Origin of the sequence: Sphingomonas alba, assembly GCF_023516555.1 — a bacterium.
Taxonomy (GTDB): Bacteria; Pseudomonadota; Alphaproteobacteria; order Sphingomonadales; family Sphingomonadaceae; genus Sphingomicrobium; species Sphingomicrobium album.
In genome coordinates, this window is the sequence record NZ_JAMGBD010000001.1 from 1 (window position 1) to 55,551 (window position 55,551).

Genomic DNA, 55,551 nt, shown 5'->3' on the forward strand with positions numbered 1-55,551 from the left:
ACCGCCGCCGCCGCCGCCGGAGCCGGAACGCGGGTAAGGCGACAGGGAGCCTAAAAGGACCGGCCCGGGCGCAATCCCGGGCCGTTTCTTTTTGCGCTTAGGGTTTGCGGTCTTGCCTGGTGGCGTCGGCGACATCGCGGTCGATGCCGCTCTTGTCGCTGAAGAATGCCGCGGCGAAGAGGCCACAGCCAAGCAGAACAGAGAAAAAGACGCCGAGCACGGTCGCAACAACCGTGTGCACAGAAAGGGCGCCGGTCCAGTGAAGGTAGAAGAGGGCGCCGGCGACCATCAAGACGGCAGCCAGCACAATCCACTTCAGGATGCTGATAAACTCCGCTTTGGCCTGGTCGCGATCCGTCGTCATGGCGACGATATAGGAATCGCTACAGGCGATTAAAGCGGTCCCGGCACTACAGCCGGCCCATCAGCAGCAATATGACGATGACGATGAGCACCAGGCCGAGGATGCCCGACGGGCCGTAGCCCCAGTTGGCGCTATGGCCCCAACGCGGCAGCGCGCCGACCAGCATCAGGATGAGCAGGATGACAAGGATGGTCCAAAGCACAGGAATCCTCCCTTTTGTTGTTGTCGGGAGGAGTAACGAGCCGTTGGCCGGAGGGTTGCGCCCGATCAGTACTGCCGGCGCTGCGCTGCGATCAGCATTCTGAGCAGCATCGCCACTGGACGCGGCACGCCAACCTTGCCTTCGAGCCACAGGCTGACCGTGGAACGACTAACGCCGATCGCGCCCGCCAAATCGCCCTGAGTCCGATAACCGAGCGTCCGCATCGCTGTCTTCAACTCGTCCGGTGACATGGAGGCGAGGCGGGGGTCGGTCGCGGTCGCCATGGCCTATATGGCGTCCGCCCCACGGTCGCCCGTGCGGATTCTTACGGCTTGTTCGACCGGCATGACGAAAATCTTGCCATCGCCGATGCGACCGGTGCGCGCCGCGATCTCGATCGCCTCAACCACGCGGTCAACCTGGTCGTCTTCGACCACTGCCTCGACCTTCACCTTGGGAAGGAAGTCGACGACATATTCGGCACCGCGATACAGTTCGGTATGGCCCTTCTGCCGACCGAAGCCCTTGACCTCGGTAACAGTTATTCCGCTGACGCCGGCATCGTGAAGGGCGTCCTTCACATCATCCAGCTTGAAGGGTTTGATGACCGCCTCGACCTTTTTCATGTCCACTGCCTTAGCCGTTGACACATGCCTGCCGCAATTGGTGGGCAGTGGCCCATCGCAATGAAAGCCATCATCCTATCCGCAGGGCAGGGCTCGAGGCTCGGTCACCTGACCGATGATCGCCCCAAGTGCCTGATCGAATTCAACGGGCGCTCCTTGCTCGATCGCCAGCTGGACGCGCTGGAAGCGAACGGCGTTCCGGAAGCAATCGTCGTCACCGGCTTCCATGACGAGCTGGTCAACGCCGCCATCGAGCAGCGCCGGCAGGAGGGCCGCGGCCCCTCTGTTCGTACCGTCTTCAATCCGTTCTTCAAGGTGGCCGACAACCTAGGGTCGCTGTTCATGGTCCGCGAGGAACTGAAGGGCGACTGCCTGGTGTGGAACGGAGATACTTTGGTATCGGATGCACTCATGGCCCATGTGGTCGGCAACGACCGGCCGGGGATCTGCGTCACCATCGACCGCAAGGACGGCTATGACGAAGATGACATGAAGGTGATCCGCGACGATGCCGATGGCCGCCTGCGTGCAATCGGCAAGCGGATCAGCGAGGGCGTCAACGCCGAATCCATTGGCCTACTTGCGTTCCGCGCCGGCGGCGCCGAGCAGTTTCGCGAGGCCATCGACAAGGCCATGCGCACCAGCGAAGGTACGACCATCTGGTACCTCAGAGTGATCCATCACATCGCGCAGAACGGCGAGGTCTGGACCCTCGATATCAAGGGCGAGGAATGGGGCGAGGTCGACTTCCCCGAGGACGTCGAAAACGCCGAAGCCCTGGTGAAGCGTTGGGACGAGAGCCGGAAGGCTCAAGCCGCCTAATAGGGCGGGTGATCCAGCCCGGCGGGGCTCTTCGTAAAGATCTCGCAGCCGTCATCGGTAATGCCGATCGAATGCTCGAACTGCGCTGAGAGGGATCGGTCGCGGGTGACCGCGGTCCAGCCATCGTCAAGCAATTTGCAGTCCGGTCGGCCGATATTGATCATCGGTTCGATGGTGAAGATCATGCCCGGCCGAAGCTCTGGCCCGCTGTCGGGGCGGCCGGCGTGGACGACTTCCGGCGAATCATGGAACGTGCGGCCGACGCCGTGGCCGCAGAAATCGCGGACGACGCCGTAACGCTGCGCCTCGGCATGGCGCTGGATGGCATAGCCGATGTCGCCAATGGTGTTGCCGGGCTTTGCCTGCTCGATGCCGAGCATGAGGCATTCATAAGTCACGTCGACCAGTTTGCGTGCCTTCAGCGGCACATCGCCGACCAGGTACATGCGGCTTGTGTCGCCATGCCATCCGTCGACGATCGGCGTCACGTCGATGTTGATGATGTCGCCGTCCTTGAGGACCCGGTCCGACGGAATGCCGTGGCAGACCACATGGTTGATCGAGGTGCAGCAGCTCTTGGTGTAGCCGCGATAGCCGAGCGTCGCCGGAAGCGCGCCCGCCTCCAGCGTCAGCCGATGGACGATGTCGTCGATTTCCTCGGTCGTCACGCCGGGGACCACATGCGGCACCAGCGCATCGAGGATGGACGCCGCGAGGCGACCGGCGGCGCGCATGCCCGCGAAGCCTTCCGGCCCATGCAGCTTGATGACGCCGTTGCGGGCTTCGGTTCGATCCTCTGCCGAGACGGTAATATATTCGGTCATTGCGACTAAATAGGATTAGATGGCCGCAAAGTCGAATGGAGGTCGGCGAGTTGGGTGAGTCTCGGGTCTGGACGGCGGCGCTTGTAGTCATCGGGGACGAGATCCTCTCAGGCCGCACCCAGGACAGGAATATCGCGCAGGTCGCGACCTGGCTGAACGTGCAGGGAATCAGGCTTGCCGAGGTGCGGGTGGTGCCGGATGTCGAAGACCGCATCGCCGAAGCCATCGCTGCATTGCGAAGCGCACACGACTATCTGTTCACGACCGGCGGCATCGGCCCGACGCACGACGACATTACGGTGGACTCGATCGCCAAGGCGCTTGGAGTAGGCGTCGTCGTCCACCCCGAGGCGTGGGCGATCCTTGAGAAATATTATGCGGACAAGGGCGGCGTCACCGATGCTCGGCTGCGAATGGCGCGCGTCCCCGAGGGCGCCGAGCTTATTCGCAATTACTTGTCAGGCGCCCCGGGCATCCGGCTGGGCAACATCTTCATCCTCGCCGGTGTGCCTCACATCTGTGCGGGCATGCTCGATGCACTGACCGGAACGCTCGAAGGTGGCAGGCCGTTGGTGTCAGTTACCGTCGGTGCATGGGCTCCCGAAAGCGAGGTCGCGGACCTGCTGCGTCAGGCTGAGCGGGCCAATGAAGGCGTGGCGATCGGCAGCTACCCCTTTTTCAAGCAGGGAAAGGTCGGCGCCAATTTCGTCGTTCGCTCGGAAGAAGAGCAATTGGCTCGCAAGGTCGCCGGCGATCTTGAAAATGCATTGGCGTCGGCGGGTTACGACCCGGTCGAAGGCGGGATCTAGCAACTTTTGGCAAGGGTCGCTTTCGCCCCTCGGGTTCGCCTTGGGCGATCCAGGTCGCCCCAGCCAAAAGCCCGGGCGCTCCAAAATTCAATCGCGCCCCGCGCGATCGAGTTTTGGAGCGGGTAGCGGGAATCGAACCCGCGCGTTCAGCTTGGGAAGCTGACAGGCTACCATTACATCATACCCGCCTGCGTGAGCGCTGAGTTAGGTCGCGTCCGTCTCACCGTCAACAAAAGGGAACGGCGCCGCCCCCGAGGGGACGACGCCGCATCCGACCGGCGTTGGGCCGGATCTTAGAACGAAATGCTCAGCGAGCCGGAAACAGTACGCGGAGCGCCGATCTGGACGAACGGCGGGTTGCCCCACGTCTGTACAGTTGTCGACGTGCCGCACGCCGGGAACGACGTCGCGTTGCAGGTCCGGCTGGACAGGGCCTGCGACAGGCCACCGCCAAACCCGCCGACATAGAACTTGTCGAACAGGTTGTAGACGTTGAGCTGGAAGTAGGTCTCCTTGAGGCCAGTGAACTTCAAGTTCAGGCGAGCATCGAGGTTGAACAGCCAGTAGGCCGGCGCCGTCGCGTCATAGACCTGGAACTGTTCAAGGCGGCCAGCCGTCGGCGTGGTTACGGCGAGGTCGCCCGCAAAGACTGCGCGGTTGTCGTCGAAAATATACCGCGGACCAGTGCGCTTGGCGGTGATGCCAAGGTCGAGGATTCCGATCGAGCCACTGGCCGAGAAGCCATAGCTGTACTTCGGCGCTCCCGACTCGCGATTGCCGGCCGTGAAGGCGCAACTCCTGATCGCCTGCAGGGCATTGCCGGGTGCAGACAGGTCAATGTTATCGCAGGTCGTGCCCGCCGGGTTGGTTGCGGAAATCGGAATCGTGCCGATCTGGATGTTGTCCTTGATCTTGGAGTCCATCCATGAGCCGAAGGCGTAGAGAGTCAGCTGCTTGAGTGGCGACCACGCAACCGAGGCATCAACGCCCCACTTGTCGACGGTTCCGAGGTTACGGAAGACGGTCTGGTTGAGTTCCGGATCGAAAGCCGATGCCGAACGGTCGTGGAAAATGGTTTTCCACAGACCGAGCTGCGCCTGGATAGTCGTCGTACGGTACCGAACGCCGCCGTCGAAGCTGTCGGTAGTCTCCGGATCCGGCTTCGCCTGTTCCGTGCCTTCAGGGAAGAAGAAGGCGTTGTAAAGGTTGTCCGTGCTCGGGACCGACAAGCCCTTGCCGTAGTTGGCGAAGACGCTGACCTGTGGCGTCACATCGAAGATGAAACCGAGGTTCGGCAGGATGTCATGGTACTTCAGGACGCGGTGCCCCGGAGGCGCCCAGCCAGTCACCGCACCGGTCGTTTCATTGAACGTGTACGGGTTGTTGGCCGCCGCGATCGCGTTGAGATCGGCATTCTGGCCGGTGCACTCGACGAAGCCCGACGCGGAGCTTGTGAAGCAGTAGTTGGTCAGGTCGCGCTTGAAGAAAGGCGCGCGAAGGCCAAGGTTCACCGTCAGTCGATCGTCGAAGAACTCGCCGCGATATTCGGCCGAGACCTGGTTGAGGATCGCCTTCGAGCGGCGGTCGCGCTTCTGCAACGTCTCATTGGCGCCGTTGAACTGGATCGTCAGCGGGTCATTGACCGGGAAGACGTCGAAGGGTTCGCCATTGTTCTTGAGCAGGCCGACTTCGCCGGACTGGCGATGGTGCGCGTCGTCGAACGTATAGGTCAGGCGGACCTGATGGTTGTCGTTGATTACGTAACGAAGGCCGGAGATGACACCGAAACGGTCGGTCTGGGTCTGGCTGGGAGCCAGGAGGAGGACCTGGTCCTTGATGTCGCCGTCGCCGTTGAGGTCGACACCGCCAAAATAGGGGTTGCCGCCGAAATAGCCCGGAACGCAGACGACGTTCGGACCCGGCGCCGCCGTGCGGCAGTCGGCACGGTTGCCGGCGGGATTTGGGTTGATGTCGAAGCCGTATTCACGGGCGATCACTGTACCGCCACCATTCGCTTTCACGTACTGGTAGCTGGGATCAACCGTCAGCGTCAGATCGTCGGTAAGCGTCCAGCGGGACTGAATACGGATGTTGCCGGTGTTCGACGGATTGTAGCGGCGATCGAACTCAGTACCGCAGGCCGCGTAATCGTCATTGGGGTCGGCACCCGGGGCGTCCGGGCCCGTCGAGCTGCTCGGGGAATCTTGGCCGGCGGTGCCTGCGGCATTGCTCGGGGTATCGACCGTGCAAGGATAGTTGATGTTGTAGAAGCGGTCATCGCGGCTGTCGGGATAACGATTGCCGGCATTCGGGCCGACGATGCGCGGAACCGTCGTCCAGATCGGCACCGCAGAAGTGCCCAGGTTCACAACCTTTGTCTTGTCCGTGCGCAGTGGCAGCGATCCAAAGAAGTTGTTGCGGTTCTGGTTGTAGTGGCCGGCGACCGAGATGTAGTCACCATTGCTGCCGATCGGCTGGTAGATCTTGGCGTTGTACTGCTGCTTGTCGACGACGCCATAGTTGTTGAACGGGTTGTCGTTCTTGGCGGTTGAGGCCGAGAAATAGGCGCGTGTGCCCCAGGGGCCGACTTCGCCAGTGTCAATTACCGCGAAAATGCGCCGGAAGTCGTCTTCACCGAGCGAGCCGACGACGCGGCCGCCGAACGTCTTGTACGGGTTGCGGGTACGCAGGTTGACGGTGCCGCCGACGGCCGAGGCGGTGGGGCTGTCGACGTCGGTCGTGCCGAGGTTGACGTTGACCTGCTCGATCAGTTCGGGGTCGATCTGCTGGTTCGAGAAAATGGCGTAGTTGCCCGAATCGTTCAGCTGGATGCCGTCGAAGGTCAGGCTGATGCGCGAGCTGTCGAAGCCGCGGATGGTCAGCGTGCCGCCCGACGAGCCGTAGGCGTCGTTGTTCTGGAAGCTGACGCCCGGCACGGCGTTGATCGTGTCGAGGATCGTCTGGCCCGGGTTCTGGCGGGCGATATATTCCTGCGTCAGGACGGCCTTCGCCTTGGTCGAGTCAGGCGTGACGACGCCGCCGACCTGCTGCTGGCGGGTTGCGGTGACGACGATGGCTTCGCTCTTCTTGTCGAAGTCTTGCGAGCTGGAAGATTGGGCGAAAGCGGCGGTCGGCAGGACAGCAGCCGTCGTGCAGAGAAGGATAAGCTTTTTCACTAAGGGACCCCCCACGGGCATGGACACAAATTGCGCGGAAAAATCTCGAATCGCAGGTTCCGGCTATAGTCCGATTGCGACAGTAGAATGACGATTCGTTCAGCTTCGCCTATGATATTTTTGATAGCGTTGCAGCGAAGACACGCATTTGCGGCGAGCCGTTGCAAGCGGCCGTGCTAAATCATTCAAAGCATTGAAATTCAAGCGTTCGCGGGAGTGTCCAGTCGCTTACCAACTGCGACAAAAACATAGATTAAGGGTGGAACCAGGATCACCGACAGGACGACCTTGGCAATCATTTGCCCAAGGAGAAGTTCACCGATGGGGAATACGCCGTAGAAGGCGACCGAAATGAAGATCAGTGTGTCAACGATCTGGCTGAGCGCGCTCGCGACCGCCGACCTCAGCCACAACAATCTGGCGCCTTCGCTGGCCTTCAGCTTGCTGAAAATCGTTACGTTGAGGAACGTCGAAATCCCGTAGGCCAGGATGCCTCCGAGCCAGATGCGCGGAGTCCCGCCCATGATCGTCTCGAACGCTGACAAGCGCTGCGGGTCCATATCCTGGGCCGCCGGAACCGCCAGGACGGCGATGCTGAGAAGCAGCGAGAAGATCAGCGGCACGAAGCCGATCAGCACAAGCTTGTTGGCGGTTTCCCGACCGTGCAACTCGGCGACCGAACTTGAGGTCACGACCAGCATCAAAAATGCGAAGATGCCTGCCTCGACAGCGAGCGGGCCAAGTCCGAACGCCGGGCCAATCGCCGACAAGGGCCCAAGCGCCACCTGCTTGTTGCCAAGAACGCCGGCAATACAGACCATGCCACCGTAAAAGATGGCGAAGGCAAAGAGCGAGGGAGAGATAGCGCGGCGCGCAGCTGAATCGTTCGTCATCGGCGGCAAGGGGTAGCGGCTTCCTTTTGACGGGCAAGGGTTTTGTTGACCGCTCCGGCCAGACGCGGCTAGGCGCGCATTCCCGTGAGCCAGCCTTCCCTAGACATTGTTGCGATCGGCGACGCCATCGTCGACGTTATCGCCACTTGCGATGATGCGTTCCTGGTCGAGCATGCGCTGCCCAAGGGCCAGATGCAGCTGCTCGATACGGATCATGCCAACCGCCTCTACGCGGCGATGGGCAATGCGCGGGAGACCAGCGGTGGGTCGGCGGCCAACAGCATGGCGGGCATTGCGGCCATGGGCGGCAAAGCGGCCTTCATTGGCCAGATCGCCAAGGACCAACTGGGCGAAATCTTCCGTCACGACATGCGCGCGCTCGGCGTGCAGTTCGATACGCCCGCGCTGAACAGCGGCAGCGAACATCCGACCGGGCGCTGCCTGATCCTGGTGACGCCGGACGCGCAGCGGACGATGAACACATGTCCCGGCGCTTCGCACCAGTTGAAGGCGGAAGCACTCGATGAGGCGCTCATCGCATCGGCCTCGATCCTGATGCTCGAAGGCTATCTCTGGGGCCCGGAATTGCCGCGCAAAGCTATGTATCGTGCGATCGAAATCGCGCGCGCGGCGGGCCGGAAAGTCGCCTTCACCTTGTCGGAGAGCGTCTGCCTTGAAGGCCGCAGCGAGGTCTTCGCCAAGATGATTGAGGACGGCGGTATCGACCTCCTTTTCGCCAACGACCATGAGGCCATGCAACTCGCTGCCGCGCCGAGCCTGGGGGAAGCCCTGGCAGTCCTGGCCGAGAAAGTGCCGACCCTTGTGATCACGCGCGGGGCTGAAGGTGCGCTCGGCCTGCAAGACGGCGTCGGTGTCGAAATCCCCGCCATCCCGGTCGCGGAAATCGTCGATACCACGGGCGCGGGGGACCTGTTCGCCGCAGGTTTCCTGACGGCGCATTGCCGTGGCCACGACTTACGCAAATGCCTTGAAACGGGCGCCATCGCCGCCGCGGAAATCATCTCGCATTTTGGCGCCCGGCCGGAAGCCGACCTCAAGGCGCTCGTCCAGCTATGAACATCAAGCGTCTCGCGGTTTATTGCGGCTCGGCAGCCGGTTCCGATCCGCGCTTTGCGGATGCAGCGCGCGAGATGGGCGAGGCCATCGTCGAACGCGGGCTGGAGCTCGTGTACGGCGGCGGTCGACTGGGGCTGATGGGGATTGTCGCCGACACGGTGATCAATGCCGGGGGCGTCGCCTATGGCGTGATCCCGCGAGCGCTGGTCGATAAGGAGGTCGCCCATACCGGCCTCACCGACCTCTACACCGTCACGACGATGCACGAGCGCAAGGCCATGATGACGGAGCTCTGCGACGCCTTCGTCTGCCTACCCGGCGGCATTGGCACACTCGATGAGCTGTATGAAGCCTGGACCTGGAACGCGCTTGGGTATCACGCTCAGCCGTTCGCGCTTCTCAACACCGCCGGTTTCTGGACGCCATTCGTGAAGATGATGGAGCATATTTCCGAATCCGGCTTCCTGTCGAAATCGCGGCTCGACCAGATGATCGTCGCCGACACGCCGAACGAAGCCATTAATTTGCTGGACGAAGCCGCGGCGGGCGCTACCCAAGGCATGGTCTGGTGAGGCCGGGGAGGGCCTCGCGTACATGAACCAGTTTTCCGGTGTCCTCGGCATCGTCGCCATCCTGGCGATCGCCTGGCTATTTTCCGCCAACCGCAAATCCATCCGGCTGCGCATTGTAGCTGCCGCTTTCGCACTGCAGGCGGTCATCGCGTTTTTGGTCCTAAAGACCACAGGAGGACGTGCCGTCATTCAGGGCATGTCGGAGGGCGTCGCGGCGTTGCTGGGTTACGCCGGCGAGGGAACGAAGTTTCTGTTCGGCGCGCTGGCGGGCGACAAGCTTGGCCAGAATTTCGCATTGCTGGCGCTGCCGGTGATCGTGTTCTTCGCGTCGCTGGTGTCGATCCTTTACTACCTCGGCGTCATGCAGCGGATCGTCCGTTGGGTAGGCGGCGCAATCGGCTGGGTAACGGGCATCAGCCGGGTCGAAAGCCTGGGTGCCGCAGCTAATATATTCGTTGGTCAATCCGAGAGCCCACTGGTCGTCCGGCCTTACTTGCCGGCGCTTCCTCCGAGCCACCTGTTCACGCTGATGACAGTCGGAATGGCGGGCGTCGCTGGGACAATCCTTGCCGCCTACGCTGGTCTGCTTGGGGAGCGGTACCTGCCGTTCCTGCTGGCAGCCGCCTTCATGTCAGCGCCTGGCGGCATCCTCATGGCCAAGATGATCATGCCGGACGAGATCGCGCCGAAGGGTGAATTGCCGCTCGAAGGCGGGGCAGTCGATACCGCGCCGGAGGACCATATCGAAGTTCATGGCTTCGAAGAAGGCGAACAGCCGGTGAACATCATCCAGGCGGCCGGGCAAGGCGCCCAAACGGGCGTCAAGCTCGCCGTCGCCGTCGGCGCCATGGTCCTGGCCTTCGTGGCGTTGGTGGCGCTCCTCAATGGCATCATCGGCGGGATCGGCCACTTGTTCCACCAGGATGGCTGGAGCTTGCAGGCAGGCCTTGGCGCGATCTTCGCCCCTGTCATGTACCTTATGGGCATCCCGTGGCAGGAAGCGGGGACTGCCGGCGGCCTCTTCGGCACCAAGATCGTTCTCAACGAATTCGTGGCCTTCATTAATTTGGGCGACCCTGCCAATATTGCCGCCACGCTGAGCGACCGCAGCCGCGCAATTGTGATCTTCGCGCTCTGCGGATTTGCAAACTTCAGCTCGATCGCGATCCAGTTGGCCGTTGTCGGCAACCTTGCACCCAACCAGCGTCCAGTCATCGCGCGCCTCGGACTAAGGGCCCTTCTTGCCGGCTCGCTCGCCAATTTGATGAGCGCAGCGCTGGCAGGATTGATGATTCCAGCTTAAATCAACGCCATGACCACGATGACCGCCGATCATATCGCATCGGTCAGCCTCAAAGAGGCCGACCGCGACCCAGACGCCTTTGCCCAGAAGCTTGGCCGCAGCTTCGAGGAATATGGCTTTGCCATTATTGCCGACCACGGCATTCCTGACGAGCTGATCCACAGGGCCGAGGAGAAGTCGAAGCAGTTCTTCGCTCTCCCGGAAGAGGCCAAGCGCAAATATCTCATCGAGGGGAAGGGCGGCGCCCGCGGCTACACGCCATTCGGGATCGAGACCGCCAAGGGCCACAAGGCGCATGACCTGAAGGAATTCTGGCACGTCGGCCGCGACCTGCCGGAAGGCCACAAGTTCAGTGCGCACATGCCGAACAACCTCTGGCCGTCCGAGGTGCCGAGTTTCCGGGACACGTTCGAGGAGCTGTTCACCACCTTCGACCGCACGGGCCTCAAGGTGTTGAGCGCGATCGCCCGTTACCTCGGCCTTGGCGAAGATTACTTCGTCGACACGGTGCACGAGGGCAATTCGGTCCTGCGCCTTTTGCATTATCCGCCACAGAGCGAGCCGACTGGCGAACACATCCGGGCCGGCGCCCATGAGGACATCAACACGATCACTCTGCTGCTCGGCGCTGAAGAAGCGGGACTTGAGCTCCTGACAAAGGACGGCCGCTGGATTCCGGTATCGCCCAAGCCCGGTGAACTGGTGATCAACATCGGTGACATGCTGCAGCGATTGACCAACGGACGCCTGCGGTCGACCTCACACCGTGTGGTCAATCCCACGCCGGATCGGGCATCGAACGCGCGTTATTCCATGCCTTTCTTCCTGCACTTCCGCTCCGATTTCCTGATCGAAGCGCTGCCGGGCACGGTGCCCGCGGGCGAGAAGCCGAAATGGGCGCCGATTACGGCGGACGGCTATCTCCAGGAGCGGCTCCGCGAGATCAAGCTGAAGTAGGGCGTCCGGGGGACGTCCGTGCTGAAGCTTGCTGAAGTAGGTTTCATCCTGAGTTCATGACCGCATGTCTAGGCGCAACCCTATGACAAAGCTGCCTTTCCTGGGGCTGGCCGTGCTTGCACTTGCTTCGTCTGCGAGCGCCGATCCGCGCGAGACCAGTCCCAACGACAAATCGTGCGACAGTCCGTCGCTGCCGACGATGACCGTGCATGTGACCGGCCTCAAGAGCGGGGCCGGCTCGGTGCGTGTGCAGGCCTATGGCGCGTCGGGTTTCCTTTCCAAGGGCAAATGGATCCGGCGGGTCGACATGCCGCTGAACGGACGCCGTTCCGTTGACGTCTGCGTGCCTTTGCCCAAAGCCGGCCAATATGCCTTCGTGGTCCGTCACGATGCCAATGTGAACCGCAAGTCGGACTGGAACGACGGCGGCGGTTTCTCCCGCAACCCGAAGTTGTCGCTAATGGGCAAGCCGAGTTTCGGCCAAACCGCAATTTCGGTCAGCGGGCGCGAGCGGACCAGCGTCGTGATGAACTATCGCAGCGGCCTGTCGGTCAGGCCGATCGGCTAAGCCGCGTCGCCGAGGTTGGCCGGCCCGAAGCCATGCGGAATGAGTTCCGAGATTCGGTGGTTTTCCACCTGGTCGCCGTTGCCGTTGGCGCAAATGATCTCGACATCGTTACCCGACAATTGCGCCGCTTCCAGAATCGCCTGTCGGCAACCGCCACAGGGCGTGCAGACTATGTTGCCTGAGAGGCTGGCGCCCGACCCGTCGCCGCCGGCGACGGCAATGCGCGCGACCTTGTCGAGCCCGAATGCGTGCTGGGCTGCGGTGAGCGTGCTCTGCTCGGCGCAAAGGCCAAGACGGTAGCAGGCGTTCTCCATATTGGCGCCTGTCACGACCTCGCCATCGACCGATTCTATCGCGCAGCCGACCGAAAAGCCGGAATAGGGAGCGTAAGCGCGTAGTGCGGCCTCTCGGGCCTTTTCGATCAGTTGCCGGTCGTACATGAGGTGCGACCATAGAAGCTGCGCTGCGATGAGCGAAGGAAAAGTAATGCGTTGGAAGATTGCCCTTGCACCGATGCTGGCATTGGCCGCCTGTACGACCACGCCCCGGCCGATTGCGTCCGTCGCTCAAGGACCGGTCGAGGTGCAGATTCTCGCCTTCAACGACTTCCACGGCAATATCGAGACCCCGCCCGCGGTTGAGGTGACGAACCTTGACGGGACCAAGCAGAAGATCGTCACTGGCGGCGCGGCGAACCTTGCGGGAGCGCTGGCTCAGGCCCGGACTGGCCAGCCCCACACCGTCACCGTCTCGGCCGGCGACACGATCGGCGCATCCCCGTTGATTTCCGCCAATTATCTAGACGAGCCGACGATTGCCGCGATGAACTTGCTGGGCCTTGAGTTCAATTCCGTCGGCAACCACGAATTCGACAAGGGCGGCGACGAGCTCAAGCGCATGCAGAACGGCGGCTGCGCCAAGTTTACTCGCCGCCAGCCTTGCGCGGTGGATCCTTTTGCCGGCGCCAAGTTCCGCTACCTCGCCGCCAACGTCATCGGCCCCGACGGCCAGACGTTGTTTCCCGCAACCGGCATCAAGCGCTTTGGCAGCGGCACCGGCGCTGTCACCATCGGGTTCATCGGTATGACGCTCCGGGGAACCGCCAACATCGTCACGCCGTCCGGCGTCAAGGGCCTGACTTTCGCCGATGAAGCCGCCACGGCAAATGCGTTGGTGCCTGGCTTGAAGGCACAGGGAGCAGACGCCATCGTCTTGCTGGTCCACCAGGGCGGGAAGACCAAGGCTTTCACGACCGGCAATGACTGCAACGGCCTCGATGGCGCGATCTTGCCGATCCTCGCCAAGCTCGACCCGGCCATCACGACCGTCGTTTCTGGTCACACGCACTGGGCCTATGTCTGCCAGAATGGCGAAGGCGGCACGGCCGGCGGCCGGCTGCTCACGAGCGCCGGCAAGAACGGCTATTTCTTCACCGATATTCGCCTCGATTTCGATCCCGCCACCCATCGGCTGATCAGTCAACGAGCATCGAACTTGACGGTCGGGACTGGTGAGCGCGGGCAGGCGCCGGCGGTCGAAGCGCTAGTCGCCCGTTACGCCACGGCAGTCGCTCCAGTCGCCAACCGCATCATCGGTCACCTGACGGCGACGGCAACTCGCGACGAGAACGACTGGGAAAGCGCTGCGTCCGACCTCATCGCCGATTCCATGCTGGCCGCCACCAAGGCGCTCGACATGGGTGGTGCCCAGCTTGCCTTGGTGAACGTCACGGGCGTTCGCGTCGCCATTCCGGCGGGCGATGTCCGCTACGCCGATGCGTTTTCGATGATGCCGTTCGGGAACAACCTCCTAGTCATGACCCTGACAGGTGCCCAGTTGAAGCATGTCATCGAACAGCAGTTCGCAGGTTCGAACCGCGCAAACGGCCGTCCCGCCGCGCTCGGCCCGTCGTCCGGCTTCAACTACACCGTCGATCTCAGCCGCCCGAGCGGAGAACGCGTCGTCGCGATGACGTTGAACGGGAAGTCCGTCGTGCCGACCGGCCGCTACCGCGTGGTGGTAAACAACTATTTGGCTTCCGGCGGTGATGGCCTGTCAGGCTTTACTGAGGGCACCGACATCACTGACAAAGGCATGGTCGACCTTGATGCACTCGTCGACTGGATCGCGAAGGGACAGACGCCACCCAAGCCGGATCGGGTGGGCGTTCGCAGCTAGCGCAGCGGCGGTTCGTCGAAGCTGCGCAGCTTCCGGCTGTGGAGGTCGTCGCCCTCGCGCTTGAGCAGGGTCAGCGTCTCGATGCCGATCTTCAAATGCTGGCTGATCGCGCGCTCGTAGAAGGCATTGGCCTGGCCCGGGAGTTTCAGCTCCCCGTGTAACGGCTTGTCTGAGACGCAAAGCAGCGTGCCGTAGGGCACTCGGAACCGGTAACCCTGCGCGGCGACCGTCGCCGATTCCATGTCGATGCCGACTGCCCGACTCTGGTTGAAGCGCAGCGCCGAGAGTGTGTAGCGCAGCTCCCAGTTGCGATCGTCGGTGGTGACGACGGTCCCGGTGCGCAGGCGGCGCTTGACGCTGTCTTCATCTTCGCCGGTGACCAGCACCGCCGCATCGAACAGCGCCTTCTGCACTTCGGCGATGGCGGGGAGCGGCACTTCCGGCGGCAGCACATCGTCGAGGACATGGTCGTCGCGCAAATAAGCGTGGGCGAGCACGTAGTCGCCGATCGTCTGGCTGGGGCGGAGGCCGCCGCAGTGGCCGATCATGAGCCAGGCTTCCGGCCGCAGCACCGCAATATGGTCGCAAATCGTCTTGGCGTTGCTTGGCCCCACGCCGATATTGACGAGGGTCACGCCGTCGCCGTCCGCCGTCATCAGGTGGTAGGCCGGCATTTGGTGCCGCCGCCAGACACCGGCAGCGATCTGTGCCTCCGCGTCGGCGAGGCCGCCTGCCTCATAAACGCCGCCCGGAACCGACAGTCCGATGAACGGGCTGTCGGGCTGGCGGAGAGCGTCGATTGCGAAGCGAACGAACTCGTCGACGTAGCGGACGTAGTTGGTGAAGAGGACGAAATGCTGGAAATGCTCCGCCGGCGTCCCGCTATAGTGACGGAGCCGTGCCAGGCTAAAGTCGGTGCGCGGCCCATCGAACAGGGCAAGCGGGCGAATGCCTTGCGATGTGTCATAGACGCCGTCGGCAATCTCGTCGCCGATGTGGACCAGCTCGGTTGAGGGGAACCAGCGCGACAGTTCGGCGGTGCTCATGCCGCCGAGTTCCAGCTCGGCGCCGTCGATCACATAGGGGTAGCTGATCTCGCTGGCCGATCGGCCGACCGTGACGTCGACGCCATAATCGCGGATCAAATGGCCTAGCTGTTCGGCCAAGTAGGCGCGGAACAGTTGGGGCCGTGCAATCGAGCTAACATAGATGCCCGGTTGGTTGAGCCGGGCGAAGGCGCGCGCTGAGCTGGGAGGCGGTCCTTCGGGCTCGTAGGCGATTCGCAGTTCAGGATACGCAAAGGCGCCAACGTCCCTGGCGTTGCGGTCGGGACGAACCCCATCGCGGGCATAAGCGTTTAGGGCAGCGCGCAAATTGGCGACGGAGCTGTCGTAGATGGCCTCCAGTTCGTCGAGGATGGCCGGAATCTGGTCAATCGATGTCATGCGCCATTCGCTTGGCCGGACTGCTCAGCGGATGCAAGAAGCAGGTTGATTTAATAAGCACACTTATTATATGCAGGCGCATGGAAACACTTCCGTTTGAGATTGCCGAGACCGCGCATGCGTTGCGGCGGGCCTTCGATCGCCGGGCCGCGACGCTGGGCGTGACGCGAGCGCAGTGGAAGGTGCTGTTCCGGGTGGACCGGCAGCCTGGGCTTCGTCAGGTCGAGCTTGCGGACATCCTCGATGTCGAGCCGATTACACTTTGCCGCATTGTCGATCGGCTGGAGGAGGCTGGCCTCGTCGAGCGTCAGCGCGACCCCGCAGATCGCCGCGCCTGGCGCCTGGAAGTGACCGGCCAGGCCGCGCCGCTGATCGCCAAACTCAGGGCTTTGGCCGACGACCTCATGGCTGAAGCATTCGCCGGTCTTTCGGAACCGGAGCTGGAGTTGATGCGGACCAAACTCACCAAGATCCGCAACAATCTGACCGCAAATCCCCAGGGCAGGATGACCGCATGAACAAGATGCAGGCTGTGACCGTCGAAGAGGCGGAGGCCGCGCCGGCGCCTAAGAAGCGGAAGCGGATTGCCGTCCGGAAGACGCGCTGGGGCGTGATGCTGGCCATCCCGCTGATCATCCTCGCCGTCCTCGCTTATTGGTGGATGACGAGCGGATCGACGGTCAGCACCGACAATGCGGCGGTGAAGCAGGACATCGTCTCCGTCGCGCCGCAGATCAACGGCCCGCTGATCGAGGTCGACGTCAAGAACGGCGACAACGTCAAGCAAGGCCAGGTGCTCTACCGCATCGATCCGGAGCCCTTCCGGGTCGCGCTGCTCGATGCGGAAGCGAAACTCGCCGCGGCGCAATTGCAAACGAGCCAGCTGAGGACGCAGGCCGCCGGAACCAGCGGCGACATTGCCGGTGCGCAAGCGAACTTGTCGATCAAGCAGAACGCGCTTGGCCGGCAGCAGGCGCTGCTGAAGCGCGGGTTCACAACCAAAGCCGACTACGAGGACGCGCTCAACGAGGTGAAGGCGGCCGAGACGCAACTCTCCGATGCGCGTGCCCGTTCAGCCAATGCATCGGCCGCGATCGCTACAGGTGAGCAGCCCTCGATTGCAGCGGCGCTGGCGGCCGTTGCCAAGGCGAAGCTCGATCTAAAGCGAACAACCGTCGTCGCGCCAATGGCCGGACAAATCGCCAATGCCGATCGCGTGCAGGTCGGCAATATGGCCGTGATCGGGGTCGGAATGCTTTCGCTGGTCCGTAGCAAGGGCGCCTGGGTCGATGCCAATTTCAAGGAAAAGGACGTCGGCCGGATCGTCCCGGGCCAGAAGGTCAAGATCAAGATCGACGCCTACCCGGGAACCGCCTTCCAAGGGCATGTCCAGAGCATTGGCGCCGGTACCGGCAGCGAGTTCTCGATCCTTCCGGCCCAAAATGCCAATGGCAATTGGGTGAAGGTCACGCAGCGCGTCCCAGTCCGCATCGCTTTCGACGGCAAGACCGACAAGCCGCTGATTGCCGGCCTTTCGGCTGACGTCACCGTCTACCTCGACGACTAGTGGCGCAGCCCCCCGGCCAGATGGAAGCGCATCCCTTGCCGCGGGGGGAGCGGATCATCGTCACGATCGGCGTGATGATGGCGGTGCTCCTCCAGGTACTCGACACGACCATCGCCAACGTCGCGCTGCCGCATATGGCCGCCGACCTCAGCGCCACGCAGGAACAGATCAACTGGGTCCTGACGAGCTATATCGTCGCTTCGGCAATTGCTCTGCCAATCAGCGGCTGGCTGGCCGATCGCGTCGGCCGGAAGAGATTGCTGCTGATTTCGGTCGTCGGTTTCACGGTGAGTTCCGTGCTTTGCGCCTCAGCCGTATCACTGACCGAGATGGTCGTTTTCCGGGCCCTGCAAGGTGTCAGCGGCGCTTTCATCGTTCCGTTGGCGCAGGCCACCCTGTTCGACATCAATCCCCGCGAAAAGCACGGGCAGGCCATGGCCCTGTTCGGTGGTGGCGTGATGATCGGCCCGATCATGGGCCCGGTGTTGGGCGGCTGGCTCACAGATAATTACAACTGGCGCTGGGTGTTCCTGGTCAACCTCCCGGTCGGCATCATTTGCGCGCTGGTGATGCTCAGGTTCATGCCGAAGACCGAGACGCATCGCCGCAGATTTGACCTGTTCGGCTTTGCCCTACTGGCCATTGCGCTTGGGGCACTGCAGATGTTCCTCGATCGCGGAGAACAGAAGGACTGGCTGCAAAGCTGGGAAATCATCATCGAGCTTGGCCTCGCCATCGCCGCGGCCTGGATGTTCGTGGTCCACATCGTCACGGCAAAAAACCCGTTGTTCGATCGCCAAATGTTTGCCGACCGCAATTTCTCGACCGGATTAGTGTTCATGGCGGTGACTGGCGTCCTGCTGCTTGCAGGGCTCGCGCTGCTGCCGCCGCTGCTCCAGAATCTCTACGGCTATTCGGTCCTGCAATCGGGGTTCCTGACGGCGCCACGCGGCGTCGGGACGCTCATTTCCATGCTCGCGGCCGGCCGTCTGGTCGGCAAGGTCGACTCTCGAATACTTGTTGGGCTCGGCGTAACCTTGATGGCGGTTTCGCTCTACCTGATGACGGGATTCGCCATCGATCAACCGTCAAAGCCCGTCATCATCAGCGGCGTTGTTCAGGGCCTCGGTCTGGGACTCATCTTCGTACCCCTTCAGAGCCTGGCGTTCGAGACGCTGGGGCCGCGCATGCGGACCACGGCGGCGTCGCTGCTCAACCTGTCGCGCAATATCGGTGGCTCGGTCGGCATTTCGGTCGTTAGCGCGCAGCTCGTTCGGATGACGCAGGTCGCGCACGCCGATCTCGCCAGCGCCGTCACCCAACAGTCCATTCCGACGGCAAGCCCTGAAATCCTGCAGACAATTGGGCCGTCCTACGGTCCCGTGGCGATGGCGCTTCTCAACGCCGAGATTACCCGCCAAGCGCTGTTCATCGCCTATCTCGACGACTTCAAGCTGATGATGATCGTTACGCTCGCCGTCCTGCCGCTGCTGCTCCTCATGAAGCGCGGCAGGAAGGTCGGGACGGGCGACGCCCAACATCATTTGGCGATGGATTGAGCTCAATCCTCGCCATCCGCGTCACCCCGCGCTCGGCGAAGCCCGGCCTTGGCGAGTGGAAGACCGATCCCGGGCGCCGCCCCTTCCTGGAAGTCCGCGTCGCTGCCGCGCCCGCCGACGGATCGGCGAATGAAGAGGTGATCAAGCTGATCGCAAATGCACTCGGTGTGCCGAAAAGCGAGGTGCGGATCGTTAGTGGAGCGACTGCCCGCCTGAAACGGCTCGAGGTGCCTCTGAGCGATGAGGATTGCCGCGCGCGGCTGACCTAATCGGCGATGAGGCTCATGCAGGTGCCGCCGGCTTCCGCTTTCTGAAGTTCCGACAGGTCAAGCTCGACGACATCGAAGCCTCGCTCGCGGAGGCGGGCCGCGGTCGCCGGGCTGCCCTTTGCATAAATTAGCCGGTCGCCGGCGAGCACGGCATTCGCGCCGAATGGCTCGCCATCCGCGACTTCGACGATCGCGGCATTGCCAAAGACGGCCGGGTCGACCCATTCCGGATTTGCAAGCAGCACCGGTTGGTTTCCATCCCATCCCGCCAAGGTGACCGCCGTCTTGAGATGCAGGCATCGGCCGAGTTCGACCGGAACCACGCTGTAGCCAAGTGGATTCACAACCTTTGCCAGCGCTTCCGTGCCTTCGGCGTCAGTGCGGTTCGATTGGCCGACATAGAGCGTGCTGCCGACCTTGAGCACATCGCCGCCATCGAGGTTCCCGGAAGCCAGCCGGTGCACCGTAAAGTAGGGCGCGAGGCCACGGGCCGTTGAGTCCACCTCGTCCCGGCGCGAGGCCGTTCCGGGACGCGTGATGACGGCTTGGTTCCCCAGGAGGAGCGCGGTGTCCTCGACAAACACCGCGTCCGGGTCTTCGGCTAGATACTCCAGCCGATGGACTGTGAAGCCGGTATCGCTGAGTGCCCGTTCGTAGCTTTCATGCTGCTCCACAGCGCGCACGGGATCGATCGCCTGGCGCTCAAGATGGGTAAGAGCGCAGTCGACAATCCTTGGGCTGACTGCGCGGGTGAAAGCTAGCAGCATGCCCTTACCCCGTCCGGAACTGCAGCTTCACCGGGATCGGCACTGGCAGACGAAGTGCCGGAATCCTGGCCGCGAAGGGTGCAAGCCGTTCCGCCTGCGCGTTGCGATCGCTATTGTACTCATTCTGCCCAACATGTTCGCGGCCGCCTGGCGTGGGTGTCGGGAAAGGTTGGGCGCGGTGGGCCGGGAAGCAACGGTCGTGGACCATCACTTGATCTCGGATCGCCGGCCAGACCTGGTCGCGCAGGAAATACTGGTCCCAGTTGGTGCTCTGAGGCTTTTCGCCGATGAACTTCTCAATGCATCCGGTCATGTCCGGGAAGACACCGGCGATCCCGCCCCACAGGCCAGCAAGCATTGGGTCGGTATGCGTCCACCAGTCGCGCATAGTGTGGAAGGGCAGGCCGGATTCGATCCATTCGCTGACGGCCGCTGCCTCACGCGGATTGACGACGCTGTCGCAGTCCCGGACCATGAAACGCCCGACCTTTGGGTCGTCGGCAACCAGGAACCTGCGCGTCAGCAGGTGGCGGGTGTCGCGATTGCCGCTGCCGTCGCGAATGACCTCGGCGCCTTCCTCTTCGAGTACTCCGAGGAAAGTCTCATCGACGCTGTCGTCGACATAAAAGCGGCAGATCCAGCCAGGATAGAGATCTCGAGCTATCAGGACGTTATCGAGCGCTCCGCGCAGGTACCGCGGATCCGAGCCGAATAAGGTGAAGGCGATGACCTGTTTCTTCTTGCCCGGCTTCTTCGCCTTGAGCTTCGGCTGGCCAAATCGATCCGCGACGAGCTTGTCCTTTTCCTGGAGAGCGAGAGTGCCGAACAGCTTGGCCTTGATGAGGTCGCCGGTCTCGGCGTGGCTGGAAGCGAGGGCGTCATAGGCGCTGGCATCGGAAAAGCCGATGGCGATGAAGCGTTCGAGGAAGGGGAGGGCCTGCTGATGATGCCGCGCGCGATTATGGGCGCTGCCGAGGCTCAGGAGTACCATCGGGTGATTCGGATATCGCTCGAGAGCGCGGTTCAATATGCTTACCGCCTCGTCGAAGCGGTCGAGTTGGAAGAGGTAGAAACCCGGCTGGATGAAGGCGTCGGGGTCAGGCTGCGCCATCTGCTCCAGCGTCTCCAGCGACTTAGCGAGCGCTGCGTCCCTCAGCCCCGCCTTCCACAGCAGCGAGGCCTCCTTGTCCCAACGTTCCGGCTTGTGGACGAAGCTTCCCATGGCCGAAAGCTAGCAGGAGAGTGCCTTTCGAAGAAGCGTCGCCGTGAGAGTGTCCCGAAACGAAAAAGGCGGCCAGGTTACCCTGACCGCCCTTCGCGTGACGATATGTCGAAATTCTAGCGCTTCGAGAACTGGAAGCTGCGGCGAGCCTTGGCCCGGCCGTACTTCTTGCGCTCGACGACGCGGCTGTCGCGGGTCAGGAACCCGGCGCGCTTGACGGTCGTGCGCAGCGCCGGCTCGTAGCGCGAAAGCGCTTGGGCGATGCCGTGCAGCACCGCACCGGCCTGGCCCGACAAACCGCCGCCCTTGACAGTGGCGATCACGTCGTACTGGCCCGCGCGGTCGGTAAGGCCGAACGGCTGGTTGATGACGAGGCGCAGCGACGGGCGGGCGAAATAAACTTCCTGCTCGCGGCCGTTGATGACGATCTTGCCCGAGCCCGGCTTCAGCCAGACGCGCGCAACGGCATCCTTGCGGCGGCCGGTCGCATAAGCGCGGCCATGCTTGTCGAGCTGCTGCTCGCGAAGCGGGGCTTCGGCCTGGACCGGAGCCTGCGGGGCCGGAGCCTCGGCGACATCGGCGGCAGGAGCTTCGGCGGCGGCGGGAACCTCGGCGGCTTCTGGAGCCGGAGCCGGGGTTTCGGCGGCCTGCTGGGTCAGTGCACCCAGGTCGGAAAGGGACTTCTTGTCGGCCATGTTATGCGCCCACCTTGTTCTTGCGGTTCATCGAGGCGACGTCGAGCACCTGCGGGTCCTGGCCCGCATGCGGGTGCTCGGTGCCGTTATAGAGGTGCAGGGCGCGCATTTGATCGCGGCCCAGCGGCCCGCGCGGGATCATCCGCTCGACGGCCTTTTCCAGCACGCGCTCGGGAAAGCGTCCCTCGAGCACTTTGCCAGCGGTCACTTCCTTGAGGCCGCCAGCATAGCCGGTGTGCTTGTAATAGGTCTTCTGCGCCAGCTTGCGGCCGGTGAAGCGTACCTTGTCGGCGTTGATGACGACGACATGATCGCCGCAATCCACGTGCGGGGTGAAGCTCGGCTTGTGCTTGCCGCGCAGGATATTGGCGATGATCGTCGCGACACGGCCGACAACCAGCCCGTCCGCATCGATCAGATGCCACTTCTTCTCGACCTCGGCCGGCTTCGCCGACTTGGTGGTCTTCATCAGCGCCTTCATGGGCTGCTTTCCTTCATTAGAAACAGGAAAACGCCGCCTCGCGGGCAGCGTCTGTGAGCGCGATAATCGCGGCGAGGCGCAAAAAAGTCAAGCAAAAGCGGGCGTTTCTCGACGGGTAAAATATTACCCGGACACATTTTCCTCGACCCAGTCGGCAAAAGCGAAGGGCAATTTTGTGATCGGCCAGATGACGAGTGCGGGATTGGCGTAGCTGTGCAGTTCGGTGATCCGCTCGATAATCCGATCGGCGACTTCCAGTGTAGTCTTGAAGAGCGCCGGTACCTCGCTCGCGGTCTCGATGGCGCCTTCCCAGCGGTAAATGGACCGGCAGGGCTGGAGGATGTTGACGCAGGCGGCGAGCTGTTCCTCGACCATCTGCCGGCCGATCCTCTGAGCTTCGGCCATGTCAGCGAAGACGGCGTAGAGGGTGACGGCGGTCATTTCCGCCGTCCTACCACATGCGAGCCCCAGGTGGTCGAGGCGAGAACCAGCGCGCCGACGGCCTGGTGGAGCACCGCGAGGACAATGTTAACGCCGCTCATGACCGTGGCGATGCCGAGGATGATTTGCGTGCCGAAGGCGCTTTGGATCGCGATCGAAGCCTTGCGGTCGCGCGGTTTCACCTGCCGGGCGAAGATCACCAGCGCTGCGACCACGACCCAGGCCCACCAGCGATGCATGAAATGGATGAGATAGGGGTCGTAGGTCAGGGCATGCAGCACGCCCTGCGACCAGTCGACGCCGTCGGGATAGAGCTTGCCCTGCATGGTCGGCCAGTCGCTGGCGATGTAACCGGCGTTAAGGCCTGCCACCCAAGCGCCGAGCATCAGCTGGATAAAGACGATGATGAGTGTCCAGACGGCCGCGCCCGTGAGCCTGGCAGGGCGCTCGCCCGCTACGGCCAGCCGGCGGAAGTCGAACGCGGTCCAGATCAGCGCCGCGAAAAGGAACAGGGCCAGAAGCAAATGCGCTGATAGTCGCAGGTGACTGACGTCAGTTCGAACCGAAAGACCGGAAACAACCATGTACCAGCCGAGAGCACCCTGAGCGCCACCAAGCAGGAAGATGGCGACCAAGCGGGTGCCATAGCCCTTGGGGATCGCCCGTTTCCACGCGAACCAGACCAGTGGAAGGAATACGGCAAGGCCGATGATGCGGCCGAGAAGGCGATGCACCCATTCCCAAAAAAAGATGAATTTGAATCCGGCAAGGGTCATTCCCGCCGGGCCGTTGATTTCCCGAAACTCAGGCGTCTGCCGGTAGAGGTCGAAGGCGTGCTGCCAGTCGGCTTGCGTCAGGGGCGGGATGGCGCCGCTGATCGGTTTCCATTCCGTGATCGACAGGCCGCTCTCCGTCAGCCGGGTAATGCCGCCGACGACGACCATGCAGAAGACGAGGCCGGCAATAATGAGCAGCCAGCGGGATAGTGCCATCGGGCGGGCGGGAGAGGTCGAATCCATGGCGCGCCTATGGAGGCGGGAACGCCATGTGCCAAGGCGGGGCAAAATACCGCTGATGTGATGTTGTAACTTCAATCATGTTACGCTATCTCATCGCTACCCGATGAATGTGATGCGCGTCTCGACCGGCCGGCTCGACCGGATTGCCATGGGCCTTTCCGGCCTGTGCCTGGTGCACTGCCTAGCGACCGCTGTCCTTCTGGCGCTGGTCAGCGCCGCCGGCGGGATCCTCGGCGAGCCCATTTTTCATGAGGTGGGGCTTGGCCTCGCCATGATCTTGGGCGCGATTGCCCTTGTTCGCGGGATTGTGGAGCATGGTTTCGCAATGCCGAGCGCCATCGGCGGCCTCGGCCTTGGCGTGATGGCTGGGGCGCTGACATTTCCTGAAGGTGGCGGCGAGGCGCTCTATACCGTGATTGGTGTCGGCATTCTTGCTCTGGGCCACAGGCTGAACGCCATCGCCGCCGAGTAAACTTGTTGCGGAAGCTCACACGGCCTATCTGATTCCCGTGGCCCGTCACGATCATCATCTTCATGAAGGCGAGTCGCTCCGCAGTGCCGCGAAGGCGCGCCTGCAGGGGCGCGGCGAGCAATGGACGGATATGCGCCAGGCGGTGTTCGATGCCTTGGCCAATTTTGAGAAGCCGGCGTCCGCCTATGACATTGCCGAAGAGGTATCGAAAAGGCAGGGCCGACGCGTCGCCGCCAATAGTGTTTACCGCATCCTCGACCTGTTCGTATCGTCCAACCTCGCAATGCGGGTCGAGAGCGCCAATGCTTATGTCGCCAATCAGCATCCGGGCTGCCTGCACGACTGCATCTTCCTGATCTGTGACAGTTGCGGTCAGACGACGCACCTCGACGACGACAAATTGTCTGGCGGCGTCCGCGAAGCCGCAGCCAATGCCGGTTTCGCCGCCACGCGCCCGGTGATCGAGGTTCGCGGCAAGTGCGGGGACTGTTCCTAGGCAATGCCTGGCTTGTCTGCGTAGCTTGATCTGATGGGGGGCATCGAAATCGCGGCGGCGCTGCTTGGCGTCATCAACATCATATTGGTCGTCCGCCGATCGATCTGGAATTACCCGTTCGGCATCGCCATGGTGGCGCTCTACTTCTTCGTTTTCTGGGACGCGAAGCTCTACTCAGACGCGCTCCTGCAAATTTTCTTCCTGTTGATCCAGTTTTACGGCTGGTGGGCCTGGTTGAAGTCGCCCCAGGTCGACCATGGCGTGGCCGTCGAGTGGATGCGGTGGCCACAGCGGATACGCTGGCTTGTCGTCACCATGATCTTCGCGATCGCCTGGGGCGCGGTGATGGCAAGGTACACGGATGCTGCCGCACCTTTCGCTGACGCAACCGTCGCCGGTCTGAGCGTCGCCGCCCAGATCCTGCAGTCGCTCCGGCGGGTCGAAAGCTGGGTCTTGTGGATCACCGTCGATGCCTTCGCGGTCGGCCTCTATCTTTGGCGCGGCCTCAACGTCACATCCGGCCTCTACGCTTTGTTCTTCGTCCTCGCGGTTGTTGGCCTGCGCGAGTGGGCCCAGAAGGCGAAGGCATGAAGCGCGGCTTCATCCTCGGCAAGTTCCTGCCGCCCCACGCAGGCCACGTCACGCTGATCCAGGCGGCCCGTGCGTTGGTCGACGAGCTGACGATCCTGGTCTGCTCGACCCCCGGGGACACGATTCCGGGCGAGGAACGTGTGCAATGGTTGCGGCAGCTTTTCCCCACCTGCACCATTGCCTGGCACAATGAGGAACTGCCGCGCCATAGCTCGGACAGCCCCGACTTCTGGAAGATTTGGCGCGGTCTCATTACCGAGACGCATCCCAAGCGGATCGACTATTTCTTCGGTGGAGAAGCTTATGGGGCGGACCTGGCGCGCGAATTCCATGCCTTTTTCGTGCCGCTTGGCGCCCGGGTGCTCGAGGCCGACCAGTCGGCGCTGGGCGGCCTGTCGGGAGAAAAGATTCGCGCTGATCCGTGGAAGCATTGGGATTTCCTGCCAGGGCCGGTCCGCAGTCATTATGCAATGACGATTTGCCTTCACGGCGTGGAAAGTGTCGGCAAATCCATGCTCGCCGAGCGGTTGGCGCAGCATTATCGAACACTCGTTGTACCTGAATATGGGCGTACGCATTGCGAAACCCACGGTACGGATTGCCGAGAGCTCGACCTTTTGCTGATCGGTGAAGCCCAGCAGGCCATGATTGAAGCCGCACGGCCGTGGTGCAACCGTCTGCTGATCGCGGATACGGACGCGCTGATGACGGCCGCCTGGTCGCAGATGATGATCGGCTACATGCCCGATCAGCTCATCTGTCATCGCAAGGCCGACCTGTATCTGGTCCTCGGTACCGACGCACCATTCATCGACGATGGAACCCGGATCTATGGCGAACCCGAAACGCGGGCCCGCTTTGATCGCGTTGCACGTGATGTGCTTCGGATCGCGCAGTCCAATATCGTCGAGATTTCTGGTAACTGGGACGAGCGTTTCCATGCATCGTGCGCCGCCATCGAAGGGCTGATTGCAGCGAGGGGACTGAGCATTTCCTGAGGAATTGCTGAAAACGTCCTTGATAAGGTTGCAGATTGATGACTTGGCCGCCTCTTGGCGTTAAGGCCCGCGGCGATGTCAGACCGTCCTGAAACACCGCTGCTCGACAGCGTTAAGTATCCCGCGGACATCCGCGCACTCGACAAGTCCCAGCTGCCGCAGCTAGCCGACGAGCTTCGTGCCGAGATGATCTCGGCCGTGTCGCAATCGGGAGGGCATCTGGGCTCAGGCCTCGGCGTCGTCGAGCTGACCGTGGCGGTCCATTACGTGTTCGACACCCCCAAAGACAAATTGATCTGGGATGTCGGCCACCAGGCCTATCCGCACAAGATCGTCACGGGCCGCCGCGACCGCATTCGCACCTTGCGGCAGGGAGGCGGCCTCAGCGGCTTCACCCGCCGCAGCGAGAGCGAATATGACCCGTTCGGCGCTGCCCACAGCTCGACCAGCATCTCCGCGGCGCTCGGCTTTGCGATCGCCAACAAGCTGGCGGGCGAGTCCGGCAGGGCGATCGCCGTCATCGGCGACGGCGCGCTTAGCGCCGGCATGGCCTATGAGGCGATGAACAATGCCGAGGCGGCGGGCAACCGGCTGATCGTCATCTTGAACGACAATGACATGTCGATCGCGCCGCCGGTCGGGTCGCTCCGCAACAGTCTCGCGCGGCTGGTGAGCTCCAGCAAATATCTGACGCCGCGCCGCCTGGCGCAGAAGCTCGCCCGCGCGATGCCGGAACCGCTCCATGCGGCGGCTCGGAAAGCCGAGGAATATACCCGCGGCTGGATGACCGGCGGCACGCTCTTCGAGGAGCTCGGTTTCTACTATGTCGGCCCGATCGACGGCCACAATGTCGAGGCGCTGGTCGAGGTCTTGGAGAATGTCCGCGACGCCGCCGAGGGCCCGATGCTCGTCCACGTCGTCACCAAGAAGGGCAAGGGTTACGCGCCGGCCGAGAACGCGGCCGACAAGTATCACGGCGTCGTCAAGTTCGACGTCGTTTCCGGCAAGCAGGACAAGGGTCCAGGTGGCGGCCCGCCGACTTACACCGCTGTCTTTGCCAAAGCTCTGACAGCCGAGATGGAGCGCGACGAAAGGATAGTCGCCATCACGGCCGCGATGCCGTCGGGCACTGGCCTGGACAAGGTTGGGGAGGCCTTTCCCGACCGGACTTTCGATGTCGGAATCGCCGAACAGCATGCCGTGACCTTCGCCGCCGGACTGGCCGCTCAAGGCTACCGGCCGTTCGCGACGATTTATTCGACATTCCTGCAGCGCGCCTACGACCAAGTCGTCCACGACGTCGCGATCCAGAATTTGCCGGTCCGCTTTGCGATGGACCGCGCCGGGCTGGTCGGAGCCGACGGATCGACGCACGCAGGCTCCTTCGACCTGGCTTACCTCTGCACCTTGCCGAATTTCGTGGTGATGGCGGCCGCCGATGAGGCCGAGCTTTGCCACATGGTCCACACCATGGCGGTGCACGACAGCGGGCCGACGGCCGTTCGCTATCCGCGCGGCGAGGGGGTGGGGGTACCGCTTCCGGAAAATCCGCAGGTTCTGGAGATCGGCAAGGGCCGGATGATCCGGGAAGGCAGACAAGTCGCGATCCTGTCGCTCGGAACGCGGCTGGAGGAAGCCAAGAAGGCCGCAGACCAGCTTGACGCCAAGGGACTGTCGACGAGCGTCGCCGACCTACGCTTTGCCAAGCCGCTGGACGATGCACTCATCCGCAGGCTGCTGACGACGCACGAAGTCGCGATCACGATCGAGGAGGCGGCGGTCGGCGGCTTGGGCGCCCATGTCCTGACGCTGGCCAGCGACGAGGGCCTCACCGACGGCGGCCTTAAGATCCGCACTATGCGCCTGCCTGATCGTTTCCAGGAGCATGACAAGCCCGAGAAGCAATATGCGGAGGCAGGCCTCGATGCCGCCGGCATCGTCGAAACGGCGCTCAAGGCCCTGCGCGTCAACAGCGCCGGCGTCGAAGAGGTGCGCGCCTGAGCGGCTGGGTCGCTGTAGGTATCGTTTTGGCGGCACTCGTCGTCTTAACAATCGCTTGGAACGTTCAAGAGCGCCGGCCTCAGCGGCGCATGGCTGCGCATCGCGAGCCACTCAGCGAGTCCGACTTCATTTCACAAATGATTGCGGCTGGTATTTGCGGAGAAACTGCGAGGTTCATCTGGGGCGAGGCCGTTCGTTACTACATCAAGCCGCTGAGACCAGATCCGTCCGATCGTTGGGAATCCACAATGCGGATCGACCCAGAAGACCTTGAAGACATCACCGCGAGCTTTTGGAGGCGACAGGGGTGGGCAGAAACGAACCGCAAAGAGCCAGTAATTCTTCCGGCTGATCCCACGCTCCAAGAATACGGACTTTGGTTGGGTCAACAGCGGCAACTCCAAAAATGAGCAAATCCCGCGCAGACCAGATGCTCGTCGCCCGCGGGCTGGCGGATAGCCGGACGCGGGCCCAGGCTTTGATCATGGCGGGGACGGTGTTCAGCGGCGAGAAAAAGATCACCAAGGCCGGCGACATGCTTGCCGAGGATGCTGCGCTGGAGGTGCGAGGCAAGGATCATCCATGGGTGTCGCGCGGCGGACTCAAGCTCGATCATGGACTGACCCACTTCGGCTTCAACGTAACCGGCGCGGTGGCGCTCGACGTCGGCTCCTCGACGGGCGGGTTCACCGACGTGCTGCTCAGCCGCGGCGCGACCAAGGTTTACGCCGTCGATGTCGGCACCAACCAGCTGGCCTGGAAGCTTCGGCAGGACCCACGAGTCATCGTCCACGAGCAGACGAACGCTCGCAACCTCGCAGCCGAAATCGTCCCTGAGCCGGTTGACATCGTCGTCTGCGACGCCAGCTTCATCAGCCTGGCGAAGGTGCTTCCAGCGGCGCTCGGGCTTGCCAGGCAAGGGGCGAAACTGGTCGCATTGGTGAAGCCCCAATTCGAGGCGGGGCGCGAGGAAGTGGGAAAGGGCGGCGTGATCCGGGACGAGGCCGTTCACCGCCGTGTCTGCGACGAAGCCGCCGAATGGGTCGCTTCGCAGGGATGGCGCGTTCTCGGGCTGACCGAGAGTCCGATCACCGGGCCGGAAGGGAACAGGGAGTTCCTGCTCGGCGCGATTAAGGAGTTGTGAGCGTGCAAGAGGCCAGAACAGAAAGCTACTGGCGGTTTGCCATTCCGGCGGCTCTGGTCATCGTCGCCCTCGGCAGCCTGTCCGGCTATCTGTCGAACAGCGGCTATTCGAACGGCTGGTTCTCCGGCTTGCAGAAGCCGTCCTTCATGCCGCCCGGCTGGGTCTTCGGGGTCGCCTGGACGACACTCTATACATTGATGGGGCTCGCTTTCGCGTTCGTGTGGCTGGCCTGGCCGTCTCGCCTGCGCCGTAACGCGCTGCGGCTCTTCCATGCCCAGCTCCTGGTCAATCTTGCCTGGTCGCCGATCTTCTTTGGCTGGCACATGATCGACATCGGGCTGTTGACCATCATCGTTCTGTTCATCCTTGTCGCCCTGTCGGCATGGCACTTCGCACGCATCGAACCACTGGCGGGATGGCTGCTGGTTCCCTATCTGGCTTGGTTGTGCCTGGCGACCGCGCTCAACTTCGAGATCGGCCGCCTCAACCCGGGTGCAGACGCAATGAACCTGGGCCTGTTCGGAGGTTAAGAAATGCAGTCCGAAAACAAGATGTTCGACGACTTTGTTCGCATGATGAACGGCGTTGCCGGGACGGTCGCCGGCATGGGCCGCGAAGCAGAATCCTCGGCGCGCGAAAAAATGCGCGAATGGGTCGGCGGCATGGATTTCGTCAGCCGTGACGAGTTTGAGGCGGTGAAGGCGATGGCGGCTGCAGCCCGTGACGAAAACGAGGCGCTGAAGGCCCGCGTGGCTGCGCTCGAAGGCAAGGCACCGGCCAAGCCTAAGGCGGCTCCCAAGGCCAAGGGCGCTTAAGCTGGCCGACGACGTCGAAACCGACGAGCGCGACGACGGCTTGCCGATCGAGGTGCTCGAACAATATTTCGAGGCGCGCGGCTGGGCGTGCGAGCGGACCGGAGAGGGCGAGATCGTCGCTTCCGCGAGCGGCAGCTGGGCGCAGTATGAGTTGCGCGGGGTATGGCGGAACGAGGACCAGGTTCTCCAATTCCTCGCATTTCCGGACATCAAGGTCGCGACCGAGAAGCGCGCTGCAATTTATGAGGCGCTGGGCCTCATCAACGAACAGCTCTGGTTGGGCCATTTCGAGATGTGGTCCGGTTCGGGCCTGATCGTTTTCCGCCACGCTGCAATGGTCGGGGAGGCCGACAGCCTGAGCTTCGAGCAGGCCGAGGCAATTGCCGAAGCCGCGCTGGAGGAATGCGAGCGCTTCTACCCTGTTTTCCAGTTCGTCCTGTGGGGCGGCAAGTCGCCCGGCGAGGCCATCTCTGCGGCACTGATCGAGACGGCCGGGGAGGCCTGATTGCCGATCCCGCTTCCGCCAATCTGGTTTGTCGGCTGCGGCAATATGGCCGGCGCACTGATAGCCGGTTGGCGTTCCGCTGACGTTGATTTCTCCAATGCAATTGCGATCCGGCCGAGCGGCAAGCAAGTCGACGGCGTCACGACCATCACCGAGCTTCCCGACGGCCCGCCGCCGCTGCGCTGCGTGCTCGGATTCAAGCCGCAGAAGCTTTCCGAAATTGCGCCGGAGCTTGCGCCGAGATTGTCGGAAGAGACAATCCTCGTATCGATGCTTGCCGGGGTCGAAGCCGAGACCCTGCGCAAACTGTTCCCGAACGTCCAGGCAGTGGTCCGGATCATGCCGAACCTCGCGGTCGAGGACCGAAAGGGGGTTACTGCTCTCTACAGTGCCGATGACCTGCCCGACCATCGCCAGAGGCTGCAATTCCTGTTCGGCCTGCTGGGCAGCGCGATCTGGTGCGAAACCGAGGCCGAACTCGCAGCTGTAGGGTCAGTTGCTGGTGCGGGCCCCGCCTACGTCGCGCGTTTCATTGCCGCCTTGGCGAAGGCCGGCGAGGGACGCGGGCTGGCGCCGGACGTTGCCGGCCAAATTGCCCTCCAGACTGTCCTGGGCACTGCCATTATGGCGGAGCGGCGAGCAGAAACGCTGGACGAGCTGGCCCGTCGCGTAGCGAGCCCGAAAGGCACTACCGAAGCCGGCCTCGCCGTGCTCGATGCGGATGGCGCACTGGATCGTCTCGTCGCTGAAACGATTGCGGCTGCCGCAAGGCGCGGAGCGGAACTTGCCGCAGAGGCCCGCAAGCCCTAGGCGCCGAGCCTGAGAGGATTAAGAACAAATGGCCGAGCCGACGACTTACGACGACCGCGACGGATGGATTTGGTTCGACGGCAAGCTGGTGCCGTGGCGTGAGGCCAACGTCCATGTCCTGACGCACGGCCTGCATTATGCGTCGTCCGTTTTCGAAGGCCAGCGCGCCTATAACGGCACGATCTTCAAGCTGACCGAGCATAGCGAGCGCCTGCGCCGCAGCGCGGCGCTCCTCGGTTTCGAATTGCCCTGGAGCACCGCGGAGATCGACGCAGCCTGCAAGGAAGTCCTGTCCGCTAATGGCATGACCGACGCGTATATGCGCCCAGTCGCTTGGCTGGGCTCCGAAAAGATGGGCGTGTCGCCGACGGGCGCCAAGCCGCACCTCGCCATAGCCGCCTGGGAATGGGGCAAATACTATCCGCCGGAAAAGGCCGAGCAGGGCATTCGCCTAACCATCGCGCCCTGGCGGCGTCCGGCCCCCTATACGGCGCCGACCGAGTCCAAGGCGGCCGGCCTCTATATGATCTGCATGATGTCGAAAAAGCATGCCGAGACTAGCGGTTACGACGATGCGCTGATGTTCGATTGGCGCGGACGGGTTGCCGAAGCCACGGGCGCCAACATCTTCTTCGTCCGTGACAACGCCGTGCACACGCCGGTTCCGGACTGCTTCCTCGATGGCATTACCCGCCGCACGGTCATGGACCTTGCGCGCAATCGCGGAGTCGAGGTCCAGGAGCGCGAAATCTGGCCGGATGAGCTCGAATCGTTCGAACAGTGCTTCCTTACCGGCACTGCCGCGGAGGTCACTCCGGTCGGCTCGATCGGACCGTGGGATTTCAAGGTCGGGGACCTGACTCGCCAGCTCGTCAAGGATTATGACGACTTGGTCTATGGCCGCCTGCCGAACGACTGAGAATTTCCTTCACATTTAGTTTGCTTTTAGTCCTTAATGGCAAAAGGTCTGGGGCAGCGGCGCGGAGCGTTAGCGGGTGATCGGAGTTGAGATTTTCCAGGCGTTTCGTCCGCGCGAGGGCGAGGCTGGAAGCATTCCCACGAACGACAGCCTGCGCGACCTCCTGACTCTTCGGGAGCCGACCGACGTTGTCGGTCGGGCGGTTCGCTCCGCCCAGCTTGATGCGCTCGTCAGGATGGTTCCGGTCACTGTCGCCGCGCAACTGGTGGCTGCCGGGCTGGTTGCCTGGTCGCTGCGCGGCATGGTTGCCGACATCTGGCTGCAAACCTGGTTCGGCGGTGCGCTGGCTCTGTGCTCGTCTCGCGGCTATCGCGCAATTCGGCTCCGCCGCGACCGCGATTACGCGATGAGAAAGCCGCCAAACCTCAAGGTCATCATGACTATCGTCTCCCTGCTTGGGACGATGTGGCTGATCCCTCCGCTGTTCTGGTACAGGCACGCGGATACCGAGCACAGGATGATGCTCGGCGTGCTCCTGATCGGGTTGATGAGCGCGGCCGGCGTCAGCCTGGCGACCGTGCCGCAGGCATGTCTCGTCTACCTTGCCATTCTGACGCTGGGCGGCGTCGTGATGACGTCGCAGTCCGCCGGCTTGGTACCCACAGGCCTCATGCTGATTTTCGCGTTCGCGGTGACTTTCGCGGCAATCGTCAGTGCCCGGCGGTTCGTCGGCCATGTCCGTACCCAGTTCGAGCTCCAGGAACAGAGCGCGTTGATTGGGCTGCTTCGCGAGTTCGAAGCGAGCGGTTCTGACTGGTTGTGGCAGCTCGACGAAAATCTGAAGCTTACATACATGTCGCGCGCTATGGCCGAAGCGATCGGCAAGCCATTGTCCAAGCTCATTGGCATCCACGCCCGTTTCATCCTCGATCCCGATGGCAATGCCGTGCAGCTGTCCACTGGCATGCGCCGGCTGATGCACCATGCCGCCGAGCGCACCGCCTTCCGCGATATCGCCATTCCAATCGACCACGGCCGTCGCTGGTGGTCGATCTCCGCCAAGCCTTTGATCGATGCGGAAGGGCGCTTCCAAGGGTGGCGAGGCGTCGGATCGGACATCACCGACACCCGCCTGAGCGGCAGCGATTCCGTCCGTGCGGCACGACTGGATCCGCTGACCGGCGTCGCCAACCGCCTGCTCCTTCGTGAGCAGCTGGAAGAGGTGCTGTTGCGCCAGCTCGGCGGCGATTGCGACTGCGCGTTGCTGCTCGTGGACCTCGACCGGTTCAAGCTGGTCAACGACACGCTTGGTCATTCAGTCGGCGACCAACTCCTCTGTGAGGTCGCGCGGCGACTTGAGAATTGTGCGGGTCACGACGGTGTCGTCGGCCGCCTCGGCGGCGACGAGTTCGCCATCGTTTGGCGCGGCGAAGGCGATGAGGAGACGCTTGGCCGCCTCGCCGAAAGAGTCATCGCCGAGCTCACTCGCACGGTCACCATTGGTGCCGCTGATCTCCACGTCGGCGCGACCATCGGCATCTCCCGGGCGCCGCGAGACGGCAATCGAGAAGAGGTCCTAATCCGCTGCGCCGACCTCGCCCTCTACAGCGGCAAGGAAGCGGGCAGAGGCGGCTATGCCTTTTTCGAGCAGCAGATGTATGTCGATGCCGAGGATTATCGGAGCCTCGAAAACGACGTTCGCAATGCATTGTCGAGCGATGGGCTGGCGTTGCATTACCAGCCGATCATCGACTCTCGGACGGGGAAGCTGGTCGGCCGCGAGGCCCTGCTGCGCTGGAGCCATCCGGTACGCGGGCCAATCCCGCCCGATCAGTTCGTCCCGATCATCGAGGACGCGGGCCTGATCCACCAGATCGGCGACTGGGTCATTCGTGAAGCCTGTTCCGAGGCCATTCACTGGCCCGGTGAGATGCGGGTCGCGGTCAACGTTTCCGCAGCCCAACTTTCCGGGCCTGGCATCGCCGAGACGGTGCTCGGCGCGCTCGCGTCGACCGGCTTGGCGCCCGGCCGGCTTGAGCTTGAAGTGACGGAGAGCATCTTCATCGGCGACGATGTCAGCACATTGGCCGCGCTCGAGCGGCTGCGCGCCATCGGGGTGCGCCTCGTGCTGGACGATTTCGGCAAGGGATATTCGTCCTTCGGTTATTTGAGCCGCGCCCATTTCTCGAAGATCAAGATCGACCGCAGTTTCGTCCACGGCGCCGCAGAGGGCGAGCGCGACTGCAGCGCCATCGTCCGCGCTATCCTTGCCCTTGCTCGCGGACTGAGTGTCGAGACCACCGCAGAGGGCGTCGAGAACGAGCGCGAGGCGGCCGTCATGCGGGCGCTCGGCTGCGACCAGCTACAGGGCTATCTATTCGGCCGTCCGGTTCCCGCCACCGATCTGATCGACGAGCAGGACTTGGTCGACCTCCACCCCTTTTCACGAGCCGCGCGGGCGCTATAAGCCGCCGCTCTCCCGGCGCGCCTATGTGAGCGCCGACGCCTGCTGGGGCGTCGCCAAGTGGTAAGGCACCGGTTTTTGGTACCGGCATTCGCAGGTTCGAATCCTGCCGCCCCAGCCAAAGCTTGCTCATCTGACAGGTTGAAGGGCATCACAGCCGCATGGCGGGACCGCTTGCAGGGTTTAATATCGTCGAAATGGCCGGAATTGGGCCGGGACCATTTGCGGCGATGATGCTTGCCGACCATGGCGCCGAAGTGATCAGGGTGGAACGGCCGGGCAACCTGGCGGTCCCCAACGACCCGCTGACCAGGTCTCGGCGGAGCATCGCACTGGACCTTCGAACCGAAGAGGGCGCAGCAATCGTTCGCCAGTTGGCGAAGCGAGCGGACGGACTCATCGAAGGCTATCGGCCCGGAGTGATGGAACGGCTCGACCTTGCGCCCGACACGCTACTTCTGGACAATCCCAAGCTCGTTTACGGCAGGGTGACCGGCTGGGGGCAGGAGGGGCCGCTTGCCTCCGAGGCCGGTCACGACATCAACTATCTTGCCATTACTGGCCTGCTTTCAGGCATCGGGCCCAAGGCAGGGCCGTTGGCGCCATCCAACTACCTGGCCGACTTCGCTGGCGGCGGCATGATGCTCGCCTTTGCGATGGTATCGGCGCTCCTGGCGGTGCAGCGGGGCGGGGAGGGGCAGGTGATCGACGCGGCAATGACCGATGGCGCAGCCCTGGTCGGCGCTTTGACTTACGGAATGCGCGCGGCGGGCATGTGGAGCGACGATCGCGAGGCGAACCTGTTGGATGGCGGCGACCCGTTCTACGGCTGCTACAAATGTGCCGACGGCAAATATTTGGCTCTGGGTGCAATCGAGCCCCAGTTCCGTGATGCGCTCGCCGAGGGCCTGGGTGTCACCGAAGTAACCAAGATCAACGTCACCAAGGCAGTCGCCCGAAAAACCCGCGATCAGTGGGTGTCCCAGTTTGCCGGCAGGGATGCCTGCGTCGCGCCGGTCTTGTCCCTGAGCGAGGCACCGGCGCACCTGCACAATCGGGCTCGGGGCACATTTCTCGATGTCGGCGGAGTCCTGCAGCCGGGACCGGCGCCGCGCTATTCGCGTACCGAATGCGATCCGCCTGAAGCGCCACGCCGGGAAGGCGCCGATGGCGATAGCATCCTGGCGGAACTCGGCTATGGATCGGCCGAAATTGCCGGCCTCAGGTCCCGAGGAGTGCTTGCTTGAACCCGCTGTACGAGCAGATGGAAACCAGCGTCTTCGAACGCATGAGTTTGGCGGCCGCGCGCCACAATGCGGTGAACCTGGGGCAGGGCTTTCCCGACTTCGGCTGGCCCGACGAGATCCTCGAGGCGGCGGCAAAGGCGGTTACCGAAGGCTCAAACCAATATGCGCCATCGCGCGGCCTGCCGGTGCTACGTGAGGCGGTTGCCGCGCATTACAATCGCCATCACGGCCTTGATCTAAAAGCCGAGCATGTCTGCGTGACGTCGGGTGCAACTGAGGCGCTGGCCGCCGCGATCCTTGCAGCACTCTCGCCCGGCGATGAAGCGATCATTTTCACGCCCGCCTACGATGCCTATGCGCCGTTGATCAGGCGCGCAGGGGCCAGTGTCCGAGAGGTTGCGCTGCAGCCGCCCGAATGGAAAATCGATCGCGACAGGTTGGCCGCTGCCGTCGGCCCCCAGACACGGGCCATCATCTTCAACAACCCGCACAATCCGACCGGCCGGTTATTCGATGCAGACGAGCTGGAATCCGTCGCCTCCGTCGCGCGCGAGCATGATTTGGTCGTCATCAGCGATGAAGTCTGGGAACATATCCTGCTCGACGGGCAGCGCTTCGCCCCGCTTGCGTCGCTTCCGGACATGGCCGACCGGGTCATAAAATGCGGCTCAGCCGGCAAGATTTTCTCGCTGACCGGTTGGAAGATCGGCTGGACCGTTGCGGCGCCGGAGATGGCGACGCTTGCTGCGCGCGCGCATCAGTTTCTGACCTTCGCCAGTGCGCCGAACTTGCAGGCGGCGGTCGCATTCGGCCTCAACGACGGCGATGCCTGGATCGCCCCGATGCGCGAGCGTTTTGCACGCGCTCGCGACCGTATGACGGAGGGCCTGCGCTCGGCAGGGTATGTAGTACTCGACAGCGCCGCCAGCTATTTTCTGTGCGTCGATCTTGAGGCGTCGGGGATCGGCCTCGACGATGAGAGCTTCGCCAGATTGGCGGTCGAACAGGCCGGTGTCGCTGTCGTGCCCCTGTCGGCGTTCGCCGAGCAGAATCCGCCGACGCACATGATCCGCCTTTGCTTTGCCAAAAGGGATGAAACGGTTGAGGCCGGTGTCGCCGCACTCGCCAAGGCGCGGGAGCTGGCGCGATGAGCCCCGCGGAGGAAGCCCGGCAAATTCTCACGACGCTAGGCGTTAGCACGTCGGGCCCGCTCGAAAGCCGGTCACCGATCGACGGACAGGCTATTGGTTCGGTTGGCCCCGCCGCCATCGAAGACGTCGCTGTCGCTTGTGCCAAGGGCCATGAAGCCTTCCTGCAGTGGCGCAAAGTGCCGGCACCCCGCCGCGGCGAGCTCGTTCGCCTCATTGGCGAGGAATTGCGAGCGGCAAAGGAGCCGCTGGCACGGCTCGTGACGCTGGAGGCAGGCAAGATCACCTCCGAAGGCCTCGGCGAGGTCCAGGAGATGATCGACATCTGCGATTTCGCGGTCGGACTCTCCCGGCAGCTCTATGGCCTGACCATTGCCAGCGAGCGGCCGAACCACCGCATGATCGAACAGTGGCATCCGCTCGGCGTCGTCTGCGTCATCACCGCCTTCAACTTCCCGGTCGCGGTCTGGGCCTGGAATGCATGCCTCGCATTGGTCTGTGGCGACCCTGTGATCTGGAAGCCGAGCGAGAAGACGCCACTGACCGCCGAAGCAGTCATGGCGATCGCGCGAAAAGCGCTGTCGAAGTTCGGCGACGCCCCTGACGGCCTGTTGCAGGTCGTTCACGGCCATCGCGATGTTGGCGAAGCGCTGGTCGACGATTCTCGCGTTGCGCTCGTCAGCGCGACGGGATCGACGGCGATGGGCCGGGAAGTCGGTCCGCGTGTCGCCCGCCGGTTCGGGCGCTCGCTGCTGGAGCTTGGTGGCAACAATGCGATGATCGTCGCGCCATCGGCTGACTTAAAGCTCGCTGAGAGAGCAATCCTGTTCTCGGCGGCCGGAACGGCGGGCCAGCGCTGCACATCGCTTCGGCGATTGATTGTTCACGAAAGCGTGGCCGACGAGTTGGTCGCGCGCCTTCGCGGCCTATTTGACCAGATTAGGATTGGGGATCCGCGCGATGCCGGTACCCTCGTCGGTCCGCTGATCGATGAGGCCGCGCTCGAAGGCATGCAGCGCGCCCTTCAGGGCAAAGCTGAGCTTGTCGAGGCAGTCCATGGCGGCGTCTATGTCCGCCCGGCGATTGTCGAGGTAGACGCACAGGAAGGCGTCGTCCTCCAGGAGACGTTTGCGCCGATCCTCTATGTCCTTCGCTATCGCGAGCTGGGTGAGGCGCTCGCTCTGAATAATTCGGTCGTCCAAGGTCTGTCCTCGTCAATCTTCACGAACGACCTCAGGGAGGCCGAGCTTTTCCTGTCTTCAACGGGGTCCGACTGCGGCATCGCCAACGTCAACATCGGTCCTTCGGGCGCCGAGATCGGCGGTGCCTTTGGCGGCGAGAAGGAAACCGGGGGAGGGCGCGAGAGCGGATCCGATAGCTGGCGCGCCTACATGCGGCGCAGCACCAACACGATCAATTATGGCAGCGACCTGCCATTGGCGCAGGGGGTCAAATTCGAAGTGTCTGGGGGACACTCCGACATTTGACCCCTTCGCTTCGATGTTGGCTGATTAGTTCAAGGCCTGCCGCGGAGGCGGCTTGCCGGCCTTTCGCTCGCCGGTCGCCTTGGTCCAGCGTTTGGCGAATTCCTTTTCCCAGACACCGAGCTTTTCGGGCTCCAAAGGCTGGGCGATCCAATAGCCCTGGCCGACGTCGCAGCCGATTTCGCGCAGCAGCATCGCCTGGGCTTCGGTCTCGATGCCTTCGGCCGTTGCCGTCATGCCAAGCCCGTGAGCGAGGTCGATCGTAGCTTTCACAATAAGCAGGGAGTCGTTCGACGTCGTCATGTCGCGCACGAAGAATCGGTCGATTTTGACTTCGGTGAACGGCAGTTGGCGAAGCTGCATTAGCGAAGAAAAGCCGGTACCGAAGTCGTCGAGCGCGAGGCCGATGCCCTTGATGCGGAAACGGGTCAGCGTGTCCATCAACTTAACGAGCGGCTGCGTCGCGCCTTCGGTCAATTCCAGCACCAGGCGGTCGGGCGGCACAGCCAATGCGCGGCACATGCGTTCGACCAGGTCGGGGAAATCGAGGTGCTGCAGCGACAATGCGGAGATGTTGAACGCGATATGCGTATCGCGGCCCTTCTCGCGCCACTTCAACCATTGGCGAAGCGTCGTCCTGAGGCCCCATTGGGTCAGCGGGTCGATCAGCCCATGGCGCTCAGCGAGGGGAACGAAGCGCGAAGGCGCCACGGCGCCGAACACTGGGTCGTCCCAGCGTACGAGGGCCTCGACGCGCTGCAGGCTGCCGTCGGCCAGCGCCACCTTGGGCTGGTAGACCATATGCAGGCGATTGTTGATCAGAGCCCGCTCGAAGCCGTCGAGGAGGCCAAGGTCAGCCGCGCCGATCATGGTGTCGGCGCCGGTCGGTGCTCGCGGAGAATGGACTCGAGCGCGTCGAGGCGTGCCGGCTTCTCCAGCGGCCCTACCATCTTGAGACCAAGCGCCTCACCGAGCCGGAAAGCGCTCTCCAGCACGCGGCGATCAAACCCGCTGATGATCAGGACCGGCCCATCGAATGATTCCGCCGACAGGAAGCGCAGCAGTTCGACTCCGTCCATGCCGGGCATGCCCAGGTCCAGCGCGACCATCGCCGGCGCTTGGCTGTGGAATTCGTCACGGAACAAGCTGTCGTTGTCGGTGACGACAGGGTCGAACCCGCTCATCGCCGCGGCGTCCGCGACAAAGGTCGCGAGCGCGGGCTCGTCGTCAATCAACAGCAGCCGTGGCCGCACCATCGCGCCTGCTCTCCCGTTCAGTGCGCCCGGCATTGACCCTGCGCACTTTTCCGAGCTCAGGTCAAACGCCCGAAACCTTAAAAATCCTGCAATTCGCCCCATTTTACCCTGTCCTTGTAACCAAGGTTAGTTCAGGCCCGGGACGCAACAGGGGCCTGCCCCTTGAACGCAAAAAGGAATCGATCCGCCGGCAGGGACCAGACGGATCGATTCCAGTGCCGACTCCAAAGGGGAAGGGTCGACATGACACGTTGCCGATGTTAAGGCTACAAATGTTGCATTAGGGGATTGGCGGCATGGCGTCAAGCCGAATTGAACCTGTTTTCAACTCCGATGGAGCCGCGGCCCGCTCGCGACCAGGGGGACGCACCGCCGATATCACTCGGCGCATCCACGATGCGGTGCTGGAATTGATCATCTCCGGCGGTGAGGAGAAATGCACATTTCAGAACGTTGCGCGCCGGGCGAACATCGAGCGCTCGACATTGTACCGCCGCTATCCAACCCGCTGGGCGATGATGAGCGACGCCTTTGCGGCGGCCTACACCAATGACCTGTCGTTCGAGCCTACCGGGAGCTTCCGAGGCGACTTGATCTGCCATCTCTCCCGCGTCGCCCACACCCTAAGCTCACCGCTCGGCATGGCGATGCTCGCGGCAGGCGCCGTCGCCCGGCTTGATCCCGCTTCACGGCCCGCCGCGGGCGGCTTCTGGGAGTTTCGGAAGCAGCAGCAGGAGCCATTCATACGGGCGGCAATTGAGCGGGGAGAACTGCGCCCGGAAGTCAGTCTTGATGAATTGTTCGCCGCCGCCGACGGACCCCTCTATTTCCGCTTGCTCATCATTGGCCAGCCAATCGACCAGCAGTGGGTGGAAACCACTGTTGACCAGGTCTGCAGGGCCTTCTCGCCCTGATCGTCGCAGCGTAGGTTGGAAACGCCTTCTTAACCCAATTTATACTAGGGCTAAGCGCTTGATGTGTTTGGTCTCGACTGGGGATGAGGGATGTTCGGCTCGCTGATCAGGCGTAAACCGGGAATGACGCTCGACCAGGGCGACCCGGCGTTCGATTCCACGACATTCTCGCTGTCGACTACCGTACCGCGGCCATTGGAGCGGCGGGGCGACGATCGAGTTCTACCGACGCTCTGCATCGTCAAGCTCAGCAGCGACAGGGGCGACCAGCTGATGCGTGCCCGCAATGTCTCGGCGGGCGGTATGATGTGCGAGGTTGGCCGCGAAGTTTCAGTCGGCGACAAGGTCGAAATCGAGTTCAACTCCCAGAAGATTCCGTCGACCGTTATCTGGACGCGCGACACCACTGCGGGATTCAAATTCGATGCCGATATCGACCTTGGCGAAATGCTGGCCGGTCGCAAGCCGCGCCACGGTTTCCGCGCCCGCCCGCCGCGCCTGGACGTGCAGTGCAAGGCCAATGTCCGGGTCGGCAAAACCTACTACAATTGCGATGTCCATGACATCTCGCTTGGCGGAATGAAGATCGAGCCGATCGAGGAATATTGCCTGGGCAAGCAAGTCGTTGTTGTTGTCGAGAGCCTGCGTCCTATCAAGGGCGAGGTTCGTTGGTTCAATGAACGCAAGGCGGGTATCGTATTCGACGACCCGCTGACCTTCGAGGAACTGGCCGAGTGGGTGGGCAAGCGCCTGGAGCTCGCGACGCTTAAGGCCGCCTACAAGCGCTAATCGGGCGAGCCTTTTCAACAGACATCGCCGTTCCTATCTCCGGCCCAAGGCAAAGGAGATGGACATGGCCGACCAAGTCGCGGTTCTCGCGGGCGGATGTTTCTGGTGCACTGAAGCGGTGTTCCTCGACCTCGTCGGAGTGAAGAAGGTCGAAAGCGGCTATACAGGCGGCTCCACCGTCAATCCGACCTACAAGCAGGTTTGCGGCGGAGATACCGGCCACGCCGAAGCGATCCGCGTGACTTTCGATCCCGACCAATTGTCCTACGCGGACCTGCTCGACATCTTTTTCGCGACCCACGACCCGACCCAGCTCAATCGGCAGGGCAACGACATCGGCACGCAATACCGTTCCGCGATCTTCCCACAGGATGAGGGGCAGGAAGCCGAGGCGCGGGCCGCAATCACTCGCAACCAGGAAGGGCTCGACCAGCCGATCGTGACAACAATCGAGCCGAAAGCTGAATGGTATCCCGCCGAGGATTATCATCAGGATTATTGGGCCGGCGAAGGGCAGAGCAATCCCTATTGCCTCGCGGTCATCCCGCCGAAGCTGCAGAAGCTGAGGAAAAGCTTCCTGTCCAGGACTAAGAGCGCGGCGCCGCAGCCCTCTTAAGCCGGTCGCGGATCGCGGCGGCGAGCCCGTCTCCCGGAATCGGTGCGACCGCAATCCGCGGCTGCGAGGCGGCGTCGGCCTGATGGAGCAGGTCGAAGAGTCGCGCAGCGGCTTCGACCAGGCTGCTTGATGCACTGAGGGTGGCGTCTCCCGCGACCTGTCCAAAGCCGATGAGGAATTCGCCGGCTTCGCCGCTGGTCGCGTCAAGGCGCAGCGGCTTCGAGGGCGCGTAATGGCTGGCCATCATGCCCGGCGCCTCAATCGCCCCTGACGCTTCCGGAGCGTTAATTTGCACAGGTCCTCGCCGCAGCAAGCGCAGGGGTCCCCCGGTCGCTGCCACGATGGTCGATTCAATTCCCCGCTCGGCCGATCCGCCATCGATGATCAGTGGAATGCGACTATCCAGGCTTGCGAGCACGTGCTCTGCCTTGGTCGGGCTGATCCGCCCGCTGGCATTTGCCGAGGGCGCCGCAAGCGGTTTTCCAACGGCCTTCAGGAGCGCTTGCATGGCTGGATGGGCCGGCACCCGCAATGCAATCGTCGGCAATCCAGCGGTAACAAGCGACGCAATTTGCGCCTCGCGCTTGAGAGGGACGACCAGGGTCAGCGGCCCCGGCCAATATGCCTTCGCCAGTGCTCGCGCAGCTTCATTGAAATCTCCGAGTTGCTCGGCGGCGGCAACGTCCGGCACGTGCACGATCAATGGATTGAAGCTCGGCCGGCCCTTGGCTTCGTAAATGCGCGCGACCGCTTCCGGGTTGGTCGCATCGGCGGCGAGGCCATAGACTGTCTCGGTCGGCACAGCGACCGGTTCGCCCGCCAGCACCAGCCGAGCCGCCTCGGCGATGGCGTCATTTGAAAAGGCGATGACGCGGGTGCGCGTTGGCTTGGCCATGGTGACGCCGCTATGGGAAGCCGCGCGACGCATCAAGGGAAACACGAATGAGCTTCAAATGCCCGGTTACCGACCAACGCTTCGTCCTTGACCATGTGGTCGGCATCGGAGACCTCACCAACGACCTGGAAATCGTCGACGCCGTGCTGGAGGGCGCCGCGGCGCTGGCTGAGGGCGAATTCGCTCCGTTGAACCGGGTCGGCGATGAACAGCCTTCGCGGTGGAACGAGGGTGAAGTCACAACGCCCCCGGGCTTCAAGGGCGCCTGGCGCTCCTTCGTCGAGGGCGGCTGGATGGGGTTGTCGGCGCCCGAATATGCGGGCGGGCAGGGCCTGCCGTTGATCTTGTCAGCGGCACTGATGGAGGACCTGAATGGCGCGAACCTCGGCTTCGCGCTTTGTCCGATGTTGAGTTTCGCCGGCATCGAGGCGCTGGATCGCCACGGCAGCGACGAACTGAAGCGCGACTATCTGCCGAAGATCGTCAGCGGCGAATGGCCGGCAACCATGAACCTCACAGAGCCGCAGGCCGGCAGCGATGTCGGCGCATTGAAGACTCGAGCCGAACCCAATGGCGACGGCAGCTGGAGGCTCAAGGGCACCAAGATCTTCATCACCTACGGCGAGCATGATCTTAGCGAGAACATCATTCATCTCGTCCTCGCTCGCACCCCCGGCGCGCCGGGAGGCACTAGCGGTATCTCCTTGTTCCTCGTGCCGAAGATCCTGCCCGACGGCACCCGCAATGACCTTCGTTGCGTCTCGATCGAACATAAGCTCGGCATCCATGCATCGCCGACCTGTGTCCTAAGCTTTGGTGACGATGATGGCGCCATCGGCTGGCTGGTCGGGCCGGAGATGGGCGGGATGCGCGCAATGTTCACGATGATGAACAACGCCCGCCTCAACGTTGGCTTGCAGGGCGTCGGCATTGCCGAGGCAGCCACCCAGCGCGCGGTCGCTTATGCGCAGGAGCGCCGCCAAGGCGGAAAAGCGATTTCGGATTATCCCGACGTGCGCCGAATGCTGCTGCGGATGAGGGCGCTGACTTCTGGCGCACGTAGTCTTGTTTATTACGCTTTCGGCCAAGCCGATCGTGGCCATCGTGGAGACGAGGGCGCGGCCTTGCGGGCCGACGTGCTGACCCCTCTGGCCAAGGCCTGGGGCACAGACGTCGGCTGCGACATCGCCAGCCTCGGAATCCAGGTGCATGGCGGCATGGGCTTCATCGAAGAGACTGGCGCCGCCCAACACCTCCGCGACGCGCGTATCGCCCCGATCTACGAAGGGACGAACGGCATCCAAGCCGCCGACCTCGTCGGCCGCAAGCTTGGTCTCATCGGTGGAGCGGCGTTCGACCTGCTTCTTGCGGACATCCGCGCCGAGGCCGCCGACCCGCGTCTCATTGCGCTGGTGGATGCGGTCGAGATCGCCGCGACGACTTTCCGCCAGTCGCCGTCCGAAGATCGTCTGGCCGGCAGCTACCCGTTCCTGACCATGTGCTCGATTCTGGTTGCCGGCTGGCTCCTGGAGCGCCAGGCCAACATCCTCGGCGACGGCGCCTTCCATGATGCCAAGCGCGCTTCCGCCGATTACTTCCTCAGCGTCATCGTACCGGAAGCTCTGGGACTGGCGGCCGGCGCTCAATCGGGCGCCAGCCTGCTCTATTCGGTGGCGGTGGAGGCCCTGGCCTAGGCGCTTTCGCGCTTCATCAACTCGTCGGCGTCGATCCCCAGCCGGCTCATCCGCTCGCGGATTGCTGGCCATTCGTCGCGAAGGAAGATCGTACGCTCGGAATCGCGGAGGCGTGAGCGCGCGCCAGACGCGACGAACATGCCGACGCCGCGCTTGACGACGATCAAGCCCTCGTCCTGAAAACCCTGATAGGCTTTCGCGACTGTCAGCGGGTTGGCACCTTGCTCGGCAGCGAGTGCGCGGACCGAGGGCAGGGGGTCGCCGTCGCCGTAACGCCCGGCCATGATCGCATCGGCGATCACTTCGCGAAGGCGGACGTAGACAGGCTTTTCGTGGGCGGTTCGAAGCGTCATGCTGTGGTAATACAGCACGGCGGAAAATGTTTCAACCCTCTGAGATATTTGGCGGCGACCACCGCCTGGCGACGTCGGCAAGGGCGGGGCGTGGGCGCTCTTCAAGTTCGCGGTCCGGCTTTCCGATGAAGATGAAGCCCGCGATCCGCTCGCCGTCGCCGCAGAATGCCGAGCGCACCCGCTCATTGTAGGCGCGCCAGCCGGTAATCCACCCGCCGACAAAGCCCAGCGCATGCGCTGCCAGCAGTAGGTTCATGCCCGCCGCGCCGCATGACAGTTCCTGCTCCCACACCGGAATCTTGTGACCCTGGACAGGCGCCGAAACGAGCACGACCAGTGCCGGCGCCTGCTGCGCGAACTCGTCTTCCTTCTCGTGATGAGCGGCCGTCGCACACGGATCGTGCTCATTGAGCGCGAGATGGAGGAGGACGGCAAGGTCGTCGCGCTGGTCGCGGCCGACCGTTACGAAGCGCCACGGGTTGAGCTTGCCGTGATCGGGCGTCCGGGCAGCAATGGCGAGGATTTGCTGCAATTCATCGTCGGTCGGGCCGGGGCCGGCCATCTCTCGCGGCTTACCGGAACGGCGGGTTTCGAGGAGGGCGAGCGTGCTGGAAAGATCGTTGAGCATTGCCCGTCCGTCTAGCCGGGCGGCCCTTCCGCAACAATGCGCTTCACAAGAGGATTTTCGCCGTTAGGGTGCCGCCAAATTTCAATCGCGGCCGCACGCGACGGCCGACCGTCAGGTGAGGAGTAAATTGCATGGTGGACACGCCGACGGCTGACAGCCCGGTCGAGCCCGATATCAGCCACGAGAACCCGGCGAGCAAGGCCGAGTGGTTCGGCCACCCCCGGCAACTTGCCCGCTTGTTCACCACCGAAATGTGGGAGCGCTTCGGCTATTACGGCATGCGCGCCTTGCTGACGCTGTATCTCACCAAGCACTTCCTCTTCTCCGACCAGACGACCAACGGCCTCTACGGCGGTTTCACCGCGCTGGTTTACTTGACGCCCTTGATCGGCGGACTGCTGGCCGACCGTTTCCTCGGCCACAAGCGCTCCGTAAAATTCGGTGCGGTGCTGATGAGCCTTGGCTATTTCATCCTGTGCTTCGGCGGCGAGACCGCCAAGCCGGTCGCGACGATCGCCGGTCACACCTACGAAGTTCAGGTCGAAAACGCGGTCGACCGTCCGACGTCGACCGGCGACGAGGTCCGCTACATTGTCGCGGGCGACGAGAAGCTGAAGGTCCAGGGCAACGAGGACGGCACCGTCTCGCTGCTGCGCGCCGACAACAGCGTGGCCCAGCAAGTGCCCGGCGACCAGTTTAAGGCCGACGGCCACCGTAACCCGTTCTTCGTCATGCTTATGCTGATCGGCCTTTCCATGGTCACCATCGGCAACGGCTTCTTCAAGCCGAACATCTCGACGGTAGTCGGCCAGCTCTATGAAAGCGGCGATCGTCGGCGCGACGCCGGTTTCACCATCTTCTACATGGGCATCAACCTCGGCTCGCTCTTCTCGCAGCTGCTCTGCCCGTGGCTGGCCGATACGGTCGGCTGGTGGGCCGGCTTCGGCCTCGCCGCGCTCGGCATGCTGTTCAGTTGGAGCCTGATCCAGTTCGATGGCGGCAAGCTCGACGGTTATGGCGAGCGCCCGGAAGGCGCCGACGCCGGGAAGGATTGGTTTATCTACGGCGGCGCCCTGGTCGCCGTGCCAATCGCCTATTTCCTGTTCACCAACCTGATGAACGCGACACCGCCGGCAGAAGGATCAGGCCTCGTCGGCTACCTCCTGTCCTTGCCGCTCATGGGCAAGTTGCTGTTCGGCACCTTCATCCTGTCGGTCCCGGGCATTCTCGGCTGGGCGTTCTTCAACGGCGACCGCAAGGAATTCCAGATGATGGTCGCCGCGATGGTCCTCATCGTCTTCAACGTCGTCTTCTGGACACTGTTCGAGCAGGCGGGATCCTCTCTGACGCTCTTCGCCGACCGCAATACCGACCTGCACGTCACGTCGGGCTTCGCAATCTCGGCCGGCCAGACGCAGTTCTTCAACGCCTTCTTCATCGTCGTCCTGGCGCCCTTGTTCTCGATGCTTTGGAACGGCATGGCCAAGCGCGGGCTGGAGCCGTCGATCCCGGTCAAGTTCGGCATTGCTTTGATGGGCGTCGGCGCGGGCTTCCTGTTCCTGGTCTGGGGCTCGAACTTTGCCGGGCCTGACTTCAAGGTCGCTTTGTGGTGGCTCGCGGGTCTCTACCTGATCCACTCGATCGCCGAGCTTTGCATCTCGCCGGTCGGTCTCAGCATGATCACCAAGCTGTCGATCGCGCGGATCATCGGCTTCATGATGGGCGTCTGGTTCCTGTCGATCGCCTGCGCCCAGTATGTCGCCGGCATCGTCGCCCAGTTCGCCAGCGTCGAAACCGTTGGCGGACAGGTCACCAACCTCAAAGTCAGTCTCGACACCTACGTTGGCACGTTCACCACGATCGCCTGGATCGCCATCGGTGTCGGTGTCGGCCTCCTGGTACTGAGCTGGCCGCTCAAGAAGCTGATGCATGGAGTGAAGTGATATGATCCGGGGGGCAATTGCTTCACTCGCGTTGCTGGCGCTCGTCGGCTGCGCCAACAACCCGCCGCCGAAGAAGAAGGCCGCGCCGGTGCGGATCAATGAGGATCCGTACCCTTCGACGTATCACGCCTATCCGGGGACGCTCACGGTCATCCGTGGCGCGACCATCTTCGACGGTGAAGGCGGGCAGATCGACAATGGCACGATCGTTCTTGCCGACGGCGCCATCCAGGCGGTCGGCGGGGCCGATACGCCGGTTCCGGCCGGCGCCTATGAGGTTGACGGCCATGGCAAGTGGGTGACCCCGGGCGTCATCGACGTCCACAGCCACCTGGGCGATTATCCTTCGCCGGGGACATCGTCTTTGTCCGACGGCAACGAAGCGACCGGGCCCGTCCGGCCGGAAGTCTGGGCCGAGCATAGCGTCTGGCCGCAGGACGCAGGTTTCAGCCGGGCCCTGGCCAACGGCGGCATCACGACGCTGCAGGTCCTTCCCGGGTCGGCGAACCTGTTCGGCGGCCGCTCGGTCGTCCTCAAGAACGTACCGGCCCGCACTGTGCAGGGCATGAAGTTCCCCGGCGCGCCCTACGGCCTGAAGATGGCCTGCGGCGAGAACCCAAAACGCGTCTATGGCCAGAAGGGCGGACCGCAGACCCGCATGGGCAATATCGCTGTTACCCGCGCGACCTGGCTCAAGGCGCAATCATACAAGCGCAAATGGGAAAAATATGAGCGCGACGGCGGTGACATGCCGGAGCGTGACCTCGCGATGGACACGCTTCGTGGCGTGCTCGACGGCAAGATCCTCGTTCACAACCACTGTTACCGTGCCGACGAAATGGCCATCATGATCGATCTCAGCCACGAGATGGGCTACAAGATCACGGCCTTTCACCACGCCGTCGAAGCCTACAAGATCGCCGACCTCCTGCAGAAGGAAGGCATTTGCGCGGCGATGTGGGCCGACTGGTGGGGCTTCAAGATGGAAGCATACGACGGCATCAAGGAGAACATCCCGTTCGTCGACAAGGCGGGTGCCTGCGCCATCGTCCATTCCGACGATCCCAACGGGATCCAGCATTTGAACCAGGAGGCGGCCAAGGCGCTCGCTGATGGCCGGCGCGCCGGCTACAACATCACCGATGCCTCCGCATGGCGCTGGCTGGCGATCAATCCGGCCAAGGCACTGGGCATCGCCGACAAGACCGGCAGTCTGAAGCAAGGCAAGATGGCCGATGTCGTCCTGTGGAACGGCAATCCGCTCAGCACCTACACCCGGCCTGACAAGGTCTGGATCGACGGGGCGATGATGTACGACGCCGAAAACCCGCGCATCCGTCCGGTGAGCGACTTCGAGCTTGGCCAGCCTGGCGAGGGAGACGTGAAATGATCCGCTCCGCACTTGCCGCATTGCTCATCACCGCCGCTGCGCCGCTGTCGGCGCAGTCCGTCGCCATTGTCGGCGGCACGGTTGCCCTCGGCGATGGGTCGGAGCCGATCCAGAACGCCAATGTCGTCATCCGCAACGGCAAGATCGTCGGCGCGGGCTATAATTACCCCGTTCCCCGCGACGCCGAGATCATCGACGCCCGCGGGAAGTGGGTGACGCCTGGCATCGTTGCGGGGTTCTCGCGTCTCGGGCTCGCTGAAGTCGACCTGTCGATGCACGAGGAAGAGGGTGCGGGCGGATCCCAGGATACTGCCGGCAGTGCCGATGATTCGACCCCGAACGGCCCGTTCAGCGCCGCCATTGACGTCGTTCCCGCCATCAATCCGTTGAACACAACGATCGCGGTCAATCGTGCCGATGGCGTGACGCGCGCGGTCGTTGCGCCCAACGCTGGTCGCAGCATCTTTGCCGGCCAGGGTGCGGTCATAGACTTGGGCGCCGACATGGACCCGGTGACGGCCCGTCGCCGCTTCCAGTTCGTCGAACTGGGCCAGGCCGGCGCCGAACATGCAGGCGGTTCTCGCGCCTCGGCGCACGTCCTGTTCCGCAATGCCCTTCGCGAGGCCTCCGAACTTCAGCGCTACGCCGTGTCCGTCTCGTCCAATGCGATTCCGGAGCAGGGCGAAGACCCGGTCATCAAGGATCCCAATGAGTCCCGCCTGATTGGCCCCAATGCCAAGCGCAGCGAGGACGTCATGCTGACGCGCTTCGATGCGGCTGCGCTCGTCCCGGTGTTGCAGGGCAAGCAGTATCTGCTCGTCCACGTCGAACGGGCCAGCGACATCCTCCAGGTCCTTCGGCTCAAGCGCGAGTTTCCCAACCTGAAACTGGTGATCGTCGGCGCCACCGAGGGCTGGACGGTGGCCGACAAGATCGCGGCCTCCGGCATTCCGGTCATCGCTTCGGCGGCCAACGACCTGCCGGCCAGCTTCGAACAATTGGCGGCGACCTGGTCGAACGTCGGCCGGATGCGCAACGCAGGGGTCAAGGTGTCGATCGGCATGATCGACGACAATGACACGCGCTATTTGTTCAACGAGCGCCAATATGCGGGCAATCTGGTCGGATTGGCCCGCGTGCCGGGCGCGACTGCGGTCAGCTGGGGCGATGCGATGGCAATGCTGACATCGGCGCCTGCCGCCGCGGTCGGACTTGAGGGGCAGATCGGAAGCCTCAAGGCAGGCCGGCGCGGCGATGTCGTGATCTGGAACGGCGATCCGCTGGAAATGACCAGCAATGTCGATGCCGTCTGGATCGACGGCGTGAAGCAGCCTCTGGAAACGCGCCAGACCAAGCTTCGCGACCGGTACCGCGATTTGACGCCCAATACCTTGCCGGAGGCGTACCGGCGGTGACGCTGCAGATGGGCCTCGTCCTGTCTGCAATCGCCTTCCTCGGCACGCATTTCCTGATGTCCCACCCGCTCCGCGCGCCGCTTGTGCGCGCAATGGGTGAGGGACCGTTCCGCGTTGTCTATTCGCTGGTCGCGATCCTGACCTTCGGGGCGATGATTTATTTCTACGGCAAGATCGGCCGCGAGCCGCCCTTGTGGGATGTCGGGGAAGCGGGATGGATCGCCGGCACCTTGCTGATGTGGCTTGGCTCGATCCTGTTTGTCGGGTCTTTCGTTGGCAATCCGGCCTTACCGGGCATGCGCGGTCCTTCCGGCGCGCCGCCGCGCGGTGTCTTCGCCATCACCCGCCATCCGATGATGTGGGGCTTCGCGTTGTGGGGAATCGTGCACCTGGCCCTGGTTGCCATACCGAAGGCGCTGTTCCTTGACGGCTCTATCATCCTGCTCGCCTTGGCCGGGGCCGCGGGTCAGGACCGCAAGAAGGAAAAGCTGCTGGGTGATCGCTGGTACGCCTGGGTTGCCCACACCTCTTTCATCCCCTTCGCGCGGGGCATCCGGTCCCCCGGCGCCCTGGCGTTCGTCGGCGGGACAGTGCTTTGGCTCGGCGCGACCTGGTTGCATCCTGGCCATGCCGCCGGCGTGTGGCGCTGGATAGGCTGAGGCCGCGGCGCTAGAGCGGGCCGATGACGCGCAAATTCTTTGGGACCGATGGCATTCGCGGCCTGACCAACAGCCCGCCGATGACGGCCGAGACCGCCCTCAAGGTCGGACAGGCCGCCGGGACCTATTTCCTGCGCGGCGACCATCGCCACCGCGTGGTGATCGGCAAGGACACCCGTCTCAGCGGCTACATGATGGAATCGGCGCTGGTCGCCGGTTTCGCGTCAGTCGGTATGGACGTCGTTTTGCTTGGACCGATGCCGACACCGGCCGTCGCGATGCTGACCAAATCGATGCGCGCCGATCTGGGTGTGATGATCTCTGCCAGCCACAATCCGTTTTATGACAATGGCATCAAGCTCTTTGGGCCGGATGGCTACAAGCTCAGCGACGAAGCCGAGCGTGCGATCGAGCGCCTGCTCGAGAAAGAGCCGAGGCTCGCGAAATCGGAAATGATCGGCCGCGCCAAGCGCATCGACGATGCCCGCGGCCGCTACGTCCATTTTGCTAAATCGACGTTCCCCGATCGCTTGCGTCTGGATGGTCTCAAGATTGTCGTGGATTGCGCCAACGGCGCGGCCTACCACGTCGCGCCCGATGCGCTGTGGGAGCTCGGTGCCGACGTCATCCCGCTGGGTGTGAAGCCGAACGGTCTCAACATCAACGACGCGTGCGGGTCGACCCACCCGGAATTGCTGCGCGAAACGGTTGTCGCCAGCGGCGCCGACATCGGCTTGGCGCTGGACGGGGACGCGGACCGCCTGATCGTTGTCGACGAGAAAGGGAAAGTGATCGACGGCGACCAGCTGATGGCGCTGGTCGGCACCGGCTACGCGCGCCGCGGCGACTTGAAGGGCGGGGCGGTCGTTGCGACCGTCATGTCGAACCTCGGTCTTGAGCAACGCCTGGCCAAGGACAAGATCGGCCTGAAACGCACGGCCGTCGGCGACCGCTATGTGCTTGAGGAGATGCGGACATCAGGCTGCAATGTCGGCGGCGAGCAGTCGGGCCACATCATTCTCAGCGACCATGCGACGACCGGCGATGGCCTGGTCGCGGGCCTGCAAGTCTTGGCCGCCCTGGTCGAGGAGCAGAAACCGGCGAGCGAGGTCCTGCATCAGTTCGACCCCGTCCCGCAGCTGCTGAAAAACGTTCGGTTCAACGGCGGCGAGCCTTTGGCCCGCAAGCACGTCAAGGACGCCATCGCCGCGGCCGAAGCGGAACTGGGCAAGAAGGGGCGCCTCGTCATCCGCAAGTCCGGAACCGAGCCCTTGATCCGTGTCATGGCCGAAGGAAATGACGCCGCCCAGGTCGAGCGACTCGTGGACGAAATCTGCGCGGCGGTTGCAGCTGATTAACTATTGTAGGCCTATCTAACGGGCGTTTTGAAGCTGACCCACAATGAATTCGACTCGAAACGGACGGGATCGGAGAGCGGATCCGTGATTGCGCGCGTCCTCGTCATAGCCGGGTCGGACAGCGGCGGCGGCGCGGGAATCCAGGCCGATATCAAGACCATAACGATGCTTGGTGGCCATGCGATGACGGCCATCACGGCGATTACCGCGCAGAACACGCAGGGCGTCAGCGGCGTCCACCCCGTGCCAGCCGAGATGGTCCTCGCTCAAATTGACGCCGTCACGGCCGACATTGGCATCGATGCGGTGAAGATCGGTATGATCGGCAGCGCCTTTGCCGCCGAGGTCATCGCCGAGCGGCTCAAACAGTTCGAGAATGTACCGATCGTCTTCGACCCGGTCATGGTCGCTACCAGCGGTGCATCGCTGGCGGACGAAGCTACCATCGCTGCTTTCGGCAAGCTGATGGACATTGCGACAATCGCCACGCCTAACCTGCCGGAACTGCGTAGCCTCACGGGCGAGGATGACCCGGTTTCAGGCGCTTTGAACCTTGTCGGCAAGCATGGTTGCTCCGTCCTCATCAAAGGCGGGCATGAGGAGGGCGACGCGCTCGCAGATGTCCTTATCGAAACCGACAATATCACGACCTGGCAGGGCCAGCGGATCGATACGACGTCAACGCACGGCACCGGCTGCACGCTGGCCAGTGCCATTGCTGTCTATCTCGCCAACGGCGCGAGATTGACCGATGCGGTGGCCAACGCCCGCGAATTCGTGCGTGTCGCGCTTTATGCGGCGCCGGGGCTTGGCGAGGGCGCGGGGCCGTTGGGCCAGGGCGATGTCCGCCTCGACGTTGGCCCTCCAGGCGCGCCGCGGCTCAACCAGGTCACGGTCACGGTCAACGACTATGCCAAGTCTGTGCAGTTCTACCGCGCGCTCGGCATTCGACAGATCGTCGATAGCCCCGAGAACGGCTACGCTCGCTTCGAGACCGGCGGTGGCGCAACCCTGTCGATACAGGCGGATCCCGAAGAGACGATCGCTGCGACGACCGCTGTCTATCTCGAATGTGCCGACCTTGACGCTTTGGTCGACAAGCTGGCGCGGCTCGGCATTGCCTTCGAGCATGGCCCGCGCAACCAGCCCTGGATGTGGCGCGAGGCGCGGCTGCGCGACCCGTCGGGCAACACCATCTTCCTCTACAAGGCCGGCGAAGCCCGCCGCTTCCCGCCTTGGCGGATGGACGACAAGGGCCTATAATCCACAAAAATTTCAGTGACCTGCTGGCGGCGGCGCAAATCGCGGCCTAGCCTTGCCGGTTCATGGCTCGTCCCTGCTTCAAGCTCGAACGCGACTTCCCGATGCCGCTGGCCGGCGTCGATGAAGCAGGTTGCGCGCCATTGGCTGGCCCGGTCGTCGCCGCCGCCGTCATCCTCGACCGCGAGAAATTCCCGCGCGGCATAGATGACAGCAAGAAGCTGGACCTTGAAACCCGCGAAGCCATTTTCGGTCGCTTGCAGAAAGTCGCGATCATCGGCGTCGGCATTTGCAGCCCGCAGGAGATCGACCAGCTCAACATTTACTGGGCACGGATGTTGGCCATGACTCGCGCCGTTGCGGCCTTGCCCCAGGAGCCAGTGTTTGTGCTCGTCGACGGCAACGCCACGCCGCGCTGGGAGCGGCCATCGAAGGCCATCGTCGCCGGCGATGCGAAGTGCCGCTCGATCGCCGCCGCCTCAATCGTCGCCAAAGTTACCCGCGACCGCATCATGGCGGACTATGCTCGCGAATATCCCGGCTACGGCTGGGAAAGGAACCGCGGCTACCCAACGCCGGAGCATATCCGCGCCCTGGACGCGCTCGGACTAACCCCCATCCACCGCCGGACCTTCTCCAAAGTCCGCGACAAGCTCGAGGCCACTGTGCCTCTTCCGCTAGAAATGCCGGGGGCGAGTCTTTCGAGTCACACCGCTATTAGTTGAGTCTATCGGACCCCGCGGGACTCAACATCTTGTGGTCGCGAATCTTCGGACTCCTTTCGTTCGCACCGCCTCGAATCCGGCGTTAACCTCTCTTCGCTTGACCGCGACTCCGGCCTGACTCACCCTTTCATGAAAGGGGGCGATCCGCATGAATTTGCTGTCTCGTATCGAGGAGAGTGGGGCCGTTTTGCGCCCGCGCACCAGTAGCAAGGCGCGTGAACTGCCGCTGGACACCATCCTCATGGGCGACTGCATCGCCGAGATGGCGAAGCTCCCCGACAAGTCGGTCGACATGATTTTCGCCGATCCGCCCTACAATTTGCAGCTTGGCGGCGACCTGTTCCGGCCCGAGGGCGGCAAGGTCGATGCCTGCGACGACGAATGGGACAAGTTCGACAGCCTCGCTGTCTATGACGACTTTACGCGTGAATGGCTCGACCAGGCGCGCCGCATCCTCAAGGACAATGGCACGATCTGGGTCATCGGCAGCTATCACAACATCTACCGTGTCGGTTCGCTGCTGCAGGACGCCGACTTCTGGATCCTGAACGACATCGTCTGGCGCAAGGCCAATCCGATGCCCAACTTCCGCGGCACGCGCTTCACTAATGCCCACGAGACGTTGTTGTGGTGCGCCAAGGATGAGAAGGCGCGTTACACCTTCAACTATCGCGCCATGAAGGCACTGAACGACGATCTGCAGATGCGTTCCGACTGGGTGCTGCC

Annotated in this window: 59 protein-coding genes and 2 tRNA genes (1 of these 61 only partly in view); 40 read left to right on the top strand and 21 right to left on the bottom strand. The window is 63.1% G+C overall.

The genetic code is table 11. The annotated features are described in order from the left end of the window. Positions 1-97 precede the first annotated feature (97 nt). The 4 genes from LZ536_RS00005 to LZ536_RS00020 form a co-directional block, all read right to left on the bottom strand. Positions 98-364, bottom strand: a complete 267-nt coding sequence (locus tag LZ536_RS00005) for a hypothetical protein (RefSeq protein WP_249846270.1) — start codon at positions 362-364, stop codon at positions 98-100. A 46-nt stretch (positions 365-410) separates the two neighbouring features. After that, entirely contained in the window at positions 411-566 is a 156-nt protein-coding gene (locus LZ536_RS00010; protein WP_249846271.1) for a DUF3309 family protein, read from the bottom strand. A 65-nt stretch (positions 567-631) separates the two neighbouring features. Continuing rightward, positions 632-850 (bottom strand): helix-turn-helix domain-containing protein, encoded by a 219-nt coding sequence (locus tag LZ536_RS00015; RefSeq protein ID WP_249846272.1) that lies wholly within the window; start codon positions 848-850, stop codon positions 632-634. Between the two features lie 3 nt (positions 851-853). Then, positions 854-1,192 carry a P-II family nitrogen regulator gene (locus tag LZ536_RS00020; protein ID WP_249846273.1) on the bottom strand — a complete coding sequence of 113 codons (339 nt, stop codon included), beginning with the start codon at positions 1,190-1,192 and terminating at the stop codon, positions 854-856. A 24-nt stretch (positions 1,193-1,216) separates the two neighbouring features. On the opposite strand from LZ536_RS00020, the gene LZ536_RS00025 reads away from it, so the two are divergent. After that, positions 1,217-2,014, top strand: a complete 798-nt coding sequence (locus LZ536_RS00025) for a phosphocholine cytidylyltransferase family protein (RefSeq protein ID WP_249846274.1) — start codon at positions 1,217-1,219, stop codon at positions 2,012-2,014. Here LZ536_RS00025 and map read toward each other — a convergent pair. Continuing rightward, positions 2,011-2,838: a type I methionyl aminopeptidase gene (gene map / locus LZ536_RS00030; RefSeq protein WP_249846275.1), complete on the bottom strand. Its 828-nt coding sequence runs from the start codon at positions 2,836-2,838 to the stop codon at positions 2,011-2,013. The two genes, LZ536_RS00025 and map, sit on opposite strands and share 4 nt — an antisense overlap. A 35-nt stretch (positions 2,839-2,873) precedes the next feature. Between map and LZ536_RS00035 the strand changes: the two genes are divergently transcribed. Beyond that, on the top strand, positions 2,874-3,647 hold the full coding sequence (locus LZ536_RS00035) for a competence/damage-inducible protein A (protein WP_249846276.1): 774 nt from the start codon (positions 2,874-2,876) through the stop codon (positions 3,645-3,647). Between the two features lie 114 nt (positions 3,648-3,761). On the opposite strand, the gene LZ536_RS00040 is transcribed toward LZ536_RS00035, so the two are convergent. The 3 genes from LZ536_RS00040 to LZ536_RS00050 form a co-directional block, all read right to left on the bottom strand. Then, a tRNA-Gly gene (locus LZ536_RS00040) sits at positions 3,762-3,835 on the bottom strand. Positions 3,836-3,940: 105 nt separating this feature from the next. After that, on the bottom strand, positions 3,941-6,823 hold the full coding sequence (locus LZ536_RS00045; protein ID WP_249846277.1) for a TonB-dependent receptor: 2,883 nt from the start codon (positions 6,821-6,823) through the stop codon (positions 3,941-3,943). A 200-nt stretch (positions 6,824-7,023) separates the two neighbouring features. Continuing rightward, positions 7,024-7,716 (bottom strand): queuosine precursor transporter, encoded by a 693-nt coding sequence (locus LZ536_RS00050; protein WP_249846278.1) that lies wholly within the window; start codon positions 7,714-7,716, stop codon positions 7,024-7,026. Positions 7,717-7,794: 78 nt separating this feature from the next. Here LZ536_RS00050 and LZ536_RS00055 point away from each other — a divergent pair, with 78 nt between their 5' ends. The 5 genes from LZ536_RS00055 (at position 7,795) to LZ536_RS00075 (ending at position 12,193) form a co-directional block, all read left to right on the top strand. Then, positions 7,795-8,793: an adenosine kinase gene (locus tag LZ536_RS00055; protein WP_249848504.1), complete on the top strand. Its 999-nt coding sequence runs from the start codon at positions 7,795-7,797 to the stop codon at positions 8,791-8,793. Then, positions 8,790-9,365, top strand: a complete 576-nt coding sequence (locus LZ536_RS00060) for an LOG family protein (protein ID WP_249846279.1) — start codon at positions 8,790-8,792, stop codon at positions 9,363-9,365. Before LZ536_RS00055 ends, LZ536_RS00060 begins: the two co-directional genes overlap by 4 nt. Positions 9,366-9,387: 22 nt before the next feature. Continuing rightward, positions 9,388-10,668 (top strand): NupC/NupG family nucleoside CNT transporter, encoded by a 1,281-nt coding sequence (locus LZ536_RS00065; RefSeq protein ID WP_249846280.1) that lies wholly within the window; start codon positions 9,388-9,390, stop codon positions 10,666-10,668. 18 nt (positions 10,669-10,686) lie between these two features. Then, the gene (locus tag LZ536_RS00070) at positions 10,687-11,625 is read left to right on the top strand and encodes an isopenicillin N synthase family dioxygenase (protein WP_249848505.1); all 939 of its coding nucleotides are present in this window, start codon (positions 10,687-10,689) and stop codon (positions 11,623-11,625) included. A gap of 82 nt (positions 11,626-11,707) precedes the next feature. Next, on the top strand, positions 11,708-12,193 hold the full coding sequence (locus LZ536_RS00075; RefSeq protein WP_249846281.1) for a DUF2141 domain-containing protein: 486 nt from the start codon (positions 11,708-11,710) through the stop codon (positions 12,191-12,193). On the opposite strand, the gene LZ536_RS00080 is transcribed toward LZ536_RS00075, so the two are convergent. After that, a complete protein-coding gene (locus LZ536_RS00080; RefSeq protein ID WP_249846282.1) occupies positions 12,190-12,633 on the bottom strand; it encodes a cytidine deaminase in 444 nt (147 codons plus the stop codon). The two genes, LZ536_RS00075 and LZ536_RS00080, sit on opposite strands and share 4 nt — an antisense overlap. Positions 12,634-12,679: 46 nt before the next feature. On the opposite strand from LZ536_RS00080, the gene LZ536_RS00085 reads away from it, so the two are divergent. Then, a complete protein-coding gene (locus tag LZ536_RS00085) occupies positions 12,680-14,371 on the top strand; it encodes a bifunctional metallophosphatase/5'-nucleotidase (RefSeq protein ID WP_249846283.1) in 1,692 nt (563 codons plus the stop codon). On the opposite strand, the gene LZ536_RS00090 is transcribed toward LZ536_RS00085, so the two are convergent. Beyond that, positions 14,368-15,816: an AMP nucleosidase gene (locus LZ536_RS00090; protein ID WP_249846284.1), complete on the bottom strand. Its 1,449-nt coding sequence runs from the start codon at positions 15,814-15,816 to the stop codon at positions 14,368-14,370. The two genes, LZ536_RS00085 and LZ536_RS00090, sit on opposite strands and share 4 nt — an antisense overlap. Before the next feature lie 80 nt (positions 15,817-15,896). On the opposite strand from LZ536_RS00090, the gene LZ536_RS00095 reads away from it, so the two are divergent. The 4 genes from LZ536_RS00095 to LZ536_RS00110 are packed head-to-tail and all read left to right on the top strand — an operon-like array spanning position 15,897 to position 19,211. Beyond that, entirely contained in the window at positions 15,897-16,334 is a 438-nt protein-coding gene (locus LZ536_RS00095) for a MarR family winged helix-turn-helix transcriptional regulator (RefSeq protein ID WP_249846285.1), read from the top strand. Further along, positions 16,331-17,383, top strand: a complete 1,053-nt coding sequence (locus LZ536_RS00100; protein ID WP_249846286.1) for an HlyD family secretion protein — start codon at positions 16,331-16,333, stop codon at positions 17,381-17,383. Before LZ536_RS00095 ends, LZ536_RS00100 begins: the two co-directional genes overlap by 4 nt. A 35-nt stretch (positions 17,384-17,418) precedes the next feature. After that, entirely contained in the window at positions 17,419-18,942 is a 1,524-nt protein-coding gene (locus LZ536_RS00105; RefSeq protein ID WP_249846287.1) for a DHA2 family efflux MFS transporter permease subunit, read from the top strand. Further along, positions 18,939-19,211, top strand: coding sequence for a DUF167 domain-containing protein (locus tag LZ536_RS00110; protein WP_249846288.1), 273 nt, complete (start codon positions 18,939-18,941; stop codon positions 19,209-19,211). The genes LZ536_RS00105 and LZ536_RS00110 overlap by 4 nt, the downstream gene beginning before the upstream one ends. Here the strand turns inward: LZ536_RS00110 and LZ536_RS00115 are convergent. The 6 genes from LZ536_RS00115 to LZ536_RS00140 form a co-directional block, all read right to left on the bottom strand. After that, a complete protein-coding gene (locus LZ536_RS00115) occupies positions 19,208-19,978 on the bottom strand; it encodes a dimethylarginine dimethylaminohydrolase family protein (RefSeq protein WP_249846289.1) in 771 nt (256 codons plus the stop codon). The two genes, LZ536_RS00110 and LZ536_RS00115, sit on opposite strands and share 4 nt — an antisense overlap. 4 nt (positions 19,979-19,982) lie before the next feature. Continuing rightward, positions 19,983-21,200, bottom strand: a complete 1,218-nt coding sequence (locus LZ536_RS00120; RefSeq protein WP_249846290.1) for a tetratricopeptide repeat protein — start codon at positions 21,198-21,200, stop codon at positions 19,983-19,985. Between the two features lie 116 nt (positions 21,201-21,316). Then, the gene (rpsI, locus tag LZ536_RS00125; RefSeq protein WP_249846291.1) at positions 21,317-21,895 is read right to left on the bottom strand and encodes a 30S ribosomal protein S9; all 579 of its coding nucleotides are present in this window, start codon (positions 21,893-21,895) and stop codon (positions 21,317-21,319) included. 1 nt (position 21,896) lies between these two features. Further along, complete coding sequence (rplM, locus tag LZ536_RS00130) at positions 21,897-22,376, bottom strand: 50S ribosomal protein L13 (protein ID WP_249846292.1); 480 nt, start codon at positions 22,374-22,376, stop codon at positions 21,897-21,899. Between the two features lie 123 nt (positions 22,377-22,499). Further along, positions 22,500-22,817 (bottom strand): divalent-cation tolerance protein CutA, encoded by a 318-nt coding sequence (gene cutA / locus LZ536_RS00135; RefSeq protein ID WP_249846293.1) that lies wholly within the window; start codon positions 22,815-22,817, stop codon positions 22,500-22,502. After that, entirely contained in the window at positions 22,814-23,836 is a 1,023-nt protein-coding gene (locus tag LZ536_RS00140) for a COX15/CtaA family protein (RefSeq protein WP_249846294.1), read from the bottom strand. Before LZ536_RS00140 ends, cutA begins: the two co-directional genes overlap by 4 nt. Positions 23,837-23,948: 112 nt before the next feature. Here LZ536_RS00140 and LZ536_RS00145 point away from each other — a divergent pair, with 112 nt between their 5' ends. The 16 genes from LZ536_RS00145 to amaB all read left to right on the top strand — a co-directional run bounded on the left by LZ536_RS00145 (position 23,949) and on the right by amaB (position 38,933). Further along, on the top strand, positions 23,949-24,308 hold the full coding sequence (locus LZ536_RS00145) for a MerC domain-containing protein (protein WP_249846295.1): 360 nt from the start codon (positions 23,949-23,951) through the stop codon (positions 24,306-24,308). Positions 24,309-24,345: 37 nt separating this feature from the next. After that, the gene (locus LZ536_RS00150) at positions 24,346-24,804 is read left to right on the top strand and encodes a Fur family transcriptional regulator (RefSeq protein ID WP_249846296.1); all 459 of its coding nucleotides are present in this window, start codon (positions 24,346-24,348) and stop codon (positions 24,802-24,804) included. A gap of 33 nt (positions 24,805-24,837) precedes the next feature. Beyond that, positions 24,838-25,395, top strand: coding sequence for a nicotinamide riboside transporter PnuC (gene pnuC / locus LZ536_RS00155; protein ID WP_249846297.1), 558 nt, complete (start codon positions 24,838-24,840; stop codon positions 25,393-25,395). Then, positions 25,392-26,393, top strand: coding sequence for an AAA family ATPase (locus LZ536_RS00160; protein WP_249846298.1), 1,002 nt, complete (start codon positions 25,392-25,394; stop codon positions 26,391-26,393). Before pnuC ends, LZ536_RS00160 begins: the two co-directional genes overlap by 4 nt. Before the next feature lie 75 nt (positions 26,394-26,468). Further along, positions 26,469-28,394 (top strand): 1-deoxy-D-xylulose-5-phosphate synthase, encoded by a 1,926-nt coding sequence (gene dxs / locus LZ536_RS00165; protein WP_249846299.1) that lies wholly within the window; start codon positions 26,469-26,471, stop codon positions 28,392-28,394. 406 nt (positions 28,395-28,800) lie between these two features. Next, a complete protein-coding gene (locus tag LZ536_RS00170; RefSeq protein ID WP_249846300.1) occupies positions 28,801-29,538 on the top strand; it encodes a TlyA family RNA methyltransferase in 738 nt (245 codons plus the stop codon). A gap of 2 nt (positions 29,539-29,540) precedes the next feature. Beyond that, positions 29,541-30,068 carry a TspO/MBR family protein gene (locus tag LZ536_RS00175; protein ID WP_249846301.1) on the top strand — a complete coding sequence of 176 codons (528 nt, stop codon included), beginning with the start codon at positions 29,541-29,543 and terminating at the stop codon, positions 30,066-30,068. Positions 30,069-30,071: 3 nt separating this feature from the next. Beyond that, the gene (locus LZ536_RS00180) at positions 30,072-30,353 is read left to right on the top strand and encodes an accessory factor UbiK family protein (RefSeq protein ID WP_249846302.1); all 282 of its coding nucleotides are present in this window, start codon (positions 30,072-30,074) and stop codon (positions 30,351-30,353) included. A gap of 40 nt (positions 30,354-30,393) precedes the next feature. Next, the gene (locus LZ536_RS00185; protein ID WP_431357904.1) at positions 30,394-30,858 is read left to right on the top strand and encodes a type III secretion system chaperone family protein; all 465 of its coding nucleotides are present in this window, start codon (positions 30,394-30,396) and stop codon (positions 30,856-30,858) included. Beyond that, complete coding sequence (locus LZ536_RS00190) at positions 30,859-31,668, top strand: pyrroline-5-carboxylate reductase family protein (protein WP_249846303.1); 810 nt, start codon at positions 30,859-30,861, stop codon at positions 31,666-31,668. 28 nt (positions 31,669-31,696) lie between these two features. Then, a complete protein-coding gene (locus LZ536_RS00195; RefSeq protein ID WP_249846304.1) occupies positions 31,697-32,587 on the top strand; it encodes a branched-chain amino acid aminotransferase in 891 nt (296 codons plus the stop codon). Positions 32,588-32,663: 76 nt separating this feature from the next. After that, the gene (locus LZ536_RS00200) at positions 32,664-35,054 is read left to right on the top strand and encodes a putative bifunctional diguanylate cyclase/phosphodiesterase (RefSeq protein ID WP_249846305.1); all 2,391 of its coding nucleotides are present in this window, start codon (positions 32,664-32,666) and stop codon (positions 35,052-35,054) included. Positions 35,055-35,097: 43 nt separating this feature from the next. Beyond that, positions 35,098-35,172, top strand: a tRNA-Gln gene (locus LZ536_RS00205). A 40-nt stretch (positions 35,173-35,212) separates the two neighbouring features. Then, positions 35,213-36,298 carry a CaiB/BaiF CoA transferase family protein gene (locus LZ536_RS00210; protein ID WP_249846306.1) on the top strand — a complete coding sequence of 362 codons (1,086 nt, stop codon included), beginning with the start codon at positions 35,213-35,215 and terminating at the stop codon, positions 36,296-36,298. Further along, on the top strand, positions 36,295-37,449 hold the full coding sequence (locus LZ536_RS00215) for an aminotransferase (protein ID WP_249846307.1): 1,155 nt from the start codon (positions 36,295-36,297) through the stop codon (positions 37,447-37,449). Before LZ536_RS00210 ends, LZ536_RS00215 begins: the two co-directional genes overlap by 4 nt. Then, complete coding sequence (gene amaB, locus LZ536_RS00220; protein ID WP_249846308.1) at positions 37,446-38,933, top strand: L-piperidine-6-carboxylate dehydrogenase; 1,488 nt, start codon at positions 37,446-37,448, stop codon at positions 38,931-38,933. Before LZ536_RS00215 ends, amaB begins: the two co-directional genes overlap by 4 nt. Before the next feature lie 24 nt (positions 38,934-38,957). Here amaB and LZ536_RS00225 read toward each other — a convergent pair whose 3' ends face one another. Further along, complete coding sequence (locus LZ536_RS00225) at positions 38,958-39,800, bottom strand: EAL domain-containing protein (RefSeq protein ID WP_249846309.1); 843 nt, start codon at positions 39,798-39,800, stop codon at positions 38,958-38,960. Further along, positions 39,797-40,219: a response regulator gene (locus LZ536_RS00230; protein ID WP_249846310.1), complete on the bottom strand. Its 423-nt coding sequence runs from the start codon at positions 40,217-40,219 to the stop codon at positions 39,797-39,799. The genes LZ536_RS00225 and LZ536_RS00230 overlap by 4 nt, the downstream gene beginning before the upstream one ends. 263 nt (positions 40,220-40,482) lie before the next feature. Between LZ536_RS00230 and LZ536_RS00235 the strand changes: the two genes are divergently transcribed. The 3 genes from LZ536_RS00235 (at position 40,483) to msrA (ending at position 42,505) form a co-directional block, all read left to right on the top strand. Further along, a complete protein-coding gene (locus tag LZ536_RS00235) occupies positions 40,483-41,100 on the top strand; it encodes a TetR-like C-terminal domain-containing protein (RefSeq protein WP_249846311.1) in 618 nt (205 codons plus the stop codon). 90 nt (positions 41,101-41,190) lie between these two features. Next, positions 41,191-41,889 (top strand): PilZ domain-containing protein, encoded by a 699-nt coding sequence (locus tag LZ536_RS00240; RefSeq protein ID WP_249846312.1) that lies wholly within the window; start codon positions 41,191-41,193, stop codon positions 41,887-41,889. Positions 41,890-41,953: 64 nt separating this feature from the next. Next, a complete protein-coding gene (gene msrA / locus LZ536_RS00245) occupies positions 41,954-42,505 on the top strand; it encodes a peptide-methionine (S)-S-oxide reductase MsrA (protein ID WP_249846313.1) in 552 nt (183 codons plus the stop codon). Here the strand turns inward: msrA and LZ536_RS00250 are convergent. Continuing rightward, positions 42,477-43,400: an L-threonylcarbamoyladenylate synthase gene (locus tag LZ536_RS00250; protein ID WP_249846314.1), complete on the bottom strand. Its 924-nt coding sequence runs from the start codon at positions 43,398-43,400 to the stop codon at positions 42,477-42,479. The two genes, msrA and LZ536_RS00250, sit on opposite strands and share 29 nt — an antisense overlap. Before the next feature lie 47 nt (positions 43,401-43,447). Between LZ536_RS00250 and LZ536_RS00255 the strand changes: the two genes are divergently transcribed. Then, positions 43,448-45,094 carry an acyl-CoA dehydrogenase family protein gene (locus tag LZ536_RS00255; RefSeq protein ID WP_249846315.1) on the top strand — a complete coding sequence of 549 codons (1,647 nt, stop codon included), beginning with the start codon at positions 43,448-43,450 and terminating at the stop codon, positions 45,092-45,094. Here LZ536_RS00255 and LZ536_RS00260 read toward each other — a convergent pair. Both LZ536_RS00260 and LZ536_RS00265 read right to left on the bottom strand, forming a co-directional pair. Continuing rightward, positions 45,091-45,447: a GntR family transcriptional regulator gene (locus tag LZ536_RS00260; RefSeq protein WP_249846316.1), complete on the bottom strand. Its 357-nt coding sequence runs from the start codon at positions 45,445-45,447 to the stop codon at positions 45,091-45,093. The two genes, LZ536_RS00255 and LZ536_RS00260, sit on opposite strands and share 4 nt — an antisense overlap. Positions 45,448-45,478: 31 nt before the next feature. Next, positions 45,479-46,075 (bottom strand): nitroreductase family protein, encoded by a 597-nt coding sequence (locus LZ536_RS00265; RefSeq protein ID WP_249846317.1) that lies wholly within the window; start codon positions 46,073-46,075, stop codon positions 45,479-45,481. A 131-nt stretch (positions 46,076-46,206) separates the two neighbouring features. Between LZ536_RS00265 and LZ536_RS00270 the strand changes: the two genes are divergently transcribed. From LZ536_RS00270 to LZ536_RS00305, 8 genes are all read left to right on the top strand, one after another. Further along, on the top strand, positions 46,207-48,018 hold the full coding sequence (locus LZ536_RS00270; RefSeq protein WP_249846318.1) for a peptide MFS transporter: 1,812 nt from the start codon (positions 46,207-46,209) through the stop codon (positions 48,016-48,018). A 1-nt stretch (position 48,019) separates the two neighbouring features. Next, complete coding sequence (locus LZ536_RS00275; protein WP_249846319.1) at positions 48,020-49,408, top strand: amidohydrolase; 1,389 nt, start codon at positions 48,020-48,022, stop codon at positions 49,406-49,408. After that, a complete protein-coding gene (locus LZ536_RS00280) occupies positions 49,405-50,823 on the top strand; it encodes an amidohydrolase family protein (RefSeq protein ID WP_249846320.1) in 1,419 nt (472 codons plus the stop codon). The genes LZ536_RS00275 and LZ536_RS00280 overlap by 4 nt, the downstream gene beginning before the upstream one ends. Further along, positions 50,820-51,482: an NnrU family protein gene (locus tag LZ536_RS00285; RefSeq protein WP_348538793.1), complete on the top strand. Its 663-nt coding sequence runs from the start codon at positions 50,820-50,822 to the stop codon at positions 51,480-51,482. The genes LZ536_RS00280 and LZ536_RS00285 overlap by 4 nt, the downstream gene beginning before the upstream one ends. 23 nt (positions 51,483-51,505) lie before the next feature. After that, positions 51,506-52,840, top strand: coding sequence for a phosphoglucosamine mutase (gene glmM, locus LZ536_RS00290; RefSeq protein ID WP_249846321.1), 1,335 nt, complete (start codon positions 51,506-51,508; stop codon positions 52,838-52,840). Positions 52,841-52,924: 84 nt separating this feature from the next. Continuing rightward, positions 52,925-54,103, top strand: coding sequence for a bifunctional hydroxymethylpyrimidine kinase/phosphomethylpyrimidine kinase (gene thiD, locus LZ536_RS00295; RefSeq protein WP_249846322.1), 1,179 nt, complete (start codon positions 52,925-52,927; stop codon positions 54,101-54,103). Between the two features lie 62 nt (positions 54,104-54,165). Further along, a complete protein-coding gene (rnhB, locus tag LZ536_RS00300) occupies positions 54,166-54,825 on the top strand; it encodes a ribonuclease HII (RefSeq protein ID WP_249846323.1) in 660 nt (219 codons plus the stop codon). 148 nt (positions 54,826-54,973) lie between these two features. Then, a protein-coding gene (locus LZ536_RS00305) for a site-specific DNA-methyltransferase (RefSeq protein ID WP_283938359.1) crosses the window boundary here: on the top strand, positions 54,974-55,551 show its 5' portion. It continues 562 nt past the right edge of the window; 578 of the gene's 1,140 nt are visible here — the first part of the coding sequence; it begins with the start codon at positions 54,974-54,976; its stop codon lies beyond the right edge, outside the window.

Excerpts from the sequence above, each read along its gene's own strand:
- glmM (WP_249846321.1), top strand. The coding sequence starts at position 51,506 with ATGACGCGCAAATTCTTTGGGACCGATGGCATTCGCGGCCTGACCAAC.
- pnuC (WP_249846297.1), top strand. The coding sequence starts at position 24,838 with ATGGGGGGCATCGAAATCGCGGCGGCGCTGCTTGGCGTCATCAACATC.
- LZ536_RS00270 (WP_249846318.1), top strand. The coding sequence starts at position 46,207 with ATGGTGGACACGCCGACGGCTGACAGCCCGGTCGAGCCCGATATCAGC.
- LZ536_RS00035 (WP_249846276.1), top strand. The coding sequence starts at position 2,874 with ATGGAGGTCGGCGAGTTGGGTGAGTCTCGGGTCTGGACGGCGGCGCTT.
- LZ536_RS00025 (WP_249846274.1), top strand. The coding sequence starts at position 1,217 with ATGCCTGCCGCAATTGGTGGGCAGTGGCCCATCGCAATGAAAGCCATC.
- LZ536_RS00235 (WP_249846311.1), top strand. The coding sequence starts at position 40,483 with ATGGCGTCAAGCCGAATTGAACCTGTTTTCAACTCCGATGGAGCCGCG.
- LZ536_RS00015 (WP_249846272.1), bottom strand. The coding sequence starts at position 850 with ATGGCGACCGCGACCGACCCCCGCCTCGCCTCCATGTCACCGGACGAG.
- LZ536_RS00020 (WP_249846273.1), bottom strand. The coding sequence starts at position 1,192 with ATGAAAAAGGTCGAGGCGGTCATCAAACCCTTCAAGCTGGATGATGTG.
- LZ536_RS00120 (WP_249846290.1), bottom strand. The coding sequence starts at position 21,200 with ATGGGAAGCTTCGTCCACAAGCCGGAACGTTGGGACAAGGAGGCCTCG.
- LZ536_RS00280 (WP_249846320.1), top strand. The coding sequence starts at position 49,405 with ATGATCCGCTCCGCACTTGCCGCATTGCTCATCACCGCCGCTGCGCCG.
- LZ536_RS00180 (WP_249846302.1), top strand. The coding sequence starts at position 30,072 with ATGCAGTCCGAAAACAAGATGTTCGACGACTTTGTTCGCATGATGAAC.
- LZ536_RS00060 (WP_249846279.1), top strand. The coding sequence starts at position 8,790 with ATGAACATCAAGCGTCTCGCGGTTTATTGCGGCTCGGCAGCCGGTTCC.
- LZ536_RS00265 (WP_249846317.1), bottom strand. The coding sequence starts at position 46,075 with ATGCTCAACGATCTTTCCAGCACGCTCGCCCTCCTCGAAACCCGCCGT.
- LZ536_RS00195 (WP_249846304.1), top strand. The coding sequence starts at position 31,697 with ATGGCCGAGCCGACGACTTACGACGACCGCGACGGATGGATTTGGTTC.
- LZ536_RS00170 (WP_249846300.1), top strand. The coding sequence starts at position 28,801 with ATGAGCAAATCCCGCGCAGACCAGATGCTCGTCGCCCGCGGGCTGGCG.
- LZ536_RS00065 (WP_249846280.1), top strand. The coding sequence starts at position 9,388 with ATGAACCAGTTTTCCGGTGTCCTCGGCATCGTCGCCATCCTGGCGATC.
- LZ536_RS00070 (WP_249848505.1), top strand. The coding sequence starts at position 10,687 with ATGACCGCCGATCATATCGCATCGGTCAGCCTCAAAGAGGCCGACCGC.
- LZ536_RS00080 (WP_249846282.1), bottom strand. The coding sequence starts at position 12,633 with ATGTACGACCGGCAACTGATCGAAAAGGCCCGAGAGGCCGCACTACGC.
- rnhB (WP_249846323.1), top strand. The coding sequence starts at position 54,166 with ATGGCTCGTCCCTGCTTCAAGCTCGAACGCGACTTCCCGATGCCGCTG.
- LZ536_RS00005 (WP_249846270.1), bottom strand. The coding sequence starts at position 364 with ATGACGACGGATCGCGACCAGGCCAAAGCGGAGTTTATCAGCATCCTG.
- msrA (WP_249846313.1), top strand. The coding sequence starts at position 41,954 with ATGGCCGACCAAGTCGCGGTTCTCGCGGGCGGATGTTTCTGGTGCACT.
- LZ536_RS00100 (WP_249846286.1), top strand. The coding sequence starts at position 16,331 with ATGAACAAGATGCAGGCTGTGACCGTCGAAGAGGCGGAGGCCGCGCCG.
- LZ536_RS00250 (WP_249846314.1), bottom strand. The coding sequence starts at position 43,400 with ATGGCCAAGCCAACGCGCACCCGCGTCATCGCCTTTTCAAATGACGCC.
- LZ536_RS00275 (WP_249846319.1), top strand. The coding sequence starts at position 48,020 with ATGATCCGGGGGGCAATTGCTTCACTCGCGTTGCTGGCGCTCGTCGGC.
- map (WP_249846275.1), bottom strand. The coding sequence starts at position 2,838 with ATGACCGAATATATTACCGTCTCGGCAGAGGATCGAACCGAAGCCCGC.
- LZ536_RS00240 (WP_249846312.1), top strand. The coding sequence starts at position 41,191 with ATGTTCGGCTCGCTGATCAGGCGTAAACCGGGAATGACGCTCGACCAG.
- LZ536_RS00090 (WP_249846284.1), bottom strand. The coding sequence starts at position 15,816 with ATGACATCGATTGACCAGATTCCGGCCATCCTCGACGAACTGGAGGCC.
- amaB (WP_249846308.1), top strand. The coding sequence starts at position 37,446 with ATGAGCCCCGCGGAGGAAGCCCGGCAAATTCTCACGACGCTAGGCGTT.
- LZ536_RS00260 (WP_249846316.1), bottom strand. The coding sequence starts at position 45,447 with ATGACGCTTCGAACCGCCCACGAAAAGCCTGTCTACGTCCGCCTTCGC.
- dxs (WP_249846299.1), top strand. The coding sequence starts at position 26,469 with ATGTCAGACCGTCCTGAAACACCGCTGCTCGACAGCGTTAAGTATCCC.
- LZ536_RS00225 (WP_249846309.1), bottom strand. The coding sequence starts at position 39,800 with ATGATCGGCGCGGCTGACCTTGGCCTCCTCGACGGCTTCGAGCGGGCT.
- LZ536_RS00210 (WP_249846306.1), top strand. The coding sequence starts at position 35,213 with ATGGCGGGACCGCTTGCAGGGTTTAATATCGTCGAAATGGCCGGAATT.
- LZ536_RS00115 (WP_249846289.1), bottom strand. The coding sequence starts at position 19,978 with ATGCTGCTAGCTTTCACCCGCGCAGTCAGCCCAAGGATTGTCGACTGC.
- LZ536_RS00075 (WP_249846281.1), top strand. The coding sequence starts at position 11,708 with ATGACAAAGCTGCCTTTCCTGGGGCTGGCCGTGCTTGCACTTGCTTCG.
- LZ536_RS00140 (WP_249846294.1), bottom strand. The coding sequence starts at position 23,836 with ATGGATTCGACCTCTCCCGCCCGCCCGATGGCACTATCCCGCTGGCTG.
- LZ536_RS00050 (WP_249846278.1), bottom strand. The coding sequence starts at position 7,716 with ATGACGAACGATTCAGCTGCGCGCCGCGCTATCTCTCCCTCGCTCTTT.
- LZ536_RS00255 (WP_249846315.1), top strand. The coding sequence starts at position 43,448 with ATGAGCTTCAAATGCCCGGTTACCGACCAACGCTTCGTCCTTGACCAT.
- rplM (WP_249846292.1), bottom strand. The coding sequence starts at position 22,376 with ATGAAGGCGCTGATGAAGACCACCAAGTCGGCGAAGCCGGCCGAGGTC.
- LZ536_RS00145 (WP_249846295.1), top strand. The coding sequence starts at position 23,949 with ATGCGCGTCTCGACCGGCCGGCTCGACCGGATTGCCATGGGCCTTTCC.
- cutA (WP_249846293.1), bottom strand. The coding sequence starts at position 22,817 with ATGACCGCCGTCACCCTCTACGCCGTCTTCGCTGACATGGCCGAAGCT.
- LZ536_RS00230 (WP_249846310.1), bottom strand. The coding sequence starts at position 40,219 with ATGCCGGGCGCACTGAACGGGAGAGCAGGCGCGATGGTGCGGCCACGG.
- LZ536_RS00085 (WP_249846283.1), top strand. The coding sequence starts at position 12,680 with ATGCGTTGGAAGATTGCCCTTGCACCGATGCTGGCATTGGCCGCCTGT.
- LZ536_RS00095 (WP_249846285.1), top strand. The coding sequence starts at position 15,897 with ATGGAAACACTTCCGTTTGAGATTGCCGAGACCGCGCATGCGTTGCGG.
- LZ536_RS00160 (WP_249846298.1), top strand. The coding sequence starts at position 25,392 with ATGAAGCGCGGCTTCATCCTCGGCAAGTTCCTGCCGCCCCACGCAGGC.
- rpsI (WP_249846291.1), bottom strand. The coding sequence starts at position 21,895 with ATGGCCGACAAGAAGTCCCTTTCCGACCTGGGTGCACTGACCCAGCAG.